At 30.1% G+C, this 57,671-nt stretch carries 54 protein-coding genes and 2 other annotated features (1 of these 56 running past the window's edge); of the genes, 10 read left to right on the forward strand and 44 right to left on the reverse strand.

What is annotated here, in order from left to right; translation table 11 throughout:
* Positions 1-490 precede the first annotated feature (490 nt).
* The 8 genes from ACK2WN_RS00005 to ACK2WN_RS00040 form a co-directional block, all read right to left on the reverse strand.
* The gene (locus ACK2WN_RS00005) at positions 491-952 is read right to left on the reverse strand and encodes a MarR family winged helix-turn-helix transcriptional regulator (protein WP_006440213.1); all 462 of its coding nucleotides are present in this window, start codon (positions 950-952) and stop codon (positions 491-493) included.
* 355 nt (positions 953-1,307) lie between these two features.
* Positions 1,308-3,590 carry a bifunctional dihydroorotate dehydrogenase B NAD binding subunit/NADPH-dependent glutamate synthase gene (locus ACK2WN_RS00010; protein ID WP_416154486.1) on the reverse strand — a complete coding sequence of 761 codons (2,283 nt, stop codon included), beginning with the start codon at positions 3,588-3,590 and terminating at the stop codon, positions 1,308-1,310.
* 578 nt (positions 3,591-4,168) lie between these two features.
* Positions 4,169-4,744 (reverse strand): hypothetical protein, encoded by a 576-nt coding sequence (locus ACK2WN_RS00015; protein WP_416154487.1) that lies wholly within the window; start codon positions 4,742-4,744, stop codon positions 4,169-4,171.
* Positions 4,734-4,907, reverse strand: coding sequence for a hypothetical protein (locus ACK2WN_RS00020; protein ID WP_329999713.1), 174 nt, complete (start codon positions 4,905-4,907; stop codon positions 4,734-4,736). Before ACK2WN_RS00020 ends, ACK2WN_RS00015 begins: the two co-directional genes overlap by 11 nt.
* Before the next feature lies 1 nt (position 4,908).
* Positions 4,909-5,307, reverse strand: a complete 399-nt coding sequence (locus ACK2WN_RS00025) for a hypothetical protein (protein ID WP_329999711.1) — start codon at positions 5,305-5,307, stop codon at positions 4,909-4,911.
* Positions 5,291-5,452, reverse strand: a complete 162-nt coding sequence (locus ACK2WN_RS00030; protein WP_416154488.1) for a hypothetical protein — start codon at positions 5,450-5,452, stop codon at positions 5,291-5,293. Before ACK2WN_RS00030 ends, ACK2WN_RS00025 begins: the two co-directional genes overlap by 17 nt.
* A 274-nt stretch (positions 5,453-5,726) precedes the next feature.
* Entirely contained in the window at positions 5,727-7,139 is a 1,413-nt protein-coding gene (locus ACK2WN_RS00035; protein WP_416154489.1) for an RNA-guided endonuclease TnpB family protein, read from the reverse strand.
* A 645-nt stretch (positions 7,140-7,784) separates the two neighbouring features.
* On the reverse strand, positions 7,785-8,144 hold the full coding sequence (locus tag ACK2WN_RS00040; RefSeq protein ID WP_416154490.1) for a GntR family transcriptional regulator: 360 nt from the start codon (positions 8,142-8,144) through the stop codon (positions 7,785-7,787).
* Between the two features lie 269 nt (positions 8,145-8,413).
* Between ACK2WN_RS00040 and ACK2WN_RS00045 the strand changes: the two genes are divergently transcribed.
* Positions 8,414-9,268, forward strand: a complete 855-nt coding sequence (locus ACK2WN_RS00045; RefSeq protein WP_118547983.1) for a sulfurtransferase — start codon at positions 8,414-8,416, stop codon at positions 9,266-9,268.
* 222 nt (positions 9,269-9,490) lie between these two features.
* Here the strand turns inward: ACK2WN_RS00045 and ispG are convergent, their stop codons facing one another.
* The 15 genes from ispG to ACK2WN_RS00120 form a co-directional block, all read right to left on the reverse strand.
* Positions 9,491-10,552: a flavodoxin-dependent (E)-4-hydroxy-3-methylbut-2-enyl-diphosphate synthase gene (gene ispG / locus ACK2WN_RS00050; protein WP_416154580.1), complete on the reverse strand. Its 1,062-nt coding sequence runs from the start codon at positions 10,550-10,552 to the stop codon at positions 9,491-9,493.
* A 47-nt stretch (positions 10,553-10,599) separates the two neighbouring features.
* A complete protein-coding gene (rseP, locus tag ACK2WN_RS00055; RefSeq protein ID WP_416154491.1) occupies positions 10,600-11,634 on the reverse strand; it encodes an RIP metalloprotease RseP in 1,035 nt (344 codons plus the stop codon).
* 23 nt (positions 11,635-11,657) lie between these two features.
* Positions 11,658-12,815 (reverse strand): 1-deoxy-D-xylulose-5-phosphate reductoisomerase, encoded by a 1,158-nt coding sequence (locus ACK2WN_RS00060; RefSeq protein ID WP_300530345.1) that lies wholly within the window; start codon positions 12,813-12,815, stop codon positions 11,658-11,660.
* A gap of 315 nt (positions 12,816-13,130) precedes the next feature.
* Positions 13,131-15,347: a cell wall-binding repeat-containing protein gene (locus tag ACK2WN_RS00065; protein ID WP_416154492.1), complete on the reverse strand. Its 2,217-nt coding sequence runs from the start codon at positions 15,345-15,347 to the stop codon at positions 13,131-13,133.
* A 351-nt stretch (positions 15,348-15,698) separates the two neighbouring features.
* Positions 15,699-16,478 carry a phosphatidate cytidylyltransferase gene (locus ACK2WN_RS00070; RefSeq protein ID WP_416154493.1) on the reverse strand — a complete coding sequence of 260 codons (780 nt, stop codon included), beginning with the start codon at positions 16,476-16,478 and terminating at the stop codon, positions 15,699-15,701.
* 3 nt (positions 16,479-16,481) lie between these two features.
* Positions 16,482-17,213: an isoprenyl transferase gene (locus ACK2WN_RS00075; protein ID WP_329999698.1), complete on the reverse strand. Its 732-nt coding sequence runs from the start codon at positions 17,211-17,213 to the stop codon at positions 16,482-16,484.
* A gap of 28 nt (positions 17,214-17,241) precedes the next feature.
* Positions 17,242-17,445 carry a hypothetical protein gene (locus tag ACK2WN_RS00080; protein ID WP_300530337.1) on the reverse strand — a complete coding sequence of 68 codons (204 nt, stop codon included), beginning with the start codon at positions 17,443-17,445 and terminating at the stop codon, positions 17,242-17,244.
* 2 nt (positions 17,446-17,447) lie between these two features.
* A complete protein-coding gene (gene frr, locus ACK2WN_RS00085; RefSeq protein WP_300530335.1) occupies positions 17,448-18,005 on the reverse strand; it encodes a ribosome recycling factor in 558 nt (185 codons plus the stop codon).
* A 107-nt stretch (positions 18,006-18,112) separates the two neighbouring features.
* A complete protein-coding gene (gene pyrH / locus ACK2WN_RS00090; RefSeq protein WP_006440197.1) occupies positions 18,113-18,817 on the reverse strand; it encodes a UMP kinase in 705 nt (234 codons plus the stop codon).
* Between the two features lie 95 nt (positions 18,818-18,912).
* The gene (tsf, locus tag ACK2WN_RS00095; RefSeq protein WP_300530332.1) at positions 18,913-19,821 is read right to left on the reverse strand and encodes a translation elongation factor Ts; all 909 of its coding nucleotides are present in this window, start codon (positions 19,819-19,821) and stop codon (positions 18,913-18,915) included.
* An 84-nt stretch (positions 19,822-19,905) separates the two neighbouring features.
* On the reverse strand, positions 19,906-20,640 hold the full coding sequence (gene rpsB, locus ACK2WN_RS00100; protein WP_300530330.1) for a 30S ribosomal protein S2: 735 nt from the start codon (positions 20,638-20,640) through the stop codon (positions 19,906-19,908).
* 180 nt (positions 20,641-20,820) lie between these two features.
* Positions 20,821-21,840 carry a protein kinase domain-containing protein gene (locus ACK2WN_RS00105; protein WP_416154494.1) on the reverse strand — a complete coding sequence of 340 codons (1,020 nt, stop codon included), beginning with the start codon at positions 21,838-21,840 and terminating at the stop codon, positions 20,821-20,823.
* A 159-nt stretch (positions 21,841-21,999) separates the two neighbouring features.
* A complete protein-coding gene (locus tag ACK2WN_RS00110) occupies positions 22,000-23,415 on the reverse strand; it encodes a VanW family protein (RefSeq protein WP_416154495.1) in 1,416 nt (471 codons plus the stop codon).
* A 173-nt stretch (positions 23,416-23,588) separates the two neighbouring features.
* Positions 23,589-24,134, reverse strand: coding sequence for an NADH peroxidase (locus tag ACK2WN_RS00115; protein ID WP_201416045.1), 546 nt, complete (start codon positions 24,132-24,134; stop codon positions 23,589-23,591).
* Positions 24,135-24,405: 271 nt separating this feature from the next.
* A complete protein-coding gene (locus ACK2WN_RS00120; protein WP_416154496.1) occupies positions 24,406-25,287 on the reverse strand; it encodes a DMT family transporter in 882 nt (293 codons plus the stop codon).
* Positions 25,288-25,591: 304 nt separating this feature from the next.
* Here ACK2WN_RS00120 and ACK2WN_RS00125 point away from each other — a divergent pair, with 304 nt between their 5' ends.
* Positions 25,592-26,263: a TetR/AcrR family transcriptional regulator gene (locus ACK2WN_RS00125; RefSeq protein ID WP_300531427.1), complete on the forward strand. Its 672-nt coding sequence runs from the start codon at positions 25,592-25,594 to the stop codon at positions 26,261-26,263.
* Positions 26,264-26,324: 61 nt separating this feature from the next.
* Here ACK2WN_RS00125 and tyrS read toward each other — a convergent pair whose 3' ends face one another.
* From tyrS to ACK2WN_RS00140, 3 genes are all read right to left on the reverse strand, one after another.
* Positions 26,325-27,539 (reverse strand): tyrosine--tRNA ligase, encoded by a 1,215-nt coding sequence (gene tyrS, locus ACK2WN_RS00130; RefSeq protein WP_416154497.1) that lies wholly within the window; start codon positions 27,537-27,539, stop codon positions 26,325-26,327.
* Positions 27,540-27,587: 48 nt separating this feature from the next.
* Positions 27,588-27,827 (reverse strand) — a binding site (T-box leader).
* Positions 27,828-27,883: 56 nt separating this feature from the next.
* The gene (locus tag ACK2WN_RS00135; protein ID WP_300531432.1) at positions 27,884-28,891 is read right to left on the reverse strand and encodes a hypothetical protein; all 1,008 of its coding nucleotides are present in this window, start codon (positions 28,889-28,891) and stop codon (positions 27,884-27,886) included.
* Between the two features lie 145 nt (positions 28,892-29,036).
* A complete protein-coding gene (locus ACK2WN_RS00140) occupies positions 29,037-29,534 on the reverse strand; it encodes a DUF6560 family protein (RefSeq protein ID WP_300531435.1) in 498 nt (165 codons plus the stop codon).
* A gap of 151 nt (positions 29,535-29,685) precedes the next feature.
* On the opposite strand from ACK2WN_RS00140, the gene ACK2WN_RS00145 reads away from it, so the two are divergent.
* Positions 29,686-30,711, forward strand: coding sequence for a GNAT family N-acetyltransferase (locus tag ACK2WN_RS00145; protein ID WP_416154498.1), 1,026 nt, complete (start codon positions 29,686-29,688; stop codon positions 30,709-30,711).
* Between the two features lie 57 nt (positions 30,712-30,768).
* Here the strand turns inward: ACK2WN_RS00145 and ACK2WN_RS00150 are convergent, their stop codons facing one another.
* Positions 30,769-31,719 carry a helix-turn-helix transcriptional regulator gene (locus ACK2WN_RS00150; protein ID WP_300532002.1) on the reverse strand — a complete coding sequence of 317 codons (951 nt, stop codon included), beginning with the start codon at positions 31,717-31,719 and terminating at the stop codon, positions 30,769-30,771.
* Between the two features lie 172 nt (positions 31,720-31,891).
* Between ACK2WN_RS00150 and ACK2WN_RS00155 the strand changes: the two genes are divergently transcribed.
* Positions 31,892-32,113 (forward strand): hypothetical protein, encoded by a 222-nt coding sequence (locus ACK2WN_RS00155; protein WP_329999184.1) that lies wholly within the window; start codon positions 31,892-31,894, stop codon positions 32,111-32,113.
* A 97-nt stretch (positions 32,114-32,210) separates the two neighbouring features.
* Here the strand turns inward: ACK2WN_RS00155 and ACK2WN_RS00160 are convergent, their stop codons facing one another.
* From ACK2WN_RS00160 to deoC, 4 genes are all read right to left on the reverse strand, one after another.
* A complete protein-coding gene (locus ACK2WN_RS00160; protein ID WP_416154499.1) occupies positions 32,211-33,503 on the reverse strand; it encodes a hypothetical protein in 1,293 nt (430 codons plus the stop codon).
* Between the two features lie 155 nt (positions 33,504-33,658).
* Positions 33,659-34,531 carry an SDR family oxidoreductase gene (locus tag ACK2WN_RS00165; protein WP_416154500.1) on the reverse strand — a complete coding sequence of 291 codons (873 nt, stop codon included), beginning with the start codon at positions 34,529-34,531 and terminating at the stop codon, positions 33,659-33,661.
* A gap of 2 nt (positions 34,532-34,533) precedes the next feature.
* Entirely contained in the window at positions 34,534-35,478 is a 945-nt protein-coding gene (locus ACK2WN_RS00170) for a class I mannose-6-phosphate isomerase (RefSeq protein WP_300530135.1), read from the reverse strand.
* Positions 35,478-36,161, reverse strand: coding sequence for a deoxyribose-phosphate aldolase (deoC, locus tag ACK2WN_RS00175; protein ID WP_416154501.1), 684 nt, complete (start codon positions 36,159-36,161; stop codon positions 35,478-35,480). The genes ACK2WN_RS00170 and deoC overlap by 1 nt, the downstream gene beginning before the upstream one ends.
* 201 nt (positions 36,162-36,362) lie before the next feature.
* On the opposite strand from deoC, the gene ACK2WN_RS00180 reads away from it, so the two are divergent.
* Positions 36,363-37,070: a GntR family transcriptional regulator gene (locus ACK2WN_RS00180; RefSeq protein ID WP_300530139.1), complete on the forward strand. Its 708-nt coding sequence runs from the start codon at positions 36,363-36,365 to the stop codon at positions 37,068-37,070.
* A gap of 50 nt (positions 37,071-37,120) precedes the next feature.
* On the opposite strand, the gene ACK2WN_RS00185 is transcribed toward ACK2WN_RS00180, so the two are convergent.
* The 6 genes from ACK2WN_RS00185 to ACK2WN_RS00210 form a co-directional block, all read right to left on the reverse strand.
* On the reverse strand, positions 37,121-38,521 hold the full coding sequence (locus ACK2WN_RS00185) for a L,D-transpeptidase family protein (protein WP_329998356.1): 1,401 nt from the start codon (positions 38,519-38,521) through the stop codon (positions 37,121-37,123).
* Between the two features lie 292 nt (positions 38,522-38,813).
* The gene (locus ACK2WN_RS00190; RefSeq protein WP_006440177.1) at positions 38,814-40,013 is read right to left on the reverse strand and encodes an argininosuccinate synthase; all 1,200 of its coding nucleotides are present in this window, start codon (positions 40,011-40,013) and stop codon (positions 38,814-38,816) included.
* 206 nt (positions 40,014-40,219) lie between these two features.
* Positions 40,220-40,434 (reverse strand) — a binding site (T-box leader).
* 90 nt (positions 40,435-40,524) lie between these two features.
* Complete coding sequence (locus tag ACK2WN_RS00195) at positions 40,525-41,955, reverse strand: sensor histidine kinase (RefSeq protein WP_300530144.1); 1,431 nt, start codon at positions 41,953-41,955, stop codon at positions 40,525-40,527.
* The gene (gene walR / locus ACK2WN_RS00200; protein WP_118548039.1) at positions 41,956-42,654 is read right to left on the reverse strand and encodes a cell wall metabolism DNA-binding response regulator WalR; all 699 of its coding nucleotides are present in this window, start codon (positions 42,652-42,654) and stop codon (positions 41,956-41,958) included. It abuts the gene before it with no gap.
* Positions 42,655-42,678: 24 nt separating this feature from the next.
* Complete coding sequence (locus ACK2WN_RS00205) at positions 42,679-44,112, reverse strand: hypothetical protein (protein WP_329999153.1); 1,434 nt, start codon at positions 44,110-44,112, stop codon at positions 42,679-42,681.
* An 11-nt stretch (positions 44,113-44,123) separates the two neighbouring features.
* On the reverse strand, positions 44,124-45,284 hold the full coding sequence (locus tag ACK2WN_RS00210; protein WP_416154502.1) for a THUMP domain-containing class I SAM-dependent RNA methyltransferase: 1,161 nt from the start codon (positions 45,282-45,284) through the stop codon (positions 44,124-44,126).
* A 258-nt stretch (positions 45,285-45,542) separates the two neighbouring features.
* Between ACK2WN_RS00210 and ACK2WN_RS00215 the strand changes: the two genes are divergently transcribed.
* Entirely contained in the window at positions 45,543-46,262 is a 720-nt protein-coding gene (locus tag ACK2WN_RS00215; RefSeq protein WP_416154503.1) for a hydrolase, read from the forward strand.
* Between the two features lie 328 nt (positions 46,263-46,590).
* On the opposite strand, the gene ACK2WN_RS00220 is transcribed toward ACK2WN_RS00215, so the two are convergent.
* The 4 genes from ACK2WN_RS00220 to ACK2WN_RS00235 form a co-directional block, all read right to left on the reverse strand.
* Complete coding sequence (locus tag ACK2WN_RS00220; protein ID WP_416154504.1) at positions 46,591-46,719, reverse strand: hypothetical protein; 129 nt, start codon at positions 46,717-46,719, stop codon at positions 46,591-46,593.
* A gap of 34 nt (positions 46,720-46,753) precedes the next feature.
* A complete protein-coding gene (locus tag ACK2WN_RS00225) occupies positions 46,754-48,748 on the reverse strand; it encodes a fructose-1,6-bisphosphatase (protein ID WP_416154505.1) in 1,995 nt (664 codons plus the stop codon).
* A 195-nt stretch (positions 48,749-48,943) separates the two neighbouring features.
* Positions 48,944-49,375 (reverse strand): CBS domain-containing protein, encoded by a 432-nt coding sequence (locus ACK2WN_RS00230; RefSeq protein WP_416154506.1) that lies wholly within the window; start codon positions 49,373-49,375, stop codon positions 48,944-48,946.
* A 292-nt stretch (positions 49,376-49,667) separates the two neighbouring features.
* On the reverse strand, positions 49,668-49,868 hold the full coding sequence (locus ACK2WN_RS00235; RefSeq protein ID WP_006440166.1) for a cold-shock protein: 201 nt from the start codon (positions 49,866-49,868) through the stop codon (positions 49,668-49,670).
* Positions 49,869-50,154: 286 nt separating this feature from the next.
* Here ACK2WN_RS00235 and ACK2WN_RS00240 point away from each other — a divergent pair, with 286 nt between their 5' ends.
* Together ACK2WN_RS00240 and ACK2WN_RS00245 are read left to right on the forward strand one after the other, a co-directional pair.
* Complete coding sequence (locus ACK2WN_RS00240; RefSeq protein ID WP_416154507.1) at positions 50,155-51,018, forward strand: pyridoxamine kinase; 864 nt, start codon at positions 50,155-50,157, stop codon at positions 51,016-51,018.
* A gap of 27 nt (positions 51,019-51,045) precedes the next feature.
* On the forward strand, positions 51,046-52,182 hold the full coding sequence (locus tag ACK2WN_RS00245; protein ID WP_416154508.1) for an MGDG synthase family glycosyltransferase: 1,137 nt from the start codon (positions 51,046-51,048) through the stop codon (positions 52,180-52,182).
* A 76-nt stretch (positions 52,183-52,258) separates the two neighbouring features.
* Here the strand turns inward: ACK2WN_RS00245 and ACK2WN_RS00250 are convergent, their stop codons facing one another.
* Complete coding sequence (locus tag ACK2WN_RS00250; protein WP_416154509.1) at positions 52,259-54,160, reverse strand: glutamine synthetase; 1,902 nt, start codon at positions 54,158-54,160, stop codon at positions 52,259-52,261.
* A 270-nt stretch (positions 54,161-54,430) separates the two neighbouring features.
* Here ACK2WN_RS00250 and ACK2WN_RS00255 point away from each other — a divergent pair, with 270 nt between their 5' ends.
* Positions 54,431-55,243: a 3'-5' exonuclease gene (locus ACK2WN_RS00255; RefSeq protein ID WP_300531063.1), complete on the forward strand. Its 813-nt coding sequence runs from the start codon at positions 54,431-54,433 to the stop codon at positions 55,241-55,243.
* Positions 55,244-55,301: 58 nt separating this feature from the next.
* Here ACK2WN_RS00255 and ACK2WN_RS00260 read toward each other — a convergent pair whose 3' ends face one another.
* Positions 55,302-56,054 carry an exodeoxyribonuclease III gene (locus ACK2WN_RS00260; protein WP_006440161.1) on the reverse strand — a complete coding sequence of 251 codons (753 nt, stop codon included), beginning with the start codon at positions 56,052-56,054 and terminating at the stop codon, positions 55,302-55,304.
* Between the two features lie 19 nt (positions 56,055-56,073).
* A complete protein-coding gene (locus ACK2WN_RS00265; protein ID WP_416154510.1) occupies positions 56,074-57,042 on the reverse strand; it encodes a DUF4931 domain-containing protein in 969 nt (322 codons plus the stop codon).
* Between the two features lie 356 nt (positions 57,043-57,398).
* Between ACK2WN_RS00265 and ACK2WN_RS00270 the strand changes: the two genes are divergently transcribed.
* Positions 57,399-57,671 carry the 5' portion of a pyridoxal phosphate-dependent aminotransferase gene (locus tag ACK2WN_RS00270; protein WP_416154511.1) on the forward strand. Its footprint extends 927 nt past the window's final position, so only the first 273 of its 1,200 coding nucleotides appear in the window; it begins with the start codon at positions 57,399-57,401; the stop codon falls past the right edge of the window.

Below are 57,671 nucleotides of genomic sequence, written 5' to 3' on the forward strand. Positions count from 1 at the left end.
CTCGCCTATGCTTCGCAGCACAAACCTTGCAAGTCGCTATCAAGTTCGTCGGTAGCTACGCCTTTTATGGACTTTCACCACAGATTAATAGCATGCCCGTCATACTAAAAAAGAGATTGTTACAATTTTGTAACAATCTCTTCCACTTCGCAATATACGAGTTCAATCAATTATATATTATTTTTTAATAATAATAAAACAATATTACCCTTATTAGTATTTACAAATATATAGTTTTATAAACACCAATACACGTAATCTCATTCTTTTTCTGCTTAAATTTACTCTATTAAGTTTTTCAAATCACAAAATTTCAAAATTTATATCTTGGGATTTACTTATTGTCAACCTATTAAGATTTTTAATAGTTTAAAACTATTACACTCATTTCTTCTCTCTAAAAATGACCCTATATTGAAATTTAATAAATCATTTGAGTAAACTCAGTTTTAAGTTTTTAACCTTAGTCTATATTTCTTAATATAAGTAATTATTTTCTTTTCTTCTTATATATTCTTTTTTTATAGTTTTCAGTTATTGTTGTTAATACTTTTTCATATACTTCTTTTTCTTCTTCACTTACACCTTCGTATATGATTTCGTATATTTTGTCCATTATTTCATAGTATTCATTTTTGTATTTGCATCCTTCTTCTGTTGGATAGAATAATACATTCTGAATATCTGTTCCCTGGGCTACTCTATATATTAGCCCCTGTTCTTCCATATTTGAAAGCATTATTGAAACTGTTGATTTTGCAAGATCTGTTTCCTGGCATATTCCACTGAATACAATTCCTTCTTCTTTATTCTTCCATAATACTTCAAGAACTCTGAATTTAGATATAGATATATTTTTTATTCCTTTTTCTCTTAAAAATGCATTAAATAATCTTTCCTGAGAAAAATGTATTCCTGCTGAATATCTTATAACATCTTCTTTTTTTAACATAGTTCTCTCCTTCCTTATCGAAAAACTTTAATCAATTTAAGTCAGTTATAGTCAAAGTGATGTAACCATATATCCCTAAATTTAGATTACATTAAATTGTTAGAAAAGTAAAGATTTTGTAACAATTTTGTTCTTATTTTTTTAATTTTTTTACAAATTAAATTTTTTTGCGCTTGCAAAATTTATTAAAACTATAACTTAACTATTATTATAGTCTTTTTGTGCATATTTTTAAAGCTGTCAACTACTTTTTATAAAAAAATACAGTGATTATAAAAAACTAATCACTGTATTTTTATTCTAAATCAATAATTTTTTTGTATAATTTTTAATATCTAATATTTTACTTTATATATTATTTATTTGCATGTTTTTCTCTTAGGTATTTATCTATAGAAGCTGCAGCTGTTTTACCAGCACCCATAGCAGATATTACTGTTGCTGCACCTGTTACAGCATCTCCACCTGCGTATACACCTTCTTTAGAAGTCTGTTCGTCTTCATTAACTACTATACATTTCTTTCTATTTACATCTAGTCCTTTAGTTGTTGAAGATATTAATGGATTTGGTCTTGTTCCAAGAGCCATGATAACTGTATCTACTTCCATTTCAAATTCAGAACCAGGTATTTCTATAGGTCTTCTTCTTCCTGATTCATCAGGTTCACCTAATTCCATCTTAACACATATCATACCTCTTATAGAACCATCTTCATTTACTAATATTTCTTTTGGATTAGTTAATGTATGGAATACTATTCCTTCTTCTTTAGCATGATGTACTTCTTCAACTCTGGCTGGAAGTTCTTTTTCACTTCTTCTGTATACTATAGAAGCTTCTGATCCTAATCTTAGTGCAGTTCTAGCTGCGTCCATTGCAACATTTCCTCCACCAACTATAGCAGCTTTCTTACCTATATTTATAGGAGTATCGTAAGAATCGTCATAAGCTTTCATTAAGTTAACTCTTGTTAAATATTCATTTGCAGAAAGAACACCGTTGGCATTTTCTCCTGGTATTCCCATGAATGTTGGAAGTCCTGCTCCTGATCCTATAAATATTGCTTCAAATCCTTCATTTTCTATTAATTCGTCTATTGTTATAGTTCTACCTATAACAACATTAGTTTCTATTTTAACACCTAATTTTTTGATGTTGTTTATTTCTGACTGAACAACTTTCTGTTTTGGAAGTCTGAATTCTGGTATTCCATAAGTTAAAACTCCACCTGCTTCATGGAATGCTTCGAATATTGTAACATCGTATCCTTTTTTAGCTAAGTCTCCAGCACAAGCAAGTCCTGAAGGACCACTACCTACTACAGCAACTTTTATTCCATTTGCTTCTTCTTCTACACCAAAGCTAACTCCATTTTCTCTAGCCCAGTCACCAACGAATCTTTCTAGTTTACCTATTGCTAATGGGTCATTTTTTATACCTACAACACATTTACCTTCACATTGACTTTCCTGTGGACATACACGACCACAAACAGATGGAAGTGAACTTGATATAGATATTACTTTTGCAGCCCCTTCTATATCTCCATCTTTAACTTTAGAAATAAATGCTGGTATGTTTATTTTTACTGGACATCCCTGAACACATCTAGGATTCTTACAATTTAAACATCTTTCAGCTTCTCTCATAGCTTCTTCTTTATTATATCCTAAGCAAACTTCTTCAAAGTTTTTAGCTCTTTCTTTTGGATCCTGTTCTCTTACTGGAACTCTTATTGATTTTTTCTTATCTTCCTGACATCCACAACTACCATTGCTGTGAGTATCTCCTTCTTCCATTTTTAGTATAGCTCTACCTTCAGGAGTTTTGAACATTGTCTGTCTTCTCATAGCTTCGTCGAAATCTACAAGATGTCCGTCAAATTCTGGTCCATCACAGCAAGCAAATTTAACTTCATCTCCAACAGTAACACGACATGCACCACACATACCTGTACCATCAACCATTATAGTATTTAAACTAACTGTAGTTGGTATATTAAGTTCTTTAGTAAGCATACACATAAATTTCATCATTATCATTGGTCCGATAACTATTGCTCTAGTGTATTTTTTACCTTTATTATCTATTAAGTCTTTTAAACAATCTGTAACTCTTCCGTTAAATCCATAAGAGCCATCATCAGTAGACACATAAACATCTCTAGCCATTTTTTTCATTTCATCTTCCAATATTATAAGGTCTTTAGATCTAGCACCTATGATAACATCACAGTCTATACCATGTTCTTTTAACCATTTAACCTGTGGATAAACTGGAGCTGCTCCAACACCACCGGCCACGAATATGATATTTTCTTTTTTCAAATCTTCTATATCTTCATAAATAAATTCACTTGGATTTCCTAAAGGTCCAACAAAGTCATTGACAAAATCGTTTTCCTCAATCTCAGCAAGTTTTATTGTTGATGCCCCAACAGTCTGTAAAACTATTTTAACTGTACCTTTTTCTTTATCGTAGTCAGCTATTGTTAGAGGAACACGTTCACCCTTTTCATCTATTTTGATGATTATAAACTGACCAGGGTTTGCTGCTTTAGCAACTCTAGGAGCTTCAATTTCCATTGCAAAAATCTTATCTGTTAAGCGTTCTTTTTTTACTATTCTAAAACTCATATCACATTCTCCTATCTTTATTAAAAGAGTAAAATTTATATTTTTCCATAAAATTCGCAAAATTTTATGAATTATAAATCTTCTAGTTCTTATTTTTAATTATACTATATTTTTGTTCATAATGATAGTAATTATATCTTGTCAATTTTTTAGATATTTATTTTTTTATATGTATTTATGCGTTTTTTTAACAATCTATATTGCACACTTTTGATTTATTTTTTTCTGAAAATTCCATAAAACAATTGAAATCTAGGCATTTTTATGTGATAACTCATCCTTTATTTTCGTTAATTTTTTATTTTTCTTTCTGATTTATCATTATATTTTTTTATTATTATACTCATTTATCATAAGAAAGTTTTTTTATATTTTGCCGTAAAAAAAAAATTTTTGAATATTTATACAATTTTAGAGGTGTTAAAACCTTGTCATAGCCTAATTTCAATATATTTTTAACATTCTGTATTGTATTCTGTACTTGTTAACACAAAAAATAAAAACGGTTTAAAGCTTTGATAAATTTAAAACTTCAAACCGTTTCATAAGTTTACAAAATGAACTATAATTTTTAAATACTATTCATCTATTCTTAGTAAATTCTTTTTAGAGTATTCTTTTATAGGTGCTTTTCTCATAATTAACCAGTAAATAGTATACATCAATAGAGTAAATATAACTGTTAATAGAACTTCATAATTTTCTAAAGCAATTTCAATATAGTATAATATTTTATATCCTAGTGCCTGTATAAAACTACTTGGACTTACACCAAATAGTACTATTATTGATGCTAGTACAGTAATTCCTATCATCATTTTTATTCCACCAAATCTGTAGAATAATGCTCCTAAAACAAGTCCTACAGAAGATTGAATTATTATCAATCCTAAATACTCCATAATATTCAATCTTTTATATACTAGTGGAATTGGGCTTATTGCTTGCATTAAGTTTTCAGCTCCTATTAGAAGTATTGAGAATATAATCATACTGATAATTGTAAATTCTACTAAAGATATTGTTGATGCAATTATTATAGATTTTCTATCCGCTCTCATATTCATCATTGTGCTAAATTCTACTGTCGAAAGTAGTATTCCATATACCATAGCCACTCCAGACATGCCGCCATACATAGAGCTAAATGACATTCCACCGGCTTTTTGTAGCTGCTCCACCCTGTACTGAATCTAGGTATATATAGCTCATAACAAGTCCAATTCCTAGTATTAAAACCATTACAGATGTTACTACTAAAAAATATGTCTTCATATTTATTTTCAAATAATTTAAGTAAGGTTTTAGTGCTGTCATCTTAATTCACCTCTTTCGTAATTGTTACGAATGCATCTTCAAATTCTGCCTTCACAACTTCTATTCCCTTTTCTTTTATTGTTTCTAAATCATCGCCTGATATATTTCCATAGTAGAAAATTGTCTTTGTAGATCTAAATTTTTTTAATTCTTTTGACTCTCCATAGAATGATAATTTCTTTAAATCTTCATCTTTTCCAGATAATAAGTTTGATTTACTTTTGAAGTTATCCACATCCTCATATACACCAATTTTATTTTCGTCGATTATTATTAACTTTTCTATTATTCTTTCTATTTCTCCAACTTGATGAGTTATTATTATGTATGTTCCCATGTCTTCTGAATATTTTTCCATTAACTCTTCATAGAATATTTTTCTATTAGCTACATCTACCATTTCTACCAAGTATTCCGTATATATGTCCAGGCTCTATTTCTAAATTTATATTATCTAATATTACTTGTTTTCCAAATTTTTTGATCAATCCTTGTATTCTAAGAGTTGCACTCATGACTATTCCTGGTTCTAAAAATATATACAAATGTACTCATTTTAGATATTTCGCTCTTATTCTATCTTTTGATAGTTTTAAGTCTTGGTTGAGCCAGTTATCTCGATAAATTTTCTATCTCGACTATCCCACAACCGTATTTTTTATTTATTTAAAGCATTTTATCTAACCCCCGTCACCGATAAAACATACCCTCTATTTATCAACAGTTGGATAAATACAAAATATATTCGTGATTAAATAAAATATACTTTTAACCTATTTTTTATTTTTATAAATTAGTATAAATTTTATTAAATATCATTTACTTTATATCAGCCACTCTACTTTCTAGTATTTCCTTAACTTTCTTATAACTTGTAAACATCTTTATTTCTTTATCATATTTCCTTTCTAAAATATTCTTACTTGCATTTATATCTGCATGGATTTCTCCACAATTATCACAAACAAATGAATCTCCATTTCTTACACCAAATCTTCCACATTTACTACAAATTTGACTTGTATACGCTGGATTTATGTATGTAAATTCAATACTACTTAATTTGAATTTGTACTCAAGTCTATCTCTTATGTAGCCCTTTATCCATCTCGATAACTTTCTTTTTACAGATTTTGGATATCTGTCATCCCAACTCACAAAATCTAAATTTTCCATTACAACTTCCTTCGGCTTTTCTGACTTTATAAATTCATCGATATTTTTATTGATATAAGATTTAACTGTTTCATCGTGTTTATTTTTGTTGTTTCTGTATTTTTTCTTTCCTAAATTATTTTTAAGTATGTTGTCTGCTTTTTTAGTGTTACCTTCTTCGAGGTATTTTCTTCTAAGTGCGAAAAATCTATTTCGATTAGCATTTTTATTATTCAATCTTTCAGTTTCTTTACTTAAATAATAATTCAATTTTTCTCCATACAGATTTCCATTTGATGTTGCAAGCAAGTATCTATATCCTTTATCTATTCCTATAATATTTTCGTTGGTATTTTCCTTTGATTCCACTTCTAATGGAATATTTATTCTCACTACATTATCTATGATTTTGATTTTAAGTATTTTGTTGTATTTATTTGAATCCCTCAATTTTATTGGTATTCTCTTTCTTGTTTCCATTGAAGCTATATAAATATAATTTTCCTTTAATTTATTTTTTGAATATCTATACAAACCTGTATCTATCGAAAAAGAATTTATTTTGTTCGTATAAGGAACTTTTCCTTTATATCGCCTAGTGTATCTTTTTATTAAGTTATTCAAATATTTAATATTTAAGTTTTTTCCTTCGAATTTTTTAGGAATATCAAAGTTTATATTGTTTAATACGTTATAATAAAGCTTATTTGCTGATAGTATATAATTTATATAATATCTGTCATCAGTAGATAAATGTTCATTATTATAAACAGCAGTCCTAATTTCATTTTTTGTATTAGACCAACCAGATTTTATATTTCCAATTGCATCTTGTAATGCTAATTTCCAATATCTAGCTGGTAAATCCCACTGTTCATAAAACTTTGTACTTACCCATTCATCTCTGATTTTTCGAGGTTTTTCAATGATTAAAAGACTTTTTATTCCACTATATCTTGAATATACGTAGTTTTTAACATTTTTGTATTCTCTTCCTATTTTTAATAACTCTTCAATTTCACATTCATCAATTTTATAGGAGTATTGTTTTACAGTTTTTGTTATTGTCTTTACCATTTACCTCACCTCGATTCTATAACAAATTTTATCTTTCTAATTATATTATATACAAATCGAAGTTATATTATACAAATGATATAAAATATTTTTAAGTTTTAAATAAATAAAAAATACGGTCGTTATATCTAAAATACATCCGTATATATTTTTGGAGTGTTCAATCGGAATCGCTACTTTCCAACCAGTTCTCAGAATAGATAAATTAAAATACGATTTTTAATTTTATTCACGAACTTCTTAATATTTCTATTAAGCACAGACTATATCACCATCTAATTTTTTAGATGCTCCCCATTTCCACCACCAATAGCTTGTGATGTACGGCATTTGCCTAGTCGTTGAACCTTATCCTGTTCGGATCTTGGCTGCTGATTATCTATTATTAAAGCACTTAGGATTTAACCTTATGCCATCTAGTTAATTTTTTCTGCTTTCGCAACATTCACGCTTGAATATCTTTCAATTCTACGTTGTAGTTTAACTAGCTTTAGGAACTTCCAGCAATTAAAGGAGTTTTGGGCGATTTCTCGCCTCTCTACACTCTTTATGAATGTAGGGAGCTTTTTTGTAAAAATATATTTGTCTATATATGTATATTTTTGACTATATTTTTAACAACTATATAGTTGCTCCTTTTATATTTTATCCTTTGCTAATTATATCTACTAATTCTTCTCTACTTATCCCTAATTTTTTAGCTTCTTCTAAAAAAGATACTAGCGATTCATTTATAAATTTTTCTTTTCTCGCCTTTATTATTATTTCTTTTGCTCCTTCTGCCACAAACATTCCTCTACCTCTTTTTTTATATAGTATTTCTTGATCTACCAATATATTCATTCCTTTTAGTACTGTAGCTGGATTTATTTCATACGTCTTTGAAATCTCAGTTGTAGATGGTACTTGCTCATTTTCTCCTATTCCATCTATGAGTATTTCATCCTCTATTGCCCTAGCTATCTGTATAAATATAGGTTCTTCGCTATTCAAAACAAATTTCATAGGCTCCTCCTTTCTCAAATAACTATTTATTTGATTGAAATTAATTTCTGGTTTATTAGTTAGTTAGTTGAGTAACTAACTCCTTAACTAAAATATATACTATACTTACCTATATGTCAATATTTTTCAAAAAATTTTATTTTTTTGTTTTTATATATATTTACTAGTTATTTCTTTTGTACTAATATTAAAGTATACGGTGAATTTTTTAACACCTATATAATATGTTATTCTGCAATAATTGTAGATATAATACGGAGGCGATTTTTTTGAAAAACTTAATATCAGCAACTGATTTAATAAAAAAATTAGAAAATAACGAAGATATGGTACTTATAGACTGTAGATTTGACCTTATTGACAGAGGATACGGAGCTAGAGCATATAAAATGGGACATATCAAAGGAGCGTATATCTTAGATGTAGATAAAGATTTATCTGCTCCAATAACAGAACATGGTGGTTTTAACCCACTTGCAAACCCAGAAGAACTTGCTGCTAAGTTAGAAAAAATGGGTATAGACAACGATACATACATAGTTACTTATGATGAAGGTGATTTAAATGGACCTTCAAAACTTATGTATCAGCTTATGTACATGGGAATTAAAAATGTAGATGTTTTAGACGGTGGTCTTCCTGCATTTGTACATGCTGGTGGTAAATTAGAATCTAAAATACCAGAAGCTAATCATACAGACAAGAAAATAACTTTAAACTTAGATAAAAATACAATGGTAGATATGGAATACGTTAAAGAAAGATTATACGATCCAAATACTATAATAATAGACTCTCGTTCAAATGAGAGATATCAGGGAATAGTTGAACCTGCATATTCTAAAGCTGGTCATATTCCAAGTGCTAAAAACTACTTCTTTAAAGATATTTTAAATGATAATTTTGAAAATGGTTCATACAAAGATGCCGAATTCTTAAAAGAACATTTTAAAGATTTAATAAATACTGATAAAGAGATAATTTTATCTTGTGGTTCTGGTATAGCTGCTTGTGTTAACGGTTTAGCACTAAAACAGTTTGACGTACCACATAAAATATATCCAGGAAGCTTCTCAGATTGGATTACTTATGAAGAAAATGAAATAAAAACAGGAAACGAATAAAATAACTTTATAATTAAAAAGGACAAGAGTTATATTCCTCTTTACTCCAGTCTTCAGCGCCCCACACTATTTTTTAACACACTTATAGGTATGGGGCGCTTGCAGCTTATAAATGTGTTATATAAAAGTGCGAGTCGCTGAAGCCTGGAGAGGAGATTATTTGTGAGCTTAAGCATTCCAAAAGAAAGAGACTGTCACAAAGTTTGCAACAGTCTCTCATTTTTATAAAGTTTCTATCTCTTTAACTAACTCATCTATTAAATTTTCAGCAGGTATTTTTCTTATTATTTCACCTTTTTTAAATAATAATCCTTCGCCTTTTCCTCCTGCGATTCCAATATCAGCTTCTCTAGCTTCTCCAGGGCCATTAACAACACAACCCATTATCGCAACAGTTATGTCCTTATCAAGATTTCCTATTCTTTCCTCAGCTTCATTAACCATATCAATTAAATCTATCTGAGTTCTACCGCAAGTTGGGCAAGAAATTATTTTTATCTTATCGTTTAAAAGTCCAAGACTTCTAAGTATATCCTTACCTACTTTCACCTCTTCAACAGGATCTCCTGTAAGTGAAATTCTCATAGTATCTCCTATGCCTTTCATTAAAAGACTTCCTACACCTATTGAAGATTTTATAGTTCCTCTTTTAATACTTCCAGATTCAGTTATACCTATGTGCAGTGGGTAATCGACCTTTTCAGACATAAGTTCGTAAGCTTCAACAGTTCTGAATATATCTGAGTTTTTAAGTGATATAACTATATCGTGGAAATCTAAATCTTCAAGAATTTTTATATGTCCCATTGCACTTTCAACCATAGCCTCTGCACAAGGTTCACCGTATTTTTCTAAAAGATGTTTTTCAAGTGAACCACCATTTACACCGATTCTTATTCCTATATTATTTGCTTTACAAGCTTCTACAACTTCTCTAACTCTTTCCTTATCGCCTATATTTCCTGGGTTTATTCTAACTCCATCAATCCCCTGTTCTATAGCTTTAAGTGCAAGTCTGTAGTCAAAGTGAATATCAGCTATTAGAGGAATATTTATCCCTGCTTTTATTTCTGCTATTTTTTCGGCTGCTTCCATATCAGGAACAGCAACCCTTACTAATTCACAACCAGCTTCTTCTAATCTCTTTATCTGTGCTATTGTGGCTTTTGCATCTCTAGTATCAGTATTTGCCATAGACTGAACTGATATTGGATTATCTCCACCGATTTTTACATTTCCACAAGTAACTACTCTTGTTTTCTTTCTCTGATAACTCAAATTTATCCCTCCTAATTTATATTATCTAAATATTTATTCTATATAAATTATATCTATCTAATCAGTTTTAAAATATCGTTGTAAGTGATAAACACTATAAATGCCATCAACGCGGCAAAACCTATCATATTCACAAAACCTTCTTTTTCAGGATCTAGTTTCTTACCACCTCTCAAGAACTCTATAAGAAGCATTAATAATCTAAATCCATCTAGTGCTGGGAATGGTACAAGATTAAGTATACCTAAATTTAAACTCAACACAGCCATTACATATACAAGATTTACTACTCCAACCTTACTTGCTTCATTTACCACAGAAACAACTGCAACTGGACCACCTACAGCATCAGTTAACTTCATTGGAAGGTTTCCTGTAAATAACTGAACTACAAACGTAACCATCTGAATACTCATTTCCCAAGTAGATACTACAGCATTTTTTATAGCTGTAAAAGGATTTCTACTCATCTTAGCTTCTATTCCAAGTATATATTTATTATCTTTTGATTTTTCTGGAGTTATTTCAAAAGTTTTTTCTTTTCCATCTCTGTCTACTACTATTTCTGTTTTCTTATTTCCTGATTTATCTACAGCAGCTGAAACATCTGCCCAATTTTTTATTTCCATTCCGCCTATTTCAACTACTTTATCACCTGGCTCTATACCCGCTTCGTAAGCTGGTGTTCCTTTAACAACATTTGCAAGCTCTGTCTGAGGAGTTCCCATATATGTAAATACCCCAGCTAAAAGTATTACTGTAAGTATTATGTTGAATATAGGTCCTGCTGCTATAGTCTGAACTCTCTGCCATATTGTTTTATCTCCAAATGAATCCATATTAGTTTCTTCTGGATCATTTTCTGCTCCGTCTTCTCCTGCCATAGCAACAAATCCACCTATTGGTATAAGTCTTATAGAGTACTCTGTCTCACCTTTTTTAGTGCTCCAAACTTTTGGTCCCATACCAACTGCAAATTCTAAAATACCTATCCCACTTCTTTTAGCAAATATAAAATGACCTAATTCGTGGAATAATATCATAAAACTAAATAACAATACTATAAAAACTATTTTTAAAACACTCATAGATTTCCCCCTTTATTTCTAGTTTAATTATTTTCTATTAATCCCTTTACATATTCTCTTGTTTCTAAATCTATTTCTAATATTTGTTCAAGAGTTGCATTTTCTATGCTTTCATGTGCATCAAGTGCCATTTTTATGTACTTAGGAATATCATAGAATCCTATTCTATCCTCTAAAAATTCATTTACAACTATTTCATTTGCTGCATTTAATACTGCACAATATGTTCCCCCAGCTTTTAAACATTCATACGCAAGTTTTAAGCATGGGAATGTTTCTAAATCTGGTTCTTCAAATGTAAGCTGTGATGCTTTTCTAAAATCTAGTCTTTCAAAATCTGTTTCCATTCTGTCTGGATAAGTAAGTGCATACTGAATTGGAAGTCTCATATCTGGACAGCCTAACTGAGCTATTACAGAGCTATCTCTATACTGAACCATTGAGTGAACTATACTCTGAGGATGAACTACAACATCTATGTCCTCAGCTTCTACATCAAATAACCACTTAGCTTCTATAACTTCAAGTCCTTTATTCATTAAAGTAGATGAGTCTATACTTATCTTTCTACCCATATCCCAGTTAGGGTGTTTTAGAGCTTCATTTTTAGTTATATTTACTAAATCTTCTTTTTTCTTACCTCTAAATGGCCCTCCAGATGCAGTTAGTATTATCTTTTCTACATCTCTTTTGTTTTCTCCATTTAAACTCTGGAACACCGCACTGTGTTCGCTATCTACAGGAAGTATTTTAACTCCATTTTCTTTTGCTGCCTTCATTACTAATTCCCCAGCAGTTACTAAAGTTTCCTTATTTGCAAGTGCTATGTCTTTTTTGCTTTCTATCGCACATATTGTGGGAACAAGTCCTATCATACCTACAACTGCAGTAAGTACAACGTCTATTTCATCTAGTGAAGATATTTTTTTAAGACCTTCCATTCCTGACAATACCTCTGTAGTACATCCTTCTGGAAGCAAGCTTTTTAACTCTTCTGCTTTTGCTTCTTCATACATTACAGCATATTTTGGTTTAAATTCTTCTATCTGTTCAAGTATCATTTTTACATTGCTGTTTGCAGATATTGCAACCGCTTCAAAATCACTTGGATTCTTTCTTATTACGTCTAATGTCTGTGTTCCTATAGAACCTGTTGAACCTAATATAGATATTTTTTTCAAAATTTTTTCCCCTTTCTAACATCTACAATTTTATAATTTTATTTTTGTATTTATCATCTAAGTATTCTTTCATATGTTTTTAATTGTATAATTTTTACCTTTATTTTTTCTTTACTATTTTTTAGTCCCTTCAAAATATTATACCATTGTGAACAAATTTTTAAAATATCATTTAGAGATAAATAAAAATACCTCCATATCAATAAAGATACAGAGGCATTTCGTTAACTTTTATTAAATTTTTATTTTTTATTCTAATTAGATTATTTTTTATTTTTAAATATATCTTTAACTCTTAATTTAAGTTATTTTTTATTATTTTAATAATCCTATTTTTGCAGCTAATGTTTCTAATACATTGTTAGATACTCCGTATCCTATCTGGTATATGAATACACCTTTGTCTGCTTTGTTCTTTAATGCATTTATCTGTTCATCAGATATTTTGTCAGTAGCAAGAACTATTGGAGCATCTTCTTTAACTGCTAAAGATGTTGATGTTAAAGCATCTACTAATTCATCTTTTTTAGCTGAACCATCTTTAGATACTATTATTTTGTTTAATCCGTTTTTAGCATATCTATCTATTATAGCTGCATTAGTTTTCTGTCTATTTGAACCAGCAACTCTGCTTGTTGATATCTTAGCATCTTTTAAAGCTTTTTCAGTTGCTTCAGATACAACCTCTGTTCCACCTACTATTGTAGCATTTGCTTTTAAGTCTGCTATTTTCTGAACACCATCTTTTGATAATCCACCATTTTTAGAAACTATTATTGGTTCTTCTCTATCTGCTGCAACTGGTGCTATTGACATTGCATCTGCTTCTCCATTAGCTCCTACAACAAATGTATTGTATGGTTTTTTGTTTTTTGATATTAATTCAGCTACTTTTAGAGATGTTTCTTCTCTGTTGCTTCCTCCAGATCTAACTACATCTACACCTAATTCTTTTAATTCTTTTTCTACTTTTTCAGATACAACAGCATTTCCACCTACTATGTATACTTTTACTTTTCCAGTAGATTTTTTAGATACTACTTCTTTTATGTAGTCTTTAGTAGATTCTGGTAAAGAATCTGTTTTTGTTAATAATATTGGAGCTACTTCTACGTTTGAAGTTTTTCCTAATATTGATGCTAGAGGAGATGCAGCAAGTCCATCTACTAGAGCATTTCCATTTACTAATACTAGGTTTCCATTTCCAGCAACATCTTTAGTGTTTGCAGTTTTGTTTGCAACTTCTACTGCAGTTTCGTATCTGTCATCTCCTGCAAGTACTTCCATTGTTGGTTTGTTTTCTGGTTTTTCTTCTGGTTTAGTTGGTGGTATTACTATTGGTGGTTCTGGTTGTGGTTTTGGTGGTTCTATATTTGGAACACTTGTTTCATGTTTATTCACAGATTCTTCTACATTTGGTATTGTATTGTTATTTGCATTCTGGTTATCTGCAACTATTTTATATCTAGCTACTACTTCACCATCTATTTCATCGCCTTTATCTCCATGATAACCTGTTTTTACTGCATTTTTAAATCCTGTTATAACTTTATCACTGCCTTCTTTAAACATAGGTTCATTTAAATTAGGTACTTGTCTTTGTTCATAGTGATATGCTCTTACTTTATTATCTTTAGTTTGATCATATGCGCCTTCATCAGCATATTTTTCATCTGTTGCAAATGTGTATCCATCAGCTAATTCTATTTCAAATTTACTTTCATCAGCAACCATTTTAGGGTTTCCATCTTTATCTGTTGCTTGAACTTTGAAATGCTCAGATTTCTCATTTACTGATTTTATATATTCTGGATATTTTTTGTCCTTATAAGATGCTATTAAGTTTTGAATAGCTTTTCTATTTGCTTTTACAGTTTCTCCATCTTTTGTTTTTAATACCTCTTCAAATCCTGTTACTTTACCTGTAGAATCTGTTTCAGGTTTTGTAAAGTCTACTTTATTGTCACCTAATTTATAAGTCTGAACATCTCCATTTTTAAGAGTTACTGTTAAAACTCCTTCATTATAATCCATTGCTTTAACAGAAGGATAATTAGTTGTATTTTTATCAAAGTTATTTTTCTGTTCCTCTAATGTATTAGTATTTCCTTTTACTTCATATTTTTCATATACTTTTGTATTTTTTGTGTAGTAATGTGAATATTCGTTTCCTACTTTTACATGACCTCTGTCTATAAGTTCTACTGAGTCATTAGGTCCTAATTCTTCTATTCTAGTAATTATTAAATCCTTCTGTCGTTTTAAATTTTCATCTGAAAGAGATGGATCTAAGTTTAAAGTATAAAAATTACGTTTTCTTATACCAACCTGATAAACACTTCCTCCTGTATTTAAAACCTTTTTTTCCATTTCTGCTATTATAGCATTTGCTAGATCTACTTTAGTCTTTTCATTATTTTCAACATCATATGTTTCTGGATTATACTCATGTATAGTATAAGCCATTGCTGGTGCTACTGTTGTTGCTAACATAGCCCCTGCCATAACAGTAGATAAAACTTTTTTATTCATAATATTTCCTCCATAAATTACATTTTGTTATTAGTTCGATGCAAATATATATATATCAGCAATATCAAACTATTATTGATTTATTTAGATAATATCACAGAAATTATTTTATTGATATATATATATATATTAGTATATAAAAATTATTTTTTATATTTATTAACGCAGACATTTTCTTAATATTTACAATATATTCAGAATTATCCATCTAATATTTTTATATATTGCAAAATATCACAAAAAAGAGCATCAAAAAAGAGACTCAATGATAAATCAATGTTAAATTTTTTTGACATTAATCATCATCAAATCTCTAAATTTTAATTTATATATTTTTATTTTAAATTTATCTTATATTCCAAATAATTTTATAGTGCTGTATACAAATGGAGCAACTAATATCACACTGTCGAACCTATCCAAAATTCCACCATGTCCTGGTATAAGTTTTCCATAATCTTTTATTCCTACATATCTTTTTATTGATGATGCAAAAAGATCACCAAACTGTGCTATTACACTACCGACAACACCTATGATTACCATATGTAGCATTTCAATTCCAAAGAAATGTCCTAAAATCATACATCCAACTGTACTTCCCAAAATACCACCGATACTTCCTTCGATAGTTTTTTTAGGACTTACTAAAGGTATAAGCTTGTGTTTTCCAAAGAAATATCCTGAGAAATAAGCAAATATATCTGTAAAGAATGATATTATAAATATCAACCACACATATATATCACCTTTTTCGAATCCATTTTTTGTTAATACTACAAAATCAAAGAATATCGCTACATAGAATATCCCAGAAAAAGTAATTGAAACATCTATTATGTTTTTCTTTCCTCTAAGCATATATACTATACATATTAAAAATAGTGCAAATATTGTCGCATATGTATACATAATTGGAAGATTGAAAATATTTTTTATCGCTAAATATGCAGCGAATATATACCCAACTATAAATACTGGTTCAATTTCTTTTTCTTCAAATGCTTTGTAAAATTCATGCATTGCTATTGCAACAACAACGAATTCTGCAATATAAAGAGGAACTCCTCCATATACTATAAATAGTAATAAAGGTAAAAGTATAAGTCCTGATATTATTCTAGTTTTCATTTTTTATTTTACTCCGCCAAATCTTCTGTCCCTTTTCTGATATGCGTAAATAGCTTTTTCAAGTGCTTCACCATCAAAATCAGGCCAATGTATATCAGTATAGTAAAATTCTGAATAAGCTATATCCCAAAGTAAGAAGTTGCTTAATCTTTGTTCCCCACTAGTTCTTATAACTAAATCAGGATCAGGTATTTCACCAGTACTTAGATGTTTTTTTATTCTTTCTTCAGTTATATCTTCTAAACTTATCTTTCCTTCTTTATATTCTTTTGCTATTTCCACTACTGCTTCTCTTATATCATTTCTTCCTCCATAGTTAAGAGCAAGATTTAGATGTACCCCAGTATTGTCTTTTGTCTTATCCATAGCAGAGTGTAGTTCTTTTACACATGCTTCTGGTAATTTTTCAAAATCACCTACTGCTGTTAGTTTGACATTATTTTTGTGAAGTTCATCTATTTCATTTTTTAGATAAGTGACAAGTAGGTTCATAAGAGCATCTACTTCTAATTTAGGTCTTTTCCAGTTTTCAGTAGAAAAGGCATATAAAGTTAAATACTGTAAACCTAATCTGTCAGCTTCTTTTACTACTTTTCTAATTGTCTCTACTCCGGCTTTATGGCCAGCAGTTCTTGGAAGAAATCTTGATTTAGCCCATCTTCCATTACCATCCATAATTATAGCGATGTGGGTAGGCATTTTCTCTAAATCTATATCGTATTTTAGATTGTTCATAATTTCCCTCCATATTAATTCTGACTCCTTATAATAAGGAGTCAGAGAAGTATGTTGCTGTTATTTCTACACTATCAGCTATTTCAGATATTCTTATTGCTCTTGGATTAGTAAGTCTTTCCTTATCTTTTCCGCCTTCAATATATATTGTGTGGTGTTTTATATTCTTTTCATCAAAATATTTTTCGACTTCCTCCACACTCAATCCTAATAGATTATAATATTTATTCAATATTATACCTCCATTATATCATTTTCTTTTTTAGCATATAGTGAGTCTATTTCTTTTATGTATTTGTCAGTTATTTTCTGAACTTCTTCAGTTGCTTTCTTTAATTCGTCTTCTGTTATTTCTCCAGCTTTTTCGATTTTTTTAAGTTTATCGTTAGCGTCTCTTCTTTCATTTCTTATTCTAACTTTGAAATCTTCTGCTGCTTTGTGAGCTTTTTTAGCTAATTCTTTTCTTCTTTCTTCTGTTAATGCTGGTACTGATAATCTTATTACAGTTCCGTCATTTGAAGGAGTTAATCCTACATCAGAGTTAGCTATAGCTTTTTCTATTTCATGCATAGATGATTTGTCCCATGGAGTTATCATAAGAGTTCTTGGTTCTGGAACTGATATAGCTGCCATCTGGTTTATTGGAGTTAATGTTCCGTAGTAGTCTACTCTTACTTTGTCAAGCATTGCTGCATTTGCTCTACCTGCTCTTATTGTTCCGAATTCAAATTTTAAAGCATCGATAGTAGCATCCATTTTCTGTTCTAACTGTTCATGTACTTCAAGTCTCATAATTGCGCCTCCTTGCATCTTCATTTTTTAATATTACTTAACTATATTTTATCATTTTCTAAATTATTTTTATAGATATATTATTGTTTTTATAGAATATTTAAATATTATTCTACAGTTGTACCTATATTAGCACCTTTTACAGCGTTTATTATGTTTTCTGTTGATAATTCGAAAACTTTTATAGGTATATTGTTATCTTTACATAAAGATGTAGCTGTTGAATCCATTACTTTTAATTCTTTCTGTATAACTTCCATATAGCTTAATTTTTCAAATTTCTGAGCATCTGGATATACTTTTGGATCTTTGTCATATACAGCATCTACATTTTTAGCTAGAAGTATAACTTCTGCTTCCATTTCAAGAGCTCTAAGTGCTGCTGCTGTATCTGTTGAGAAGTAAGGGTTTCCTGTTCCCGCACCAAATATTACAACTCTACCTTTTTCAAGGTGTCTAACAGCTCTTCTTCTTATATAAGGTTCTGCAACCTGTCTCATTTCTATACCAGTCTGAACTCTTGTTGCAACATCTATATTTTCAAGAGCATCCTGAAGTGCCATAGCATTCATTACAGTAGCAAGCATTCCTATATAGTCAGCTGTAGTTCTGTCCATTCCGTCACTAGTTCTACCTCTCCAGAAGTTTCCACCACCAACAACAACGGCAACTTCTACACCTAGTTCGTTGATTTCTTTTATAGCAACAGCTATCTGGTTAACTATATCGTTGTTTATTCCGCGTTTCTGTTCTCCAGCTAATGCTTCTCCACTTAATTTTAATAATACTCTTTTGTAAACTGGTTTATCCATTTTCAATCCGCCCCCTAAAAATTTTACTTGTAAAAATTGTTATTTTTAAAAAAGAGAACACTGACGTGCTCTCTTCTTAGTCAACTATTTAAAAATTACTGCATCTGTTTTGCAACTTCTTCAGCAAAGTTTTCTTCTCTCTTTTCTATACCTTCTCCAACTTCGAATCTAACAACGTTTACAACTTTTATTTCAGTTCCAACTTCTTTAGCTACTGATTCAACTAATTTTTTTACAGTGAAGTCTGGATCTTTAACGAAAGGCTGTTCTAATAAGCAAACTTCTTTAAGTTCTTTTTCTAATCTACCTTTAACCATTTTTTCAACTATGTTAGCAGGTTTTCCTTCGTTTAATGCCTGCTGAGTTAATACTTCTGTTTCGTGAGCTATGTATTCAGCATCAACATCATCTCTTGAAACGTATTTAGGGTTCATAGCTGCAACCTGCATAGCTACGTCTTTACCTAATGTAAGTATTCTTTCGTCTCTTCCTTCAGTTTCCATTTCAACTAAAACTGCTATTTTACCAGCTCCGTGGATGTATCCAGCTACCTGTCCATTAGTAGATACTTTAGCAAATCTTCTGAAGTCAAGTTTTTCACCTATTTTAGCAACTTTGTTGTTTAATACAGTCTGTAAGTCGTTTCCTTCTTCAGCTTCTTCAGTTAATAATTCTTCAACTGTAGTTTTTTCTGTATTTAAAGCCATTTTAGATACTAATTTTACGAAATCTTTGAAATCTTCGTTTTTAGCAACGAAGTCAGTTTCTGAGTTTACTTCTACAACAGAAGCAGCTGTGTTATCTTCGTTCATTTCTATAGCAACAAGCCCTTCAGCAGCTATTCTATCAGCTTTTTTAGCAGCTTTAGCTAGACCTTTTTCTCTTAATACGTCTACAGCTTTTTCCATATTTCCATCAGTTTCTGTTAAAGCTTTTTTGCAGTCCATCATACCTGCACCTGTAGCTTCTCTTAACTCTTTTACCATTGCAGCAGTTATAGCCATTTTTTGTTCCTCCTAAATGTACAAATATTATTTCTTTTAATATTATAAATGGTAAGGGAATCCCTTACCATTCAATTTTTAATATTAGTTTTCTTCTGATACTTCTACTTCTTCAGCTTCTTCTATTTCTTCTTCAGCACCCTGTCTTCCTTCTATAACAGCAGTAGCCATAGCAGCAGTTATTAATTTAACGGCTCTTATAGCATCGTCATTTCCTGGTATTGGGAAGTCTAATTCTTCTGGATCGCAGTTAGTATCAACTATACCAACAACTGGTATACCTAATCTGTGAGCTTCCTGTATAGCTATATTTTCTTTTCTTGGGTCAACTACGAACATAGCACCTGGTAATTCAGGCATTTCTTTTATTCCACCTAAGTTCTTTTCTAGTTTTTCTTTTTCAGCTCTTAATTTTATAACTTCTTTTTTAGGAAGTACGTCGAAAGTACCGTCTTCTTCCATTCTTTCTAATTCTCTTAATTTGTTTATTCTAGTTTTTATAGTTTTGTAGTTAGTTAACATACCACCTAACCATCTTTCGTTAACGTAGAACATTCCGCATCTTTCAGCTTCTTCTTTTATAGCTTCCTGAGCCTGTTTTTTAGTACCTACGAATAATATTGGTTTTCCAGCTTCAGAAACTTCTTTAACGAATTTGTAAGCTTCTTCTACTTTTTTAACTGTTTTCTGTAGGTCTATTATATATATTCCATTTCTTTCTGTGAATATATATTTACCCATTTTAGGGTTCCATCTTCTTGTCTGATGTCCGAAGTGTACACCAGCTTCTAATAACTGTTTCATTGATATTACTGACATTTTTTGTCCTCCTTGGTTTTTTCTTCCTCCAGATTGTTCATCTCCCTAAAAAACCCTTTGGGCACCTTTTAAGGATCGCAATTCTGTGTGTGATTATTCATTTTTTCACCTATAAGATTATAACATAGTAATTTTATGATTTCAATATGTTTTTTCATTTTTTCTATAAACTTGACAACGTTAAATATAATGTACAACTAAACCTAGTACAAACATTGAAACAAGCGCAATTACAATAGCCTTTTTGAATATTGAGCTCTTTTTATTTTTAGTTTCTTTTTCTATTTTTTCAATCTCTAGCTTTTGAGTTTGCATAAGTTTTTTATCTATAGCATTTAATTCCTCTTCAGGAGGATTTATTTTTATTTCAGCTGTACGATACATAATTCCAGTCATAGCCATTATGACTTCATTAAAGTTCTTATACTTATTCTTTCTACTAAGTAATCTTTTATCTATTTTTACAAGATCTTCATACTCTTTAATTACAGTAAGATTACTATAATCAGGTCCTCTATCTATTCTCTTTAGCATATCATGCTCGCCAAACGCTATCCCAAAAGGTCTCTTTTTAAATATCATTTCATAAAGTATAATTCCAAATGCAAATAAATCACTTTCATAATCTGTATAATCTATACAAAGCTGATGAGGCGACATGTATTGATAATTCCCTTTTGCTCTTATATTTTTTCCTCTATTGGCTGCTGTTATACCAAAATCTGCTATCTTAATATTGTAGTCTTTATCTACTATAATATCCTGCATTTTTAAAGACCCATGATAATTTATATTGTGCATTCCATCACTATATACACCCTTGTGTATTAGATTTACACTTTCTAATGCCTTTAAAATCTCTATAGAAATATTTATCATAGCTTCTGGATGTAAATAATTTCCTTTTATAAGCTCTGAAAGCTCTACTCCCTCTATATATTCGTAGGCTATGAAGTAATATCCCTTGTAATCCTCATAATGCTCACCTACATCTTTTATTTTTAATATATATTTAGAGCCTATATCATTTATTACAGTAGAAACATCTATAAAATTTTGTATAAAATCAGCGCTGATATGTTTGTTATGAGAGAATATTTTTATAAGCACTCTTTCATCTGTACTCAAATCTCTCGCAACATATAATCTGTTCTCCTCCATCACGCCATCAAAATCGACTGCGTATCTATTTTGTATCATTAAAACCCCACCTACTATAAAATTATTATAATTTTTTCTTTTTATTATCTTTTATTATATCAAATTAAACGACTCTATACACTAATCAATTAAAATTATCCGACAACTATTTTTCAAAATAAAAAAAGATGCCTCGAATTTTCAAGACATCTTTTTGATTTATTTTTTCATTTTTCTATATACGCCACCAGAAATATATTCTTTTTTAATCTGTTTTCCATTAGAGTCTTTATAGATTCTATAAGTTTTAAACTCTGTAGCATCTTTTTCGTCTTCTTTTGCTTTATTTTCAACAACTATATCTATGTTCTTCTTATCACCTGTATTTCCGTATATTGTACAAGTAAGTTGTTTATTTTGAACAGTATTTTTTATGTACACTGGATGGTCAAATGTATTTTTAAATTTAAAGTCAAGCCCTTCATCATTTACAGTAGCATCCCTTCCAAGTGGAACATATGTTAAAGATGAAGAATGGTTAGTAACACTTACAATATCCATACCTGATAATAATGCTGTGTTAAATATTGTAGATGACGTCTGGCAAACACCACCTCCAGCAGACTGTTCTAACTTACCATTTATTATTACAGGCGCTTCTTGATATCCATTCTTAGAGTTTGTCTTTCCAGTATATGAGTTATAAGAGAATACCTGTCCTGGCATCAGAAGTATGTCGCTAGTTACCTTAGCAGATTTTTCTACGTTATGTGATCTCTGGTTATTAGACTTTTCAAAAGATGTAGTATACTCAGCTAACTTTGTGTTGACTGACTCAACATCTGATGTTTTTACTTTAGCCTCATTTTTTTCCATTATTAGAGGTATTGTTTCCTTCTTTTTATTATCTATACTCTCTGTTAAATTAGACAATGTTTTAGAGATATTTAGCTTTATACCATCTGTAGATTTAGTAGTTTTTATGCTGCCATCTATTTTTATAGTAGCATCCTTAGGTTCTTTATCCAATTTCTTCGCTATTTTCTCTATTTCTGCTTTCATCTTAGCTTCGTCGTAAACAACTTCTATATTCTTTTTCAAACTTTTGTTCTTTAATGAGAAATAGTTATATAAATCTTTGTAATAACTTCCATCTCTAGTATATCCATAAGCCTCATCTACAATCTGATCTATATTGTATTTTAGCCCTACAGTATCTGGAGCTATCTCATATTCTTTTCCATTGTACTCAAATTTTATATTATCCACTTTATATTTTTTGTTTAGCATTTCCTTTACATCATTAGGTCTTTTTCCAGCAACATCAATTCCTTCTATATATATATTTCTAGCAATTTTACCATTGTATATATATGTAAAGTTAAATGCCATAACGAATACAGTAATTAATAAGAATACTCCTAAAATGCTCGCTACTATTCTTTGTTTTTTCTTCTGTTTTCTCTTTTTCTGAGAAACTCTCTTCTTTTTTCTGTTGTTCATATTCTTTTTTATATCATCAGAATTCTTTAAAGCCTTCTTTTTTGCTTCAAGCTTTTTTCTCTCATCTGTAGCTTTTAATGATTTTTTACCTGTAGTATTTTTTACTACTACTCTTTTCTTTTTTTCAGCCATTTTGGTATCACCTCTTTCCTCAAATGACTTAGATATTTCACAATTTATTATTTTAACATATATACAATTTTTCTTCCACATTTTTGAATTTTTATTCATAAAAAGCTAAAAAAGAGAATAAAAAAAGCTTCCGAGATTTTCCCGGAAGCTTGTATTCATTAATTTAAGCTTTATTATTTAGCAAAGTATCTGTTAAGTAATCCTAAGAATGCTTTACCATGTCTAGCTTCATCTTTACACATTTCGTGAACTGTGTCATGTATAGCATCTAATCCTAGTTCTTTAGCTCTTTTAGCTATTTTTAATTTTCCTTCAGTTGCTCCGTATTCAGCGTCAACTCTTAATTCAAGGTTTTTCTTAGTTGATGGTTCAACTACTTCTCCTAATAATTCAGCAAATTTAGCAGCGTGTTCTGCTTCTTCGAAAGCTATTCTTTTGTAAGCTTCTGCTACTTCTGGATATCCTTCTCTATCTGCCTGTCTTGACATTGCTAAGTACATACCAACTTCTGTACATTCACCAGTGAAGTTTGCTCTTAATCCTTCAACTATTTCTTCATCAACACCCTGAGCAACACCTATTCTATGTTCATCAGCCCAAACTCTTTCTCCGGCCATTTCTTCAAATTTATCTGCTCCTACTTTACATACTGGACATTCTGCTGGTGCAGTTTCTCCTTCGTGTATATATCCGCATACTGTACAAACCCATTTTTTCATTTTAGAATTCCTCCCTAAAGTTAGTTTAATTATTTTTTATTTGATAATCAGTTGTTTCCAACCCTATGTCTATTATATACCCTGACTTAAATCTTTAAAACATTTTTTTATTATTTTTCTTTTAAATATACTATTTTATCTTTTATATTTTAAATAATAGCAATGTAAATAAAATGTTATTTTTGTTAAGTCTAACAGGTTTTCTTTACTACGGTAATAATTATACCCTAGCTTCATTCTTCTAAACATTTAATTTATATTTTTTTAAATTTTATTGTTTATTTTTAAAAAACGGTAAGAATGATAATTTTGTTTCAGCTGTTATTACTGATGCAAATATTATTAAACTACCTATGATCATTCTAAATGTTACTGGCTCTCCAAGTATTATTATAGATAATATTGTTCCAAATACAGCCTCTGTAGAAAGAATTATCGCAACTCTTGTTCCGTCTACCATCTTTGAACATATTGTCTGAAGTAGGAAACATACTGTTGTACTGAACACAGCTAGGTATAGTATTCCCATATAACCAGATGTAGTTGAGTGAATACTTAATTCTCCCATAAATATCTGAGCTATAAAAGATAGTACAAATGCTGTAAAGAACTGAATAGCAGTTAATGCTACTGCATTATGATTCTTAACAAATTCACTAGTAAAGAATATCTGGAATGCAAATCCAAACGCACATAATAATGTAAGAACATCTCCTAAGTTAACTGTAAAATCCGCACTAAGAGATAAAACTGCTATACCTACTATTGCCATAAAACTACTTGCCATACCAAATTTATCGATTTTTCTTCTATAAAGTAATAATCCTATAAATGGAACTATTACAACATTTACTGATGTTATAAATGCATTTTTTGATGGAGTTGTATAATTTAATCCTAATGTCTGTAGGAAAAATCCTAAGAATAAACAAATTCCAAGTATAACTCCAACTTTAATTGTCCCCATAGATAAATTATTCTTTATCTGTTTAAAGAATATAACTGTCATTAACACCGCTGATATAAAAAATCTTAATGTCATTATCTGTGATGTGGTAAGCCCACCATCTAATGCAGCCTGAGTTGCGACAAATCCGCCTCCCCAAATTATAGCTACTATAAAAAGACCTATTTCCCCTATGTATTTTTTCATAGACTCCCTCCAAATTTATAATATTAAAATTAATATTAAACTAATACTAATTTTTATTTATTCTTAAAGAACGGTAAGAATAAATATATCCAGTTTATAGCTTAATATAAAAAAAATATTTTGTAAATACATTTTCTAGTTTTGTTTTATCTATTTGCCTTTAAATCCATTTATATTTTTAAATCTTTAGATATTTGAAGTCACTGTTTTTTTATAATTTATTCGCTTTAATTTCATACCCTTTTGCTATAATTATATCAAAATTTAAAATAAATGAGATTTAATTAATCTTTAGGAGGATTTTATGAACAGATATAAAAAAGGACTTAATACTTGTAATTACATAGTAGAAGAGTCAAAAAAATTATTCTACACTAAAGGATATTCTAAGACAACTATCCAGGAAATATGTGATAATACAAACATAACTCTTGGTAACTTTACATATTACTTTAAAACTAAACAGGACTTATTAAAAAGAGTATACTTCGACTATTTAAAGGATATAGAAAACTTTGTTATTGAAAACTCAGAAGAATACCCTGATTTATTTGACAAATATTTAATGGTCTGTATGATATATAACTACAATATATTCTCTGATAAAAAAATATCTGACTTTAACTACAGTATAATAAAAAACGATACAATATATAATGATGTATTCCTTAACCTTCCAACCGAGGATGTAAGATTTGCTTGTGGAAATACAGATGAAAACTTAAGCAAAAAAGAATTAAAACTTCTTTACTTATCAGATCTTGGAACAAGAAAAGAGCTTACTCAGTACTATGCTGAAAATGAAGAATTATTTGATTCACCACTTGAATTTGCAGCATATATGGCAGAAATAGAATCAAGAATATACAAAGCTAACGATATAAATGTAAAAGAAAGATTCTTAGATAATCCAGATTTTGTAGAAAAAATAAAAAATAGTGGAATTACTTTACTTACAGCTCCAGAAGTTCAATAATAAAAAATTAACCCCCAGAAAAACTGGGGGTTTTTTGTTTGCTTTATTTATTTTGTTATTTTTATTTTACAACTATTTTTATGAATTTCTTTTTACCTATCTGTATAACTAGTTCTCCATTTGCTTCAACAGCGTTTAAGTCGTTAACTTTTTCTCCGTTAACTTTTACTCCACCCTGTTTAGCAAGTCTTCTTATTTCACTCTTACTTGGAACTAATTTGTTTTCAACAGCTATACCAGCTATATCTAAGTCAGCTGCATCAGCTTCAACTGTTAATATATCATCTGGTATATTACCTTTCTGGAATACGCTCTTGAATCTGTTTTCAGCTTCCTGAGCTTTTTCTTCTCCATGGTATAGAGTAACTATTTCTTTAGCTAATTCCATTTTTATATCTCTTGGGTTAGCTCCACCTTCTAATCTAGCTTCTATTTCAGCTACTGCATCAGGATGAACATCTGTTACTAGGTTGTAGTATTTTATTATTAATTCATCTGGTATTTCCATAGCTTTCTGGTACATAAGTCCAGCTTCTTCATCTATTCCTATGTAGTTTCCTAATGATTTAGACATTTTGTTTACACCGTCAAGACCTTCTAGTAAAGGCATCATTATAACTACCTGTGATTCTTTATCGAATTCTCTCTGAAGTGATCTAGCCATTAAAAGGTTGAATCTCTGGTCAGTACCACCAAGCTCTATGTCTGCATCTATTGCTATAGAGTCGTATGCCTGCATTAAAGGATAGAAGAATTCGTGAACTGATATTGGCATCTGTCCTTCGTATCTTTTCTTGAAGTCTTCTCTTTCAAGCATTCTTGCTACAGTTATTGTAGCAGCTAGTTTTATAACTTCTTCAAAGTTTAATTTTCCTAACCATTCGCTGTTGTATCTTACTATAGTTTTGTCTTTATCTAATACTTTGAATATCTGTTCCTGATAAGTTTTTGCATTTTCAAGAACCTGTTCAGTAGTTAATGCTTTTCTTGTTTTAGATTTTCCTGTTGGGTCACCTATTTTACCTGTGAAGTCCCCTATTATTATTACTACCTGATGTCCTAAGTCCTGAAGCTGTTTCATTTTTCTAAGAACAACTGTATGTCCTAAATGGATATCCGGAGCACTTGGGTCAAGACCTAATTTTACTACTAATGGTTTGTCTTCTTTCTGTGCTTTAGTTAATTTTTCTTTAAGGTCTTTTTCATCTATAAGACTGTCTACACCTTTCATTACGATCTTCATCTGTTCATCTACAGATAATTTAGATATACTCATAACTTTTCCTCCTAAAAATTTTTTAATCAAAAAAACTCCCGTCCTAATAAAAAGGACGGGAGATATCTCTCGTGTTACCACCTTAGTTCTCAGATACCTCTCGATATCCGACTCAGTGTGTCAAAATAATAGACACTGCATTATAACGTATGCAAATCGTCAAACCCTACTATTATTTCAGGCAAGCGGCTCCAAAATGTACTTCAGATATACAAAACTACTCCATCACACCAACCTGGAGCTCTCTGAAAATCCCATAAATCTTACTCTTTTCTTCTCAGCCTTTGTTAATTAAATTAAAACTTTAAATTTTAAACATATATTTATAATATATGTCTTTTCGCTTAATTTGTCAATAGAGTAGACATTTTTTCACCGTAAAACTCTCTAAGTCCATATTTCACATCTATACTCATAAAGTATAGTATTGCTATAATCGCAGCTAACCAGAAATAGCTTAAAAGAATAAATAAGTATAGTATTGTAAATAATCTTACCTGTCCCATACTCTTACCTTTAGTAAGCATATATCCCTGTATTCCCGCAATAGAATCTCTTATTAAGAAATAAAGACCTGAATAGAAGAAACAATTCATTATTGTATCAATATAAGCCATATTTGTCTTTATTCCGTATTTATTCATAAGGCTAAAGGTCATAGTGTAGATAACCATTATGTAAAATAAATTTCTTGAACAGAACGTCATCCTAGAGAAAGTTCTAAAATGTCTTATAACTTCATATTTTTTCTTTGTTTCCCCTTTTAATACATTTAATCTATTCCCTACAAATAAACCTATTATATAAACACCTACTACAGTTCCAAGAGGTATCAATGTTATTGAAACATAGAATACCGTACTAAAATAGCTCTGTATAAATTCTGGTGGAAAATTGCTAAAAGATGGAACATTTTTAGTCATATACTTCGCCATATAAGATATTGTTTCTTTGAAATCTTGAATAAAGCTATATCCTATTAATTTTGATGCGTATATATCTATAAACACCATAATTATAGATCCTATAAGCGTACCAAGAAGTAAATCGTCCATTAGACTAGTTTTCTTCTCTGATAAAATACCACATAGTATCCCCAAGATAATTCCCTGACTCGCCCAGATAGCAGTTCCAGGATTTCCAAGCACTGCAAATACAATCATCAATCCTGACATAGCTGATAAAACAGTATATTTTGATCCGCATTTTAAATATATTATAAAGTAGAATAATGGAACAATATAATCTAAATATATCCCATATCCTATACCACTTCCTACAGATATAATCGTCACAACAACAAATATCGCGGTTAATAACGATGCTTCGGTAAGTTTTCTTGTTTTATCCAAATTCTTTCCTCCTTTATTAATTATTAAATTAATTTGTTATTCAAAGCATAGTAGATAGTATAACATCAATTTATAGAAATTTACAAATAATTTTCAACGAATTAAAAAGGAGACTTTTTTAAGCCTCCTCATCAAACCATAATTCTTAGTAATCAATTCTAACCTTTTTTCTTTTTAAAACCTTCATTACTTCATTAAATCCTATAACTGTGTCGGCTATCGTAGCTACTTTTTTCCCAGATGAATAGATAGTTTTTTTATTTTCTTCACATTTTAAACTATCTATTTCACTGTATGGTATAGATTTTTTACCAAAAAGACTTATTACCTCAATCCCGTCTTTTTCTATTTCTATTCTCCAACTTTTCATCATCAAGAATTTAATAAAAATAACCGCTATTATACAGCTTATGACCATTCTTGGAGTTGCTGCTTTTTCCATTCCAAATCTAGCAGTCATTATAACTCCTGCAAGCCCAAACGCTCCCATAGCTAATAAGAAGAACTTCTGGTACTGCACTCTATATTTTAGAGTAGTATCAAATTTTTCCTTTGGTAGTTTTTTAGTTTTAGCTGTTACCATCTCTATAAACTGATAAACTACTGGTAAAGCACAAATTATTGTCGTTAAAGTATTTAGCATTTTTCCCTCTCCTAATTTAAGTTTCCTTCACTATAATAACATAATAAAACGTTTTTTTAATCAAATTTTATAAATTAATAATCTAATATTTCTGTATTTTTTGTGAATATGGTATAATTTAGAAAAACTAATAAAATAGGAGTTGATATTTTTGTTTAAGATAAAGCATTTTAACGAACTTAGTTTAAACGAATTTTATGAAATTTCAAAAGCTAGATACGAAGTTTTTGCTTGTGAGCAGCACGTATTTGAAGTTAATGATTTTGACGATACTGACAAGGTTTCATATCATATGTTCTCATACGATGGAGATAAAATAATAGCTTATTTGAGAATAATTCCAAAAGAATTTAGCCACTATGAAAATACAGGTATAGGTAGGGTTTTAGTTTTAAAGGAATATAGAAGATCTGGACTTGCAAAGAAAATGGTCGACGCAGCTGTTGAATTTATTACTGAAACTTTAAAAGAAGATAGTATCTCACTTTCTGCACAAGAATATGTTTGCTCTCTTTATGCAAAATGTGGTTTTGTTCCTGTATCCGATGTATATATGGAAGCTGGAATACCTCATGTTGAAATGGAGTACAATAAATTTAAAAATATAAAAGTTCTTATGGAAAAAAATAATCCAACAGAATACCCTAAATTTGACCTTCCTGAAGGATTTTCAATAGTTAAATATAAGGACGGTTATGAAAAAGATTGGGCTCAGATTCAGACTGATTTAGACCAATTTGAAAATATAGAAGATGCTTTAAAATGTTTTAAAGATACTTTTTTAGATGGTACTGATGATGTATATAAAAAGTGTTTCTTTATACAAGATAGTAAAGGTAAAAATATTGCAACAGCTTCAATCTGGGATGGAAATCATTTTGGAAAAACTCTTCAAAGAATTCACTGGGTTGCAGTTTCTAAAGAGTGCCAAGGACTAGGACTTGCAAAATGCCTAGTTTCTGCTGCATTAGATGTTTTTAATGAGTTAGGATTTAAAGATTATATCTATCTAACATCTCAAGTATCTAGCTACAAAGCACTTAATATATACTCAAAATTTGGCTTTACTCCATACACAGATAAAATGCCTATAAACTGGGGTATGGACGAAAAAGAATTTGAAAGAGATACAAAATACGCTTGGAGACAGATTAAATTACTTTCAACAAAAAAATAATATTAAATAAAAATTGGATGTTGTAAAACTTAGCTAATTACAACATCCTTTTTTATTTTAATAGTTATATGTACTCATCATTTTCTTTATATCTTCTTTTATATCATCTACTAGTTTTTTAGGCTCTAAAACAGTCACATTAGGTCCCATTCCAAGTATCCAGCTTTTTATCTGCTCATAACCCATCATTCTAGCTCTAAATTCTATGCTTCCATCACTTAATTCCTTAATACTCTGTTTTGAGCTCCATCTTTTTTCACTTACTATGGTTGCAAATGGCTCTCTTATAATTAGATGAATTTCTATTTCTTCTCCTTTGAAATTTCCAATAGAGTTTTTAGTGTATTCATGTATATCAAAATCTTCGTCTATTTTATACTTTTCATCCATTATGCTAAGCTTGCTGATTCTGCACAGTTTGAAATCCCTAACTTCTTTTCTATTTTCACAGTATGCTATAAGATATGTATCGCCTTCATAGTTGTATATTCCATATGGATGAAGAACTCTCTCAGATTCTCCTGATTTTATTGACTTATATCCTATTCCAATCTTCTTTTTCATAGAATATGCATCAGATATCTGCTCACAAAGTTTAATTTCTTTTTCCTTGTTTACACTGCTACCTGGATAAATATAAAAATACTTAACCTGCTCGTCTATATACTCTCTCTTTTTAAAATTAGATTTTATTCTATTTATAGAGTTTTTATACTCATCTGAATACATATTATTAGACTTTGTTAGAAAATCAGATACTCTATCCAAGATACTAAGATCCATATCCCTCACAGGGATAGAAAGATATCTACTTCCTGGAGCTATAGAATATCCACCGTATTTTCCACTCTGAGAATTAATAAATATCCCAGCTTGTTCAAGCTCACTTTTATACTCCTGAACCTGTCTATTACTAACCTCTAACTCTCTAGCAATTTCTTCAATTTTCATTTTTCCGTTATTCTGTAGCAACATAACCATATTAAGTGCTGCACCTATTTTACCCATATTAATACCTCTCTTTTTTGTACTTATTTATAATATACATCTTTTCAAGTTATTTATATAGAATATTTTCTAAAAATTTTAAAATAATTTTCTTTCCTCACATTATACTGCGTCAATAGAAGTTATAATTTAATTATAAAATAAGAAAAAAACTTATCTGGAGGCGATATTTATGAAACAAAAAAATAATATAAACAATTTGGACAATGCTTCTTTAGCTGCTATGATGAACGAATTTGAAATCAAAAAAGCTATAGAACTTTTCTCAGATTTAAATTTATTCTTAGACAAATATAAATACTGCTCATGCTTTGTTGATAACGACGAAGATTACGTCTCATTTTTAGAATATCTTGAAATAGAAGAAAATCTAAGAATGGGCTATCTTATATAATTTTAAATTTTTCATTTTTTTAAACCTTTTATTTTGTTATTGTTGTTTTGTTGAAAAGAAAGGGATGTTGCAAACTCTGCAACATCCCTTTTCTCCTTTATTGCGGATTTATTATCCCACCATTTACAAATATGTATTTGGCAACTTCTCCATCTATTGAATTATCCTTTATAAACTCAGGATCTATTAATAATTCTCCTTCGTCCACAAAACCATTTACTATTATTTCGTTTTCTTCACCCAATACTGCGAAATATGTTTGGCTATTTCCTTCTATTGTAAATGTATCTCCTATGTCCTTTCCAATCCTGTACATTCCAGTTTTTTTATTTTCATCATTTGTCATATCTAATTCTACCTGATCTGCTCTATAAAGCGTTCCATTATCTAGCTTAACTGTATCTCCATTGTCTAATTTTGCATAATAATTTCTATTAATATTCTCATACAATTCAGCATTTTCTCTGTCTAAAACAGAATATACTTCTATTCTTGCAAATGGAGTATCTTTATCATTCTTTACAAATAAATATTCTCCTGCAGGAATATCTCCTCCATCTCCTACACGAACCTCTTCTTTATCTGTTTTTATAACATCTTTTTCAGGTACAATATATTTTAATGGAACTTCTTTTTTATATTCTGAAAGCTCTATATATGACTCACTCGTAACTGGTTCTACAGTATAATCATTAGAATTTCCAGAGTCTACAAAAAATGAAATAAGTCCAATTGCAACATTTATTATCACTATAATAAGCACAAGTTTTCCTATCATAGGTGCAATAGTGTTTAAAAGACCTTTTGGATTTTGATCTTCTCCACATTTAGGACACACTTTTGCGTCGCTGTACATCTGTGAACCACAGTTTTTACAAGTTTTGTATCCACCTGATTTTGACTTTTTATTAGACTTATTATCTTGTTTAGAAAATCCTTTGTTTTTATTAGCCTCTGCATTACTCTGTATATTCTTATATTCATTTTTTAGAGTGTTAAATAAATCTTTAGACTCTTTACTTGCATTATTTTCTATCCAAGACTTAGCCTTATTAAAAACTTCATTGTTTTCTATCTTGCTTGAAGTATTATAATCGTTACTTGAATAGCTGCTATCTACATCGTCGTAATCATCGTAGTCGTTTGAATTATAATAATTACTTGAATCATAGTAGTCTCCTAAATCATAATCACTAGACGAATTATCTCTATCACCATATCCTATATGACCTTCTTTGTGCATTTTTTTCTCAGCTCTAGATTTGGACATCTTTCTAAAAATACTTCCCTTGTCATCATAACTATAATCTATCGCTGGATCTCGCCTTCTATCTATCTTTATCTGTTCCTCAGTGAAGTTGACTTCATCTTTATAATTTTCTCTTCTCATACAGATCCCCTCCGTATACATTTTCTAGTTAATTTATTTTAACATATTAGCATTAGTATAAGTGGTGACAATTTTGAAATCTTTCAAAAATTCTCTCATATAATCCAATAAAAAAACGACCTATAAATTTAGGCCGCTTTTATACAAAGTAATATTTATTTTGATAAAGAAAAATCTTTTAAAACTTCTCTTACATCTGATTTAAAATCTCCAAATTTTATTCCCATTTCTTCAAGTTTTGAAGAATCCAATCTGTAATCTCTAAATCTGTCGCTGTATCTTTCTGTGTTAGGAAGGATGCATTTTTCTATATTTTCTTCAGTTATTCCCATTTCTCTAGCTACAAAGCAAGCACTCTCATATGTAGTCATATCGTTTGATGACGCTACATGGTAGATACCTGCAGGTAGTTCTACTATTTTGTCAAACTGTTCTGCTAAATGTTTAGCATAAGTCATACATCTTCTTTCGTTGCAAGTGAATAAAGTAGGTTTCTGATACATTATAGCATTTAAGACATTTTTAACTATGCTTGGACTAGCTTTAACCCCTGCAAATGAAAGTCCCATCATCCAAGAGAATCTAAGTATTACTGCATCTACTCCACTATCATTTATATATTTTTCGCAATCTATTTTATTCTGTCCATATACAGTTACAGCTTTTGGCTCTTCATCTTCTTTAAATGGACCATGATTTTCTTTTCCGTTGAATATCTGTTCAGTTGAGCAGAATATTAATCTTGCCCCTTTTTCTTTACAAGCATCTACAATTCTTTTAGTAGATTCTACATTTATATTGGCTGCAAGCTCTGGATTTTCTTCACATACAGCAGTAGTTGCATTTGCTGCAGTATGTAAACATATATCAAATTCCTGTGATTTAACAAATTTTTCTACCTCATCTGGATTAGAAAAATCTGCATCATCTCTAGTCATTTTTATCCAATTAAATTTATCTTTGTTACTATTTTGAATATAACTAGCTATATATCCCCTTGCTCCTGTTACAAGTATAGTTTTTTTCATAATTATATCTCCTTTCCCGGTTGGCTAAGCAGTATATGCGCTCCTTTTTCTATTGTTATTTTTTTAGACGCATAAGGTACAAATACATTTTCGTATTTTTGAAGAAGTATTTTTTCTCCATTCCATTCTATTATACAATCTTCTCCTATATTAGACACTATACAAAAATGTTTATCTAGTAAAATATCCATATCATTTTCCAGATACAACTCATCTATTACATACTCATCAGATTCTATTAACCTTCTGCTTTTTTCTTCATTTTTTACAAATTCTGGCTGTTTAGAAAAATCTACAACATCAAATGATTCTTTTACGTGTAGATCTCTTTTTTTACCGTTTTTATCAACTCTATTGTAGTCATAGAATCTGTATGTTGTATCTGAGTTTGTACCTATTTCTAGAGCAAGTATATCCCGTCCTAGTGCATGTATCATCCCTTCTGGAATAGTTATAAAATCTCCCTTTGAAACTTCCCATCGTTTTAGGTATTTTTCAAGTGTCCCATTTTCAAAGGCTTCTTTTATAACATCTGTATCATCTGTAGTAGTTCCTGCTACTAACTTTGCACCCGGTTTTGCATCTATTATGTACCAACTCTCCTTTTTACCGAAGTCATCAGAGTTTTTAATTGCATACTCGTCATCAGGATGCACCTGAATACTTAAAGAGTCTACCGTATCTAAATATCCAAGTCTCAACATTTCATGAATAGTATATCCCTCACCAAGTATAGAGCTTTCATCTTCTTTTATAAATTCATAAAAATTTTTATCCGTTTCATAATTCTTTATAACATTTGCGCTCTTTTTATTTGCTGAAATTTCCCACCAAGTTCCGTAGCCTTTGTCGTATCCTCTTGCTTTACTTATATTGTTTCCACCCCATATAGTTTCAACTTTTATACTTTCGACAAATATCGGTCTTTTAGCTTCTCCGTTGTACATTATTTTTCATTCTCCTTTTCAAATTCATCAAGTATTTTTAATGAAGAACTCGTACCTATTCTTTTAACACCTAGGTCTATCATTTTTTTAGCAGTTTCATAATCTCTTATTCCACCAGCAGCTTTAACAGATACTTCTCCGTCCACTGTATCTATCATAAGCTTAACATCTTCTATTGTCGCTCCACCAGTACCAAAACCTGTACTAGTTTTTATAAAGTCTGGTTTAACTTCTTTAGCTATCTCTGCTAATTTTTTTATCTCATCCTTTTCTAAATAGCAGTTTTCAAATATAACTTTTGATATTTTATTATTTTTTCTACATATTTCTACTATAGCTTCCATTTCTTTTTTTATAAAGTCCCAATCGCCCATCTTTGCTTTACTTATGTTTATAACATAGTCTATTTCGTCGGCACCTTTTTTTATGGCATCCTCTGTTTCAAATAATTTTGTTTCTAATCCACACTGCCCTAGAGGGAATCCTATTGCAGCTCCAACGTGTATATCCGTACCATCTAGCTCTTTCTTACAGAATGTTACCCATTCAGTATTGATAGCCACCATAGCAGCTCCTATAGATTTTGCTTCTTCACATAACTTTCTAAGATCATTATCTGTAGCATATGCCTTTAAAAATGTGTGATCAAAGTATTTTGCTAGCTTATTTTTAGTTAATTCCATATTAAAACATCTCCTTTTTAAAACTCATAGGTATTATTTTTTAACTTTTTTGATTTATTTGTCTATAATATACCATTATGTAAGTAATATGTCAATATATTATATTCATTATGTAATATATAATATTTAATATGTAATTATATTGTATATATTTTTTTTGAATGTTATAATATAATCATTAAAGATTAAGGAGATATTCTAATGGCAGCAATGTATTTAAAAATAAAATGCGATTTACTCGAAAAGATAAATAACGGAACATACAAGGAAGGAGATTTAATTCCTACCGAGATAGAGTTAGCAGAGTTTTACAATGTAAGTAGACCGACTGTTAGACAAGCTATCCAAATTCTTGTGGATGATGGTTATCTTGAAAAGAGAAGAAAAAGGGGAACAATGGTCTGTCAAAGGAAAATTGAGCAGGAATTTACACAGAAAATTTTAAGCTTTGATAAGGAAATGAATAAAAAAGGCCTAACTACAAGCACAAAGGTTATATCATTAAAAATAGAAAAAGCATCTGAAGAAGTTTCAAATGCTCTTGGAATTTCTTTATCAGAGAATGTTTGTAAGCTTATCAGACTTAGATATATCGACTCTAAGCCAAATGTTATCGTAACAACATATATACCATATAATAAATTTCCAGATATTGAGAATGTGGATTTTATAAATTCTCGTCTATACGACTATTTTTCTGATAAAGGCAATCCAGTAACTAGAATTAAAAGAAAGTTGGAAACAATAAAAGCTGATGAAACAACAGCTGATTTATTGGATATACAAGAAAATGATCCTGTATTTTACTTCCATTCTTACGGATACGGAAACGATAATAAAGTGATTGAATACTCTATTTCTAAGTATAGAGGAGATATAAACTATTTTGTATTTGATTTATACAGATAAACATAAAGGGACTACTGCAAATCATTATTGCAACAGTCCCTTTTATTTTTTTAGTATAAAATTATTGGTGTTCCTTTTTCTATTGTTTTGTATATAGTAGCAGCTCCACTATATGGACAGTTTACACATCCATGAGAACCATTACTTCTATATATTCCACCACCGAAAGAACTTCTCCATGTAGCATCATGAAGTCCTATATTTCCGTTGAATGGCATCCAATAGTTTACGTGAGAACTATAGTTCCGTCCATTTAAGTATGTATCTCTCTGTTTGTAGTTTAGAGGATATATACCACCTGGCGTACCATGACCTTTGCTTGTATTTCCAGTAACTACAGGGAAACTAGTTATAAGTTTTCCATCTCTATAGTACCATAAATACTGTCCACTTAAGCTTATTTCAACATAAGTATTTCCTATATCGTCTTTTGTACGGTGAAGTGCTGTCTGAGAGTAAACTGGTTCTCTTGTAACACTTTTTCCTGCTTCTATAACTTTTGTAAGTTCGTCTGCTTCTTTTTCTTTGTCGATTAACCAACCGTAAGAACCACCGTATATAGTTATTTCTTTACCTGAAGATGCTTTGAACTTTCTAGGGTCTCCATAAGTACTGTACTGTTTACTTAAACCTCTTAAAAGCTCTATCATTCTATCTCTATTGATAGTTATGTCGTAATTTCCTTCTGAATCACAGTTTAAAAGCTGTGCTATTTCATATCCGCCGAAAACTTCTTTTCTATCTTCAAAGTCATAAGTAACTTTCATCTTAACTTTTTTGTTAAGTTCTTCTACAGCTTTTGCAAGTTTAGAGTTATCAGCTTTATTCTTTGGCTGTACATATAATCCAGCTTCATCTATATTTATAGTTTTGTTTCCAGATAATATAGATTTCTGAACTTCTTTATAAAGTGCATCCTTATTGACCTTATTTCCATATATTTCAGGTCTTATTTCGTAAGAATTTGTTTTTCTGCTATATTCTGGATAAGCACTTTTTGGCTCTATTATATAGTTTTTATCAAATAATTCAAATCCATTGTATAATTTTTCTAGCTTAGCCTCGTCATATCTAACTGTATCTGCTTTGTAGTCTTTGTTTTTGAATACTCCAACTATCCATCCAAATGAACTCTGACTATCCTTTATTTTCTGTATCTGACCTTCATCGTGGAATGTAAGGTCTATATCCTTTGATTTTATTGTAAATTCTTTATTTCTTTTATCAGTCATTGTAAGGCTATAGTCGTCAGAAACATGACTGAACATTTCCTCAACATCCGCTACAGTTTTCCCTGAACAGCTTTCTCCATTTATTACAGTACCAAAGTAGAAATGATTTGTGAAGAATACTGCTAAACCGATATATATTACAGCTAACACGCCAACTATTATTGCTGCGATCTTTTTCTTTGGGATATCTTTAATTCCCTTTGTTGACAATATACCCACTCCCTTTCCTTAAATTTTACAGACTTTAGATATAACTCAATAAAGCTCAAAATCTTTTTAAATAATTTCACTTTACCATTATAACGCAATTTTTTTTCATATTCTATATTTCCATTTAGAATAATGTTTACAATTCCGTAAATTTTGTGAAATAACCTCAATTTAATATTTTCAATTAAATAACTCACTAATACTCTTTATAATAACACATTTTCAAAAATACAACTACCTTCTATTCAAAAGAAATAAAAAAAGAACTGTTGCAATTTATACAACAGTCCCAATTTTTTGCTTATTTTCCTTCTTTCATAGCTCTAATTTTTAGAGGTAATGTAAATAGATTTATGAATCCTTCTGCATCGTGGTGGTCATAGTATTCACTATTTCCGAATGAAGATATACTTTCATCGTATAGTGGAGAGTCTGCAAATATTCCTGCAGGTTTTATGTTTCCTTTGTATAGTTTAACTTTAACTGTACCAGTTACATTTTCCTGAGTGCAATCCATGAATGCTTCTATTGCTTCTCTTAATTTTGAGTACCATAATCCATCGTATATAAGCTCACCGAATTTTATAGCTACTCTCTGTTTGAAGTGAAGAGTTTCTTTATCTATACAAGCACTTTCTAATATGTTGTGAGCTTCGTAAAGAATTGTTCCTCCTGGAGTTTCATATATTCCTCTTGATTTCATACCAACTAATCTGTTTTCTACTATGTCTATTATTCCTATACCATGTTTTTTACCAAGTGCATTTACTGCCTGAATTAATTCTACTGGAGCCATTTCAACACCATTTAATTTTTTAGGCACACCTTTTTCAAAGTATATTTCTGCGTATTCTGGTGTATCACAAGCCTGTTCTGGAGTAACACATTCTTTGTATATATCTTCTTTGTGTTCGTTTTCAAGGTGTTCTATATCCCCACCTTCAGTTGATACATGCCAAAGGTTAGCATCTTCTGAATATATTTTTTCTTTTGTAGCTTTTACTTTTATTCCATGTTCATTAGCGTAGTCTATAGCATCTTCTCTAGATTTTATGTCCCATATTCTCCAAGGTGCTATTACTTTTATAGTTGGATCTAGTGCTGCGATTGTAGCTTCAAATCTAACCTGGTCATTTCCTTTTCCTGTACATCCATGGCAGATATATTTTGCTCCTTCTTTATGAGCCACTTCAACTAGTTTTTTAGCTATTATAGGTCTAGCAAGTGAAGTTCCTAATAAGTATTTTCCTTCGTATTTAGCTTCAGCTTTTATAGCTGCATATATTGTAGTTGTTACAAATTCTTCTGATATATCGTCTACATATGCTTTTGATGCTCCACTTTCTAATGCTTTTTTGTAAACATCTTCCATATTGTCATCCTGTCCAACATTTCCACAGCAAGCTATAACTTCTATATCATCGTAGTTTTCTTTTAACCAAGGTATAGTTATTGATGTGTCTAATCCTCCTGAATATGCTAATACAACTTTTTCTTTCATTTTAATTTCCTCCCTTTGTTCTCTTCCTTTTTTTAATTTTTTAATTCTATATTTTTCTTTTTAAATTTGTGATAATTAGGTAATAAAAAAAGTCCCTCAGTGAAATTTTCACTGAGAGACGAATATTTCCGTGGTACCACTCTCTTTGATAGATTATTAATTCAATTAGTTTGGTTTGAGTATAAAAAAAATCGCCTCTTGGAAAACCAAGAGACGAATTATAATCCGCGTTACCACTCTAATTGATAGTAAATACTATCCACTCTTTCCTTTAAGGCAGGATTACCTGTTGCTTATATCTTTTAAGACTTTCACAACAATCTCCAAAGCTCTATTCACTCCAGATATCAATACAAGGCTTCCACCGTCCCCTGCTCTCTATAAAATCTCTCTGAGTTACTTTCTTTTTCAACGATTACTCATTTATTTTTTAATATGTTTATATAATAAATCATATTTTCTTTCGTGTCAACACAAATTATCAGAAATTTTTAAAATATCGCTATATTTTTTAAATATTATTTATTAATTTATTTTTAAGGGTAAATGTTATAGAAGTACCGACATTTTTCTTACTTTCTATGCTCATTTCACCGTTGTGTAGTTTTACTATCTCGTTACTTATAGCAAGACCTAATCCACTACCAGATTTATTGTAGTCTTCCTGGAAGAATTTATCAAATACTCTTTTAAGATTTTCTTTGTCTATTCCTGATCCATTGTCAGTAACTGATATTGTAGTATACTCACTATCCTGATTTACTGTTATTTTTATAAATCCTCCAACATCTGTGAATTTAAGTGAATTCTGAACTAGGTTAATAAGAACCTGTCTTAATCTATTTTTATCGCCCTGTATGTTTTTAACCTCACCACATTCAAACTCGAATAATAGTCTAATATCCTTTTCAGCTGCTTTTACTTTTAGCTGATTGATAACCCCTACAACCAGTCCTTCAACATCTACAGAATCTATCACTAGTTTTATTCTCTGTGATGAAAGTCTAGAGAAGTCTAATAATTCTTCAACGAGCTTGATAAGTCTTTCTGTTTCATCCTGAATTATTCCAAGCCCCATATCTAGCTCTTCTTTGTTAATTCCCTCGTATCCAAGAGTTTCACTCCATCCTTTTATAGATGTAAGCGGTGTTCTAAGCTCATGAGATATTGAAGATATAAACTCGTTCTTTAATTTTTCATTCTTGTCGATTTCTATTGCCATTTTTTCAAATGTTTCTGCAAGCTCACCTATTTCGTCATCTACAATCTTGTTGTTTTTTAGCTTAACATTGTAATTTCCACAAGATAATTCACTTGCAAATTTTTTAAGCTCTGTAAGAGGTGTTATTAAACTTTCGGCAAATTTCAAACTGATTCCTATAGCGATTATAAGTATTACAACCCCTATCATAATCAACCATGCCATAAGCTTTATTATCTCTCTATCTATTGCATCTAGAGAAACTGTATACCTAACAGCACCTTCTACAACATTATTAACTTTTAATGGAACCGCAATACTCATTACATGTTCGTCAGTTGATGCTATTTTATATGTATATGGGACTAAATTTTTACCATTTCTCAAAGCTCTATTCACGTCGATAAAGTTTACTTTTTCGTGAGTTTTAAAGCCATACTGGTCTAATATCATATTTCTATTTTTATCTATTATAGAAATTCCGTATTTAGTATTTTTATCATTCATTTGCTTTTCGTAAATACTATTTACCTTATCTTCAAAGCTTACGGATTCCATAGATACCGTATTATATGAACCATTTATATACTCTACCCTAGACTCTAATGTCTGTCTTACTGAGTTGTAATAGTAGTTCTGCACATAGAACATAAACAGACCTTCAAAAAGTGTCACTACTACTATTATTATTACAAAATAGTTTTTGATAATCTTTTTTCTTAAACCTTCAAAATGTAACATTTACTCTTCCTTTCTAAAACAGTAACCATAGCCCCAAATAGTCTGTATATATTTTGGTTTTGAAGGATCGTCCTCTATTTTATTTCTTATTCTTCTTATATTTACGTCTACTATTTTAAAATCATATAAATAGTTTGTTCCCCAAACCTCTTCAAGTATTTTTTCTCTACTTAAAGACTGTTTTGCATTAGACATAAGATATTTAACTATAGAGAATTCTGTAGGTGTTAATTCTATTTCTTCTCCATTTTTGTAAAGCTTTCTTTTATCCACATCTAATAGGAATGGCCGTAAATCTATTTCGCTGTTTTTAGCAGGTGCACTTTCTTTTCTAACCCTTCTGATAAGAGCTGATACTCTAACCATTAATTCTTTTATACTGAATGGTTTTACCATGTAATCATCAGCTCCAGACATAAAGCCTTCTATTTTATCTTCTTCCTGAGATTTTGCTGTAAGCATTATTATCCCTACCTGATCATATTTAGCTCTTATGTATTTACATACTTCTATTCCGCTCATATCAGGAAGCATAACGTCTAATAAAGCTATTGCTATTCCATCTTCAGAATCTATTTTTTCTATAGCTTCCCGACCTGTTCCAGCTTCTATTATGTCGTAACCTTCTCTCTTTAGATTTATACTTACAAAGCTTCTTATTCCGATTTCATCTTCAAGAATTAAAATCTTTTCTTTCATCCTACTATTCCCCCTTCTATATATTTACTCATATGTATTAGAAAAGCTTTCTTTTAGTTTTTTCTCTTCTACTCCATAATCTTTTAAAAGTTTTCTGTTATTTATGATAATATCGTAGCTATAATCTTCATTTTCTAATACTTGTACGATATATTTTGAATTAGTTAAGCCTTTTTTATCATCTATAGTTCCTGATTTAGGTTTTACTACTACAGTAAACGCTGTTTCCGACGTTCCTGTTTTAATATTAGTCGCTTTAAATTCTAATTGAATTTTTTCACCTTCATATTTTTGCTCAGTATAAAGTATATTTTGCATTTCTTTAGGCACGCTAAATCTAAAATTATACTGATAGTTGTAGTAGTTTTGTCCTATAATTTCCATATTATTTTCATCTAGATTACCATTCCACTGATAATACGTAATATATGCGTATGCCTTATCTATAAATGATGATCTATTTGGCGAGATTGAAGGGATATCTATTATATTATCCTTATTCATATCTCCTACTGGAACATAGTATGCCTTTTTCATATTTTCATCCTTGCAGCTAGCCACAGTAATAAATTTGTTGTTTTTGACATACATAACCTCTGTTCCAACAGCGCCATCTTTTCCTATTGGTATGTCTAAAATTATACCCTTTTCATACTTAGATATATTTCCTATAGTTATATATGCCTCAGATATTCCATTTACATCATCTACTGTCTTTACGTCTTTTACAATAGCCCGCTCAGAAGTAAACTGTACTAGGCTTATTTTTAATACTCTATTATTAGAATTGTATCCTAGTACTATCATATCCATGTTGTTGTCGTCATTTATATAGCTTATTTTTATTTTTTTGCTATCTACATCTCCAACAGATACCGTTGTATTGCCTGTATCATGTGGATTTAAAGCTAGTTTAGGTATTACATTTCCTTCGCCGAATATTTCATCTAACTGATATTTTAAAGTTATTTTATTATCTTTAAATGCATAAACTTTTAATCTCGATATATCATCTTGATCTTTGTACTGCATAATTATTTCTTTATTTCCATCTCCATCTAAATCGTAAAATCCACCGTACTCTATCTTATCCCCTTTTTCAAGTACGACACCATCTTCTAAGAAAGAATAACTTTCATTGTCCTCTCTTAAAATCAAGAATCCAACCTTACTATCAGAGTTGATTTTTTCTTTTTTCTGAAAGGCTACAATTTCGTTCTTCCCATCCTCATCTAAATCAACGTAATTTATTTTTCCACTCTCTTTTAGGTTCTCTGGGAATATTAAGTTTACATTTTGATAAAGAACTTTTGATATTCCAGAGTTTAAAAGTGCTTTTTCCTCATCATAATTAGGCTTTGTAAGTAATTTTTCTGGAGATTTTGTGCTTGTGCTACACCCTGTAGTTGTAAGTAATAGTACAACCGTAAGCAACATAAGCTTGATTAGTTTTTTCATCTAATCCCCCCTTATTTTTCTTCAGTTTTCTCTTTTCTAGGTGGTTTTGGTCCTGGATACTGATAAAGATATGTTTTTAGCATACCATTGTAAAGTTTTCTTTTTTTAGTTGCTTCCTGACCAAATTCATACTCAAATTCTTCAAAAGAAGTTATTAGATAATATGACCAATTTTTTAGTCTTCTAAACGCATAACCTAATTCTTTATAAAGTAATTTTACAGATTCTTCACTTTCAAGTCTTTCACCATAAGGTGGATTTGTAACTATAAATCCATATTCCTCATCGCTTTTAAATTCTGTAGCATCTGCAACAGCAAATTCTATATAATCTGCAACACCCGCTATTTCAGCATTTTCTTTTGCTATTTCTATACTTTCTGGGTCTATATCATATCCATAAATCTTAAAGTCTAAGTCTTCGTTCATCTGGTCAAATGCTTCTCTTCTAGTATCCCACCAGATTTTTTTATCTATTGTTCTCCATTTTTCAGAGATAAATTCTCTGTTAAGCCCTGGAGCCATGTTTAATCCCATCATGGCAGCTTCTATAAGTATAGTCCCTGAACCACACATAGGGTCTACTAGAGTTCTTCCTGGTCTCCATGGAGTTAGATACATTATCCCTGCTGCTAAAGTTTCTCTTATAGGAGCTTTATTAGCCTTTTCTCTGTATCCTCTCTTATGAAGTGCATCTCCTGTAGTATCTATTGATATCGTTACTTTGTCCTTGTGGATAAACACGTATATAGGATATTTTTCTTTATCCTCTTTTAATCTTCCACTTTCTAAGTATGATCTCTTTAAATTATCAACAATAGCTTTTTTAACTATTGACTGCACATCAGTTGTACTGAATAGTTTAGATTTTATTGATGATGCTTTTGATACTGGGAACTGTGCACCATAAGGTATATATTTTGACCAGTTTATTCTCTTTGTATTTTCATAAAGCTCATCGAATGTTCTAGCTTCAAATTCTGCAACTTTAAGATTTACCCTTTCAGCACATCTTAGCCACATATTAGCTTTAGCTATACCGTCTTCACCTGTTTTGTAAGTTACCCTTCCATCTTCTGTTTTTTCTATCTCAAATCCTAAATTTTTTATTTCTGTAGCCAGCATTTTTTCCATTCCAAAAAAGCATGGCGATATAAGTGTATATTTCTTCATAGTACCTCCAATTTTATCATTTAATATATATTATTATATCACTAATTAGATGATTTAATAAGAGTATATTACAACTGTATCTATTATATGTTCTTAAAAATTTTTTATTATACAACGCTATTACTTAGAATACGTTTTTTGCAAGAATTGTAATAAATTTTTATTTCTAGCAATTAACTTTTATGATATCATTGAATAATGACTATTAAATATTAAAAATATTATAGATTAAACTTGAAAAGGAGATATTGGCAATTAATGGAAAATCTTAAATTAAACGAAAACATGGTCTATAGACTTACATCTGCTGAAGATTCTTTAGTTCCAGTTATAGAATCAAAGTTAAAAAATAAAATCGTATGTGTTCAAAAGGAAATTGATAGAGCCAGCGGAATAATTATATTTGGAAAGAGAATAAAATCACTTATCTTTTCTACTGATATATCAATAATAAAAAATAATAATGCAGACGCTGTACTAGCCGTCTACCCATTCACTCCACAACAATCTATAAATGAAGCGGTAATGGATGTATCTCCTTCTCCAGTATTTTGTGGTGTTGGCGGTGGAATAACTACAGGGAATAGATCTCTAGCAATAGCATTAGATGCAGAGCTTCACGGTGCATTTGGAGTTGTTCTTAATTCTCCTGCAAAAAATGCTCTAATAAGCGAGATGAAGGACACTATAAGCATACCTATAGTTGTCACTATTTGCCACGATCAGGAAGACATAGAAGCTAGAATTGCTGCAGGTGCAACTATTTTAAATGTATCTGCTGGAAAAGATACTGCCTCTCTTGTTAGAAAAATTAGGAAAGACCATCCTTTCATCCCAATAATAGCTACAGGTGGAAACTCTCCAGAATCAATTATAGAAACTATTGATGCTGGAGCAAATGCAATAACATACACTCCTCCTTCTGCAGCTGAAATATTTGGAGAAATAATGGAAAAATATAGAACTGAAAATCTATAAAATGGATGTTATAAGAATTTAAAAAGCCCTTCTTTTTCTAGATTGAAATTATGAATATTCTCATCTCCAGGCTTCGGCGACCCACCCATTAAACTAACACATTTCAATGTTGTGGGTCGCCTCCAGATTGTCGATATCGAATTATTCATAATCCCAATCAAAAAGAATGGGCTTTTTTAAAATTCTTTATAACATATTTTTATATCTTTTCAGTTCTTAAATACAAAATTAAAACACTACAAAGGCATTTTATATTTATATTAGTGCTCTAGCTATTTTCTGTGGTCAAGGACTTTTCTAAAATAAAATTGATAATTTTATTTTATGTTTAGTCTGAGACCCCTTGTTTTTCGTTGTGTATGTTCATTATTAGAGATATTACTATTGTTGAATACGCAACGAAGCTTCTGAAGTATTCTCCGATTGCAACATTGCTGAATAGCACTTTAACTGCCATAGGAGATACTATATTTATAAATTTTTAAAGTTTACTATATATTGTATTTCTGTTTTATTAAACCTTTCTGGTATGCTTTTAATAGCATTTTTAACTCATCTATTTCATTCTGCATTCTCTTACCTTCGTCTGTATCTCTTACCATCTTTCTCTCAGCCTTGTGTTCAACGACAACTGTAGTAGATATTATGTCGTTTTCATCGCAAATGGCTTCTTCCATAGAGCTAAATGGCTGGTGAGATACAAGCTGCATAGTTTTAGAGTTGTATATTAATGTATATCCTGCTATACCAGTTTTATCTTGATATGCTTTTGAGAATCCACCATCGATTACAAGTATTTTACCATTTGCTTTTATTGGACTTTCTCCGCTCTTAGATTTTACTGGTACATGTCCGTTTATTATATGAGAGTCGTTTATATCTAACTCAAATTCATCAAATAATTTTTTACAAATATCCTCGTCTTCTCTAAGTGTATAGTATGGGTTTTTGTTTTCTACATGAGTTTCTTTTTCTTCTATAAAATATCTTTCAAATGTAGTCATATCGTCTTTTCCAAATAGTGATGAGCATTTTCCAGTCCACATATACCACATTATATCCTGTCCATACTGTTTATCCGGATCTGAATCTCTAGATATAAATCCTTCTCTCGCTATATTTTCCATCTGTATCATAAGCTCTCTACCAGAATATGTTTTTCCTTTTAATTTCATAGACATAAAGCTTCCATCTTTATTAAGAGGAATACAAGCGTGTATAAGCAGATTTGAATTCGCTTTTAGGAATATGCTTCCCTTTGAGAATAAAAACTCAACATGTCTTTGAAGTTTATCACTTGTTCTAAATGATCTTGTAACTTTTTCTATTACATCTTTTTCCTCTGGAGTAAGTTTGTATGGGTCTTTAGGATCTATAGTTGGGAAATTAGTATCTTTTAGTGCGTAATTTTTTCCCTTTATTCTTATAGTACCATTTTCATAGTCTATCATATTAAGAAGCAATCTGTGCTCCATTTCAAATTCAGGTCTTCTTCTAATTACTTCGCCCTCTAGTTTGAACTGTATTATACTTATTGCCTTGTGCATTTTAGCCATTAAAGTTTTTTCTGTAGTAGATACTTCTTCATCACCTATTTTAGGCATAAACTGTAGACATGGGTCATCTCCATATGTTTCTATTGCAAAAGTGGCAAGAGGAAGTAAGTTTATTCCATAAATATCCTCCACAACATCTAGATTAGCATATCTAGCTGATATTCTAAGTGCATTTGCAACACAAGTCTTTTCGCCTGAAGCTGCACCCATCCATAAAATATCGTGGTTACCCCACTGGATATCCACACAATGATGTTGCATTAATTTATCTACTATTATATCTGGTCTAGGTCCTCTGTCAAAAATATCCCCTATAACGTGGAGTCTATCTACAACCAATTTCTGTATCAATTCAGAAATAGCTATTATAAAATCTTTAGCTCTGTCTGTTTCTATTATAGTTTCAATTATACTTTTATAATATTTTTCTTTATGTTCACTGTTCATATGTTCGTGAAGTAGTTCTTCTATTATATATTTAAAATCATCTGGAAGTAGCTTTCTAACCTTAGATCTAGTATATTTACTAGATGCATACTTACATAATTTTATTAATCTATACATATTTATTCTATAGAAATCATCTATATTTTCTGCTTCTTTTTCTATATATTCAAGCTTCTGCTCAGGATAATACACTAATGTAGCTAGTTTTTTCTTTTCATCCTCCATAAGCTCTCCATCAAATAATTCATCTATTTTTCTTTTAATTACACCAGAACCATTTTTTAACACATGCACAAATGGCTCATATTCACCATGTATATCTGTTATGAAATGCTCTGTCCCCTTTGGAAGGTTTAATATTGCCTCTAAATTTATAATCTCTGTGCTGGCTTTTGATATATTAGGATAAAGCTTTGAAAGCAACTTTAGATAATCCATTTTTTCATATAGCTCTCTATCAGATATATTGTCTATTTTTTTCATTTGTTCCCCTCCATTAAAAAACTTTATTATTTATTATATCATACTTTTCCAACAAATTAACTCTATTAGTATATCTTTTTTACTGTTTTTATATTTATTTTATCATTTTGGGAATAATTAAGCATCATATTTACATCTTATATAATTTTATACAAAAAAATAGAGCCATAAAAGCTCTATTTCTTTATTATTTATTTAGATTTCGATTTTTTCAACTTCATGATTTTTTATATCTCTATTAAAGAAGTATTCTATTATATCTCTTCTTTTTACTATTCCTATAAATATATCGTCATCGTCGACTACAGGGATAAAGTTCTGGTCCATTAACTTAAGAACAAGCTCTTCTATATTCTTATTAATATTTACAGTTATATTCTCTACCCTTCTGTCTATACTCATAACAGATATATCTTCCATTTCTTTAATATCAAATTTTCCATCCTGCTTTATCTTCCAAAGTAGATCTCCCTCTGTTATAGTGCCCTTATATTTTCCGTCTTCACCTAATATAGGAACTGCAGAGTATTTATAATAATCCATTTTTTCCATTACTTGTCTTAATGAATCATTTTCTGACACATATGCTACATCAGTTTTTGGAGTTAAAAAGAACAATACGTTCATAATACCCTCTCCTTCCAATCATTTCCCAACTTAAACCTTTAATCTTATAAATTATAGTATGACTTTATTTTCTTAACTAAAATCGTTTTTTTCAGTCTATATAGTCATATATATTCTATCACATTATCTATAATTTTTGTATTAATTTATTGTCATTTAATTTTACTTATTAAAATATTCTAAAAAACATATAATTATAATTTTTTGCAATAAAAAAGGAAACTACAAAGTAGTTCCCTTTTCTAGAATATCGAACTCATCTATATGAATTTATTCATAATCCAAATTATTATTATAATTTAACTACATTAGCAGCCTGAGGTCCTTTTGCACCATCTACTACTTCAAATTCAACTTTCTGTCCTTCTTCTAATGATTTGTATCCTTCAGTCTGTATAGCTGAGAAATGTACGAATACATCATCTTCTCCTTCTACAGATATAAATCCAAATCCTTTTTCGTTGTTAAACCATTTTACTACACCAGTTTTCATAATTAGTAAATCCTCCTAGAACTAAAACACTTAAGCTATTTAATTATATCCATTTAACAATATTATAAAATAAATTTCAAATATATATCAACTAAATAAGCCTATATCTAATATTAACATATAATGTACTTTTATGTCAAATATTATTTATTTTCTGATTTTTAATGTATTTAACTTTTTTTACTGTATCCATACATTTGCATTTGTCTTTAAATTTTAATTTCAAAGCTTTCTATAGTATGATAAAATTATTCTTGTTAAGTAAAAAATATTTTAGGAGGATAAAATGCAGAAAAAAATTGCAGCAATCAACGATCTTTCAGGTATAGGTAAATGTTCACTTACTGTTGCTATACCTATAATTTCAGCTTTAGGAGTACAATGCTGCCCTCTTCCAACAGCTATTCTGTCATCTCAGACTGGATATCCACATTTTACATTTTTGGATTTCACTTCTGAAATGAAAAACTATACAGACACATGGAAAAAATTAAATCTTTCTTTTGATACAATCTACAGTGGATTTTTAGGATCTATTGAGCAGATAGATCTTGTTATAGAATTTATCTCTAAAAATCCAAACGCTTTTATTGTTGTCGATCCTGTTATGGGAGATGAAGGACAGATATACTCTGTTTTCTCAGAAAAAATAATTCATGAAATAAAAGAACTTGTTAAACTTGCAGATTTAACTACACCTAATATAACAGAGGCCTGTCTTCTTACTGGAAAATCTAGTGAGTACGATACTCTTACAAGAGATGATATTGAAGATATCGCAAAACAAATATCTGAAATGGGTCCTTCAAAGGTTGTAATCACTGGAATTCATGAAGATAATAAAAAAACAATAACAAACTTCGTATACGATAGAGATACAAACAAAAAAACATTTATTTCAAAAAATTATTTAAAATCATCTTACAGCGGTACAGGTGATATTTTTGCATCTATAGTCAGCGGTATGATTACAGGTGGATTTGATTTCGAGTTTGCCGTAAATACAGCCATAGATTTTGTTACTAATGCTATAGAATATACTTCTAATTTTGATATAAGTAGAAACGATGGCGTTATGTTTGAATACTATCTACAAGATTTAACAAAATTAGGTGCAAAAGTTTTTGAAAGAGAAAAAACATTGAAATAATATATTTTTAAGGTTAGGAGTGATAACTTGTCTATTCTTTCAGGTAAAACAATACTTATTCTTACTGCTGGCTTCGGTGCTGGACATGTAAGTGCTGCTAATGCTATAAAGGACTCTATTTTAAAAGATGAGGAAAATGTAAATATAGTTATAAGAAACTTCATAGATGCAAGTGTTCCAAAGCTAAATAAACCTATGGTAAAATTCTATGAAAATAACACAAAGTATACACCAGAGCTTTATAACTGCTACTACTATCTAAAAAAATCTTTTTCATCAAAGTACGATATAGCTCATAAGGTATATACTCCAAAGTTGTCTAAGTTTATAGAAGACTTAAATCCAGATCTTATAATATCAACATTTCCTCTTGCCGCAGCATGTGTAAACAACTTCAGAAATTCTGATGAAGGATACTTTATACCAGCTGCTACAGTAATTACAGATGTTGTCGATAGTATGGAGTGGATTTTTGAAAATACAGAGCTATATTTTGTACCATCTATAGAAATAAAAAATAGATTTATGCAGAGAGGAATTTCACCAGATAAGGTTGAGGTAGTAGGAGTTCCTATAAGCAGTAAATTTAGAGTTGAAGAAAAAGAACATTTCCCAGGAAAATATAGAATAATTATTCTAGGTGGTGGTCGTGGATTATTTGATATATCTGAAGACTTTATGAGATGGATTGACGAATTTATTTCAACTGAGGAAGGAAAATCCTTAGAAGTCACTATAGTCACTGGTACAAATAAAAAGCTTTATAATAATTTAACCGAAAAAGACCCTTTACAAAATATAAAGGTTTTAGGTTATGTAAATAATATGGATGAACTTTTAAAAAGTCATGATTTAATGATGACAAAACCTGGTGGAGCAACTCTTTTTGAAGCTATATACACAAAGACTCCTCTTATGGTAAAAATACCAAGACTTGGTCAGGAAATAGAAAATGGTAAGTTTATTATAGATAAGGGAATCGGTCTTATGTACAGCGATGAAAAAGATTTAAGAGAGATGTTAAAAAATATAGCCTCTGGTAAATCTAATTCTATACTATCATTTATGAATCACAATATAGAACAATTTAGACAGACGATATATCCTGAAAATATAGCCCTTTATTTAGAAAAACTATTAGAAAAATACCAAGGTAATAAATAGACAAAAGAGACTGTTTCATGCAGTCTTTTTTTGTGTAAAAAAGGTTGTTACAAATTTGCAACAACCTTTTTAAATATTAATATATATTCTTTTTATATTTTAGATATAGCTGTTCTATATCGTTCATTTTCTTTTTCATTTCTAACTGAAGTCTTGATGCTTCTGCATATTCTTTATTATCTACAGCATTTCTAACTCTAGTAAATAAAGATTCTTTTGTAAGAGTATCCTTCATTAAATCATATTTCATATCAGATATTGATTTCCATATAACTTCATCTATTGCATCCATATTTTCTGGTGTATGAAGTTTTTTAAGAGCTCTTATTCTTGTTATATTCTGCTCTATTAATCTTGTTTTTAATTTTTTCTGCCATTTATCTATAGCTCCAACTTTAAATGACTGAATAACATCATCTGTAAATACTCCACCCTGTTTTAAGCATTTTAATTTATATGAGAATTTTTCTATATTTTTCATATTTTCAAATACTGTAGCTGGAGGATTTCCAAATCTTTTTCTTCTTTCTTCTTCACTGTAGTATTCAAATATATCGTGTTCATCTCTGTATGCTCTATCTTTTTCTAGGTAGAATCCTTCTTCACCTGGCTGTTTAGATAATTCTTTTTCTAATTCTTTTGGACCAAATCCACTTTCTGCAGCAGCTCTTATACCTTCTATCATAGCCTGATATCCTGCTGCTATAACAAGGTATTTATTTGATAATGGGTTTGGAGATCTAAGTTCAAATCTTAATGTTTTAGGGTTTCTCATATCTCTTATTAACCCTACTAGTACAGATCTGTTTCTTGAAGGCTGTTCATAAGTATGCCCTAAAGAAGTTACTATACATATAGGAGCTTCAAATCCAGGCACTAATCTATTGAATCCGTCTATTGATGATGTTACAAATGGATTTATAACTTCATAATTGTAAAGCATACCCATAAGCGCTCCATATCCTGCTATACTTAAATAATCATTTTTCATATCTACTGGAGCAAATACATTTTTTCTACTTCCATCTTTTAATAACACACTAACACCAAAATGAGTATGTCCACCATTTCCTGCAACACCGTCTATTGGTTTAGCTTTAAATGTAACTTCTAGCCCATGAGCAGTAAATACATCTTCTACGACATCTCTAACTAATAGCTCGTTGTCAGCTGCCTGTAGTGGTGTAGAGAATTTCCATGATATTTCTAGCTGTTCCATAGCGTGATTAGTCTTACCTTCTATACTTATAGAACTTGGTATCCCACCAACTTCTTTATGAGCCATTTCTGGGTCTATTCCCATTTTTCCAAGTATTATTAGCGATTCTTCTAGACAAGTTCTTATAACGCCGTGAGTTCTTTTCCAGTACTGTTCTTTTAAACTCTGAGATACATATAGTTTTTCAAGGTCTGCTTTATCTTCAGGTGTATTTACCCAGAATTCAAGCTCTGTTGCTGCAGTAAGACCAACTTCCTCTATATCATCAGCTGAATCTATTCCTAAGTTTTCTAGAACTTTTGGATAAGTTCTGAATATATCCATTAAAGATTCTTTAAAATATTTGTCCGCTTTCTGAAGTATACCTCTTGAGCAAACTTTTTTGTTATCATGTATTAAGAATGCCGGTATTTTTAATGTACCTACTGGTAATCCAGTTTTATCATCTATAAATTCCATATTGTAATCTACATACCATCTACAATCTCTGTCTGGCATAAGATCGACTTTTGCATTATTTAAAGTAGCTATATTGTAAAGCTCAACACTTGACCCATCAGTCTGCACTGCTGAAGCTAAGAAATCATCTATATCATCAAGTAGAAATTTAACTGGTATTTTTTCATCAGTTGCATTTCCCCCAAGGTCTACTCCCATTAATGATACAAATTTTATATTAGGATTTTCCTCAAGTATTCTTTTGATATCTTCTTTTGTATGCTCGTCTTTTTCTATTGTATATAGTAGTTCTTTTTCCATAGTATGTCCTCTTTTCTTTAAAGTGTTTTTTATGGTTTTCTGTACTTTTTTTATTTTGATAAAAAAAATATTCGTATTTTTTATTTTCTTATTATATACCATATGAAGATTCTCTGCAAATATTTTTTGACAATTCAACGTTTTCACACAATATTTTTTTTCGATAAATATAGTCTATTTTTTTATTTCCAATACAAATATTTTATTGATTTACTGATTTCGTTTTTTGTATTATACTATTTATATTAATTTCATTATTTTATGGAGGTTATGATGGAATATATAGTATTTGACCTAGAGTTTAATCAGGGCTTTAATAAAAAGACTAATAAGACTTTTTCTGATAATGCATGCCCATTTGAAATTATTCAGCTAGGTGCTGTCAAATTAGATAGTAATTTTAATATAATTGCAGCCTTTGATACTTTTATAAAGCCTTGTCTTTATACATCTATGCATCCTTATGTGGCTAAAATTACGGGAATAAGTATGGAGGATTTAGAAAATGCTCCTACCTTTAAAGAGGCCTTTAAAAAATTTACGGAATTTGTATCAAGTGACGACCCAATATTTTGCGTATGGGGAAAAAGTGATTTAAGAGAGCTTTATAGAAATATAAAATACCACAATCTTCCAGATTTATCTCTTCCAAAATCATACATAGATGTGCAGTACTATGCATCTGATTTTATAAATCACACAACTGCTCAGTCTATAGGCCTTGAAAATGCTGTAATTGCCCTTAATCTTGAGGATACTGTCGCATACCACAATGCTTTAAACGATGCTTATTATACAGCTAAGGTTTTTGCATCTATTAATCCTAAAGCTATCAAACCTAATATATACATATATACAAATTTGTCAGATAGCTCATCTTTTGGCTTAGATCCACTAGATGAGGATATTTTTCTAAAAGAATGTGATGATTTTTCCAAAGTATTAAATAGAAATCTATCTAAAGATGAGAAGAAAATTCTTAGTATGGTGCAATTTATTAAAAACAATATAAGCGATGAAGAGATATTGAGAAGACGTAATTTAAAGAAAAGATTAAAAAGACACAAAAAAAGAGACAGGTAATCAAGACCTATCTCTTTTTTATTTTATTTCGTTTTATCGTTCGTTATATGACGTACATTTATTCTATAACTAATTCTACTGGACAATGATCAGATCCTAGTACTTCATTATGTATTTTTGCACTTACTAATCTATCTTTCATGCTTTCTGATGTACAGAAGTAGTCAATACGCCATCCTGCGTTGTTCTTTCTTGCATTAAATCTATAAGACCACCAAGAATACATTCCTTCAGCATCTGGATAGAAATATCTAAACGTATCTATAAATCCACTTTCTAAGAACTCAGTAAATTTATTTCTTTCTTCATCTGTAAATCCAGCATTTTTTCTATTAGTTTTAGGATTTTTTAAGTCTATTTCTTTGTGTGCTACGTTTAAATCACCACACATAACTACTGGCTTTTTAGAATCTAGATTTTTTAGATATGCTCTAAAGTCATCTTCCCATCTCATTCTATACTCTAATCTTTTTAACTCGGTCTGAGAATTAGGAGTGTACACTGTTACAAAATAGAAGTCTTCAAACTCTAATGTTATTACTCTACCTTCGTGGTCGTGTTCATCTATTCCTATTCCATAAGCTACTGATAGAGGTTTTTTCTTAGTAAATATCGCAGTACCAGAATAACCCTTCTTATCTGCATAGTTCCAATAAGACTCATATCCTTCTGGATTTAAATCTATCTGTCCTTCCTGCAGCTTAGTTTCCTGTAAGCAGAATATATCTGCATCTACTTCATTAAAAAAGTCCATAAATCCTTTTGTTACACAGGCTCTAAGACCATTTACATTCCATGATATAAATTTCATTACTTCTCTCCAATCAATTTTATTCTTCTTCAATCCTCATTTGTTTTGCTATATCTTCTGGTGGATAAGAGCTTACATACATACCTGTGCTCAATTCAAAACCACCATAATTAAATTTTCTAGGGAATATGTGTATATGTAAGTTAAAATATTCCTTAGTTTCTATTCCATTAGGATGTGAGTGTACCCATATATTGAAAGGCATTATACCAAACATTTTTTTATAATTGGCAAAAATACCCTTAAAAGCATATGATAATTCATCTATATCTAAAGAATCCAAGTCCTCAAATTTGACACCTTTGTTAAAAATTATTCTAACTTCACTTGGGTTCTTACTAGCAGAAGGTATTATAGCTATAAATCTTGTTCCAGAATAAACAAGTCTTTTTTTATATTCTTTTTCTTCTTTTATAATATCTTCATATAGATTTGTATTTTCCCATCCATAATAATCATGTGCTATTAACAATTCCTTATGTATTTCTGTAGGTATAATTGATAAAGCTGTTATCTGGGAATGAGGATGCATTAAGGATGCACCAGATTTTCTCAAAAAGTTTTTAAATAAATTTACATATTCTATGCCTTTTTGATTCATTAAATATTTATACCTACTTACATATAATTTAAACATTGTTTTGAATTCTTCTTCAGACATATTGAAAAAGTTGGCATTGTGTCTATAACTTTCTATTATTACCTCGTGAACTCCAAACACCTCATCTGAATTCATATCAACTATTGGATATTTATTTTTAATCGCTTTTGCAACCCATTTTCCATCTATAAACATTTCCTCAGTTGAATCATCAGTTTGATGCTCATTTCCTCTACAGAAAGGACAGTTTTCTTCATATTCTTTTATTATATCATCCTCATCCATAGGCATGTTTTTTTTGACATTATCTAGAGGTCTAGATGCTCTTTCTCTTGCAAATATTATAATATCATTATTTGTAGGATCAACTCTTAGTTCTTTCTTCAAGTCGGCACCTCCTAGCACAATTCTTTTTTAAAATAAAATTTATAAATTCAATTTTTCTTTTATGTAATTTATTAGTTTTATTATATCAGATTTTTATAAAAATTTGTCTTTTCTATGTGAAAAAGTCATATAAAAAGTTTTGTTTTCTGAAAATTAGTTATTTTTTTGTTAATTATATATTTGTTAATAAATTTTGAATAAATAGGGTGTTTTTTTCAATTGTATATGTTATTATGTAAAAGGAAAAGCTTTTTAAAAAGCTACACAATATTTAATATATCTTTAATTATATTGCACATTATTAATTTTAAGTTGAAATAATGTGTCATAGAGATTATTTTAGGGGGTACTTATAAATGAATAATTTTTCAAACAGAGTTACTGCTATGCAGGCATCACCAATAAGAAAGCTAGTTCCTTTTGCAACAGCTGCAAAAGCTGATGGTGTTAAAGTTTATCACCTTAATATAGGACAGCCAGACATAAAAACTCCAAGAGGATTCTTCGATGCAGTTAAAAACTTCGACAATGAAGTATTAGAATATGCTGTATCTCAGGGTATACCAGAACTTATAGAAGCTCTTCAGGATTACTACAAAACTTACGATATGCACTTTGACAAAGACGAA

Origin of the sequence: Peptacetobacter sp. AB800 (assembly GCF_047807365.1) — a bacterium.
Classification (GTDB): domain Bacteria; phylum Bacillota; class Clostridia; order Peptostreptococcales; family Peptostreptococcaceae; genus Peptacetobacter.

Excerpts from the sequence above, each read along its gene's own strand:
- ACK2WN_RS00005 (WP_006440213.1), bottom strand. The coding sequence starts at position 952 with ATGTTAAAAAAAGAAGATGTTATAAGATATTCAGCAGGAATACATTTT.
- ACK2WN_RS00010 (WP_416154486.1), bottom strand. The coding sequence starts at position 3,590 with ATGAGTTTTAGAATAGTAAAAAAAGAACGCTTAACAGATAAGATTTTT.
- ACK2WN_RS00015 (WP_416154487.1), bottom strand. The coding sequence starts at position 4,744 with ATGTCATTTAGCTCTATGTATGGCGGCATGTCTGGAGTGGCTATGGTA.
- ACK2WN_RS00020 (WP_329999713.1), bottom strand. The coding sequence starts at position 4,907 with ATGACAGCACTAAAACCTTACTTAAATTATTTGAAAATAAATATGAAG.
- ACK2WN_RS00025 (WP_329999711.1), bottom strand. The coding sequence starts at position 5,307 with ATGGTAGATGTAGCTAATAGAAAAATATTCTATGAAGAGTTAATGGAA.
- ACK2WN_RS00035 (WP_416154489.1), bottom strand. The coding sequence starts at position 7,139 with ATGGTAAAGACAATAACAAAAACTGTAAAACAATACTCCTATAAAATT.
- ACK2WN_RS00040 (WP_416154490.1), bottom strand. The coding sequence starts at position 8,144 with ATGAAATTTGTTTTGAATAGCGAAGAACCTATATTTATACAGATAGCT.
- rseP (WP_416154491.1), bottom strand. The coding sequence starts at position 11,634 with ATGAGTGTTTTAAAAATAGTTTTTATAGTATTGTTATTTAGTTTTATG.
- ACK2WN_RS00065 (WP_416154492.1), bottom strand. The coding sequence starts at position 15,347 with ATGAATAAAAAAGTTTTATCTACTGTTATGGCAGGGGCTATGTTAGCA.
- ACK2WN_RS00070 (WP_416154493.1), bottom strand. The coding sequence starts at position 16,478 with ATGAAAACTAGAATAATATCAGGACTTATACTTTTACCTTTATTACTA.
- ACK2WN_RS00075 (WP_329999698.1), bottom strand. The coding sequence starts at position 17,213 with ATGAACAATCTAAAATACGATATAGATTTAGAGAAAATGCCTACCCAC.
- frr (WP_300530335.1), bottom strand. The coding sequence starts at position 18,005 with ATGAGACTTGAAGTACATGAACAGTTAGAACAGAAAATGGATGCTACT.
- pyrH (WP_006440197.1), bottom strand. The coding sequence starts at position 18,817 with ATGGATAAACCAGTTTACAAAAGAGTATTATTAAAATTAAGTGGAGAA.
- tsf (WP_300530332.1), bottom strand. The coding sequence starts at position 19,821 with ATGGCTATAACTGCTGCAATGGTAAAAGAGTTAAGAGAAGCTACAGGT.
- rpsB (WP_300530330.1), bottom strand. The coding sequence starts at position 20,640 with ATGTCAGTAATATCAATGAAACAGTTATTAGAAGCTGGTGTACACTTC.
- ACK2WN_RS00105 (WP_416154494.1), bottom strand. The coding sequence starts at position 21,840 with ATGATACAAAATAGATACGCAGTCGATTTTGATGGCGTGATGGAGGAG.
- ACK2WN_RS00110 (WP_416154495.1), bottom strand. The coding sequence starts at position 23,415 with ATGGCTGAAAAAAAGAAAAGAGTAGTAGTAAAAAATACTACAGGTAAA.
- ACK2WN_RS00115 (WP_201416045.1), bottom strand. The coding sequence starts at position 24,134 with ATGAAAAAATGGGTTTGTACAGTATGCGGATATATACACGAAGGAGAA.
- ACK2WN_RS00120 (WP_416154496.1), bottom strand. The coding sequence starts at position 25,287 with ATGAAAAAATACATAGGGGAAATAGGTCTTTTTATAGTAGCTATAATT.
- ACK2WN_RS00125 (WP_300531427.1), top strand. The coding sequence starts at position 25,592 with ATGAACAGATATAAAAAAGGACTTAATACTTGTAATTACATAGTAGAA.
- tyrS (WP_416154497.1), bottom strand. The coding sequence starts at position 27,539 with ATGAGTATATCTAAATTATCTGTAGATGAACAGATGAAGATCGTAATG.
- ACK2WN_RS00140 (WP_300531435.1), bottom strand. The coding sequence starts at position 29,534 with ATGCTAAATACTTTAACGACAATAATTTGTGCTTTACCAGTAGTTTAT.
- ACK2WN_RS00150 (WP_300532002.1), bottom strand. The coding sequence starts at position 31,719 with ATGGGTAAAATAGGTGCAGCACTTAATATGGTTATGTTGCTACAGAAT.
- ACK2WN_RS00155 (WP_329999184.1), top strand. The coding sequence starts at position 31,892 with ATGAAACAAAAAAATAATATAAACAATTTGGACAATGCTTCTTTAGCT.
- ACK2WN_RS00160 (WP_416154499.1), bottom strand. The coding sequence starts at position 33,503 with ATGAGAAGAGAAAATTATAAAGATGAAGTCAACTTCACTGAGGAACAG.
- ACK2WN_RS00165 (WP_416154500.1), bottom strand. The coding sequence starts at position 34,531 with ATGAAAAAAACTATACTTGTAACAGGAGCAAGGGGATATATAGCTAGT.
- ACK2WN_RS00170 (WP_300530135.1), bottom strand. The coding sequence starts at position 35,478 with ATGTACAACGGAGAAGCTAAAAGACCGATATTTGTCGAAAGTATAAAA.
- deoC (WP_416154501.1), bottom strand. The coding sequence starts at position 36,161 with ATGGAATTAACTAAAAATAAGCTAGCAAAATACTTTGATCACACATTT.
- ACK2WN_RS00180 (WP_300530139.1), top strand. The coding sequence starts at position 36,363 with ATGGCAGCAATGTATTTAAAAATAAAATGCGATTTACTCGAAAAGATA.
- ACK2WN_RS00190 (WP_006440177.1), bottom strand. The coding sequence starts at position 40,013 with ATGAAAGAAAAAGTTGTATTAGCATATTCAGGAGGATTAGACACATCA.
- ACK2WN_RS00195 (WP_300530144.1), bottom strand. The coding sequence starts at position 41,955 with ATGTTACATTTTGAAGGTTTAAGAAAAAAGATTATCAAAAACTATTTT.
- walR (WP_118548039.1), bottom strand. The coding sequence starts at position 42,654 with ATGAAAGAAAAGATTTTAATTCTTGAAGATGAAATCGGAATAAGAAGC.
- ACK2WN_RS00205 (WP_329999153.1), bottom strand. The coding sequence starts at position 44,112 with ATGAAAAAACTAATCAAGCTTATGTTGCTTACGGTTGTACTATTACTT.
- ACK2WN_RS00210 (WP_416154502.1), bottom strand. The coding sequence starts at position 45,284 with ATGAAGAAATATACACTTATATCGCCATGCTTTTTTGGAATGGAAAAA.
- ACK2WN_RS00215 (WP_416154503.1), top strand. The coding sequence starts at position 45,543 with ATGGAAAATCTTAAATTAAACGAAAACATGGTCTATAGACTTACATCT.
- ACK2WN_RS00220 (WP_416154504.1), bottom strand. The coding sequence starts at position 46,719 with ATGGCAGTTAAAGTGCTATTCAGCAATGTTGCAATCGGAGAATACTTC.
- ACK2WN_RS00225 (WP_416154505.1), bottom strand. The coding sequence starts at position 48,748 with ATGAAAAAAATAGACAATATATCTGATAGAGAGCTATATGAAAAAATG.
- ACK2WN_RS00230 (WP_416154506.1), bottom strand. The coding sequence starts at position 49,375 with ATGAACGTATTGTTCTTTTTAACTCCAAAAACTGATGTAGCATATGTG.
- ACK2WN_RS00235 (WP_006440166.1), bottom strand. The coding sequence starts at position 49,868 with ATGAAAACTGGTGTAGTAAAATGGTTTAACAACGAAAAAGGATTTGGA.
- ACK2WN_RS00240 (WP_416154507.1), top strand. The coding sequence starts at position 50,155 with ATGCAGAAAAAAATTGCAGCAATCAACGATCTTTCAGGTATAGGTAAA.
- ACK2WN_RS00250 (WP_416154509.1), bottom strand. The coding sequence starts at position 54,160 with ATGGAAAAAGAACTACTATATACAATAGAAAAAGACGAGCATACAAAA.
- ACK2WN_RS00255 (WP_300531063.1), top strand. The coding sequence starts at position 54,431 with ATGATGGAATATATAGTATTTGACCTAGAGTTTAATCAGGGCTTTAAT.
- ACK2WN_RS00260 (WP_006440161.1), bottom strand. The coding sequence starts at position 56,054 with ATGAAATTTATATCATGGAATGTAAATGGTCTTAGAGCCTGTGTAACA.